The sequence below is a fragment of the Actinosynnema sp. NPDC050801 genome (assembly GCF_040673975.1).
Lineage (GTDB): Bacteria > Actinomycetota > Actinomycetes > Mycobacteriales > Pseudonocardiaceae > Actinosynnema.
Genome location: NZ_JBFAQZ010000018.1, coordinates 57,672 through 113,023 on the forward strand (window position 1 = coordinate 57,672; position 55,352 = coordinate 113,023).

A 55,352-nucleotide genomic window follows, 5' to 3' on the forward strand; every position below is an offset into this window, starting at 1 on the left:
CAGCTTCAGCGCGAGCTGGACTTCGAGCACCCGGTCCGGCGACTGCCAGTCCTCCCCCAGCAGGCTCGCCACCCGGTCCAGGCGTTGCACCACCGTGTTCACGTGCACGTGCAGCTCCTCCTTGGCCCGGCTGAGGTTGGCGCCGCACGCGAAGTACGCCGTCACCGTCCGGACCAGTTCGGTGCCGCGGCTGGAGTCGTAGTCCAGCAGCGGGCCGAGGGTGGCGCGCACGTACCCGGCCACGTCCGCCCGATCGCCCAGCAGCACGCCGACGAAACCCAGGTCGGCCAACGTGCCGCCGGTGCCCCTGCGACCCAGCTGGAGCAACGCCTTCAGGCACCGCACCGCCTCGGCGTGCGCGGCGGCCACCTCCTCCGGGCTGTGCGCCGGGCCGCCCGAGCCCACGGTCACCGGCAGGCCCACCGCCTTGCCGAGCACCCGCGCCGCGTCCCCCGCCGCGCACGCCGGGTCCGCGCCGGGCAGCACGAGCACCACGTGCTCGCCGTGCGCGCCCGCCAGACCGCGGCACGACGAGGCGTGGTGCGCGGCGGCGGCGAGGAGCCGGTCCCGCGGCCCGTCCGCGACCAGCACGACGTGGTCGGCGGCCAGTTCCACGCCCACCCGCCGGGCACGGGCGCGCAACGCCGCCGCGTCCACCGCGGCCGTGAGCAGGTCGGTGATCAGTTCGCCGCGCACCTTGTTCTCCGCCTCGGCCACCGTGCGGCGCAGGAGCAGCAGCAGGGCGGTCACCACGCTCGCGCGCTCGAACAGCCTGCGGTCGGCGTCGCCGAGGTCCGGGCGGTCGGTGAGCGCGATGCTGCCCAGCAGCTCGCGTCCGGCCAGCACGGCGCACACCCACGTGCCGTCCTGGGGGATGGCCCGGCCGCTGGCGCGGGAGGCGTTGACCGCCGCACGGGGTGCGAGCGCACGCGTGGTGCCGATGCGGGCCAGCTCGACGCCCTCGCTGTCGTGCACCACGATCCCGCCGTCGAGCACCTTGGCGACCGCGGCGGCCACCTCGGGCACGTCCGCGCCGCGCAGCACCAGGTCGGTGAGCCGGTCGTGGGCGTCCTCGGCGCGGCGCATGGCCTCGTTGTGCGCGCGGATCGTCTCGCCCGCCGCACGGGTCTCCTCCAGCAGGTGCGCGGTGTCCAGCGCGATCGCGGCGTGGTCGGCCAGCGACGACAGCAGCGCCACCTCGTCGGGCGGGAACTGGCGCGGCGAGCGGTTGGCCGCGTAGAGCACGCCGATGACCCGGCGGTCGAGCTTGAGCGGCACGCCCAGGATCGCGACCAGGCCCTCGTCGCGCACCGCGGCGTCGATCGGGCCGGTGTGGTTGAACCGGTCGTCGTCGAAGTAGTCGGCGGTCACGTACGGCCGCGCGGTCTGCGCCACCAACCCGCCCAGGCCCTCGCCCATGCCGAGCCGGACCTGTTGGAACAACGCGGAGATCGAGCCGTCGGTGACCCTCATGTACGTGCCGCTCTCGCCGGGCTCGTTCATGCTCAGGTACGCGATGTCCGCGCCGAGCAGCAGCCGGGCGCGCCGCACGATGGACCGCAGCACCGCGTCCGGGTCGCGCACCCCGGCCAGGTCGTTGGCGGTGTCGAACAGCGCCTCCAGCTCGGCCTCGCGGCGGCGGTGCGCGGTCAGCGTGCGGCGGATCCGCAACGCCCACTCGGTGGCACGGGCGACGCGGTCCAGCTCGTCGTCCGGCACCCCCGCCGCGCGGGCCGCGGGGAGCACCGCCGCCAGCCGCTCGCTGCCCGCGTCGGTCGCGAGCAGGTCGAGCAGCTCCAACAGGTGCTCCACCGCGTCCGCCTCGCTCATGCCCTCATGCTCGCACCGAGGGGATCTCGACGTCGGTCCGGTCCAGGGAGCTGCCCTTCGTCTCCTTGGCCACCACGACGGCGATCACGGTCAGCACGCACATCCCGAGCACGTACAGCACGATCGGGAACGAGCTGTCGTAGGTGGCGAGCAGCGCGGTCGCGATGAGCGGCGCCACGGCGCCCGCCCCGATCGACGCCAGCTGGTAGCCGATGGACGCGCCCGAGTAGCGCACCTTCGTGCCGAACAGCTCGGAGAAGAACGCGGCCTGCGGGCCGTACATCGCACCGTGCAGGAAGAGGCCGACGGTCACCGCGAGCGTCATCGGGAAGAACGACTTCGTGTCCAACAGCGCGAAGAACACGAACATCCACAACCCGATGCCGACCGCGCCGATCAGGTACGTGGTGCGGCGGCCGATCCGGTCCGACAGCGCGCCCCACATCGGGATCGTGACCAGGTGCACGAAGGAGGCGATCAGCACCGCGTTCAGCCCCGCCGAGCGCGGCATCCCGAGTTCGGAGGTGATGTAGACCAGGATGAACGCCGTGATCACGTAGTACGACACGTTCTCCGCCATGCGGGCGCCCATCGCGATCAGCACCTCGCGCCAGTGGTCGCGCACGACGGCCACGATCGGGGGCTTCTCCTTGACCTTCGCAGCGTTGCCGGCCGCGACCTTCTGCTGTTCCAATTTTTTCTGGGCATCCAGGAAGATCGGCGACTCCGACACGCTGAGCCGGATCCACAGTCCGATGAGGACGAGCACGCCGGACAGCAGGAACGGCACCCGCCAACCCCACGACAGGAACGCCTCGTCGCTCTGCACGGCGGCCAGCACCGCGAGCACGGCGGTGGCCAGCAGGTTGCCCATCGGCACACCCGCCTGCGGCCAGGACGCCCAGAAACCGCGCCGTTCCGCGCTGCCGTGCTCGGACACGATGAGCACCGCGCCGCCCCACTCGCCGCCGAGCGCGAAGCCCTGGACCAGCCGCAGCAGCGTCAGCAGCAGCGGCGCGGCCACCCCGATCGCGGCGTAGGTGGGCAGCAGGCCCATGGCGAACGTGGCACCGCCCATCAGCACGAGGCTGAGCACGAGCAGCTTCTTGCGGCCGATCTTGTCACCGAAGTGGCCGAACACCAGGCCGCCCAGCGGGCGGGCCAGGAAGCCGATCGCGTACGTGGTGAACGCGAGCAGGGTGCCGTTGAGGGGGTCCGCCGTGGGGAAGAACAGCTTGTTGAACACCAGAGCGGCGGCGGAGCCGTAGAGGAAGAAGTCGTACCACTCGATCGTGGTTCCGATCAGGCTGGCTATGACGACCTTGGCGAAGGACTTCTTCGGCTGCGGAGGGGCGGCGTTGGTCATGTCGGTCACCACTTCGTTGGGGGTGGGGGGAACGAGGGGGTCACTGGGCGGTCCAGCCGCCGTCGATCGTGAACGACGAGCCGGTGACGTGGCCGGAGTGCGCGCCGCACAGCCACAGCACGACGGCGGCCACCTCGGTCGGTTCGATGAGCTGCTTGATGGCGTGCCGGGCGAGCATCACGTCGGCGAGCACCTGCTCGGGCTCGATGCCGTGCGCCCTGGCCTGGTCGGCGACCTGGTTCTCCACCAGCGGGGTGCGCACGTAGCCGGGGCGGACGCAGTTGCTGGTGACGCCGTGCGGCGCGCCTTCCAGCGCGATCACCTTGCTGAGCCCTTCCAGGCCGTGCTTGGCGGTGACGTAGGCGGACTTGAACGCGCTGGCCCTGGTGCCGTGCACGCTGGAGACGTTCACCACCCGGCCCCAGCCGCGCTGGTACATGTGCGGCAGGACGTGCCGGGCGAGCAGGAACGGCGCGGTCACCATGACCCGCTGCAGCAGCGCGAACCGGTCCGGCGGGAACTCGTGGACCGGCGCGACGTGCTGCAGGCCCGCGTTGTTGACCAGGATGTCGACCTCGGCCGGCAGGTCGCGGGTGGGGTCGTCGGCGGCGAGGTCGACCACGTGCTCGGTGCCGCCGGTCTCGCGGGCCGCGTCGGTGACCGAGTCGCCGTCGCGGTCGACGAGGTGCACCTTCGCGCCGGCACGGGCGAGGGCGACCGCGCAGGCGCGCCCGATGCCGCTGCCGGCGCCGGTGACCAGGGCGGTGCGACCGGACAGGTCATCGCTGTGACCGGGGACACTCGTCATGCCCTGGAACGCTAGGTGACCTGCGGTTCACGGCACATGTGACGCACGCCCACAACGTTCGGGCGAGGCATGTGTTTAGCCGACAGTTAGCCCGGGAATGATCGGATTAGCCAATACCGGGTGAAGTGACGGTGCGGCCGTAGGTAGTCTGCTTTGGCCCATTCGGGGGACGACGAAGCTCTGGGGGTTACGAAGTGTCACTCACGCCGATCTACGACGATCTGCTGCGCCAGTTCGAGGGCATCATCCTCGTCAGCGAAGCCGCCGAGGCCGTTGCGACCGCCGCCGACGCACCGCAGGCCGACGCGCCGACCGCCGAGGACAAGCCGGCCGAGGGCTGACCCCCGACCTCACGGCGTCGAAGCCCTCCGCGCGGCGATGAGGGCTTCGACGCCGTCCAGCAGCAGCCGGAGCCCGAACTCGAACTTGTCCCCCGTGTAGGGCGAGACGCCCGCCCGCAGGGCCGTGACCAGCGCCGGGTACGGCGTGAAGTCGACCAGTTCACCGAGCACGGCGTCGCGCTCGCGCACCTCGTCGGGACCGGGTTCCCGGGCGTCGAGGCCGAGCCTGGCCTGACCGCGCACGTAGGCGTCGACCGACTCGACCACCGCCATCTTCTCCGCCTCGGTCAGACCGGTGCCCTCCAGCACCCGCAGCGCCGAGTCCATCCACCGCAGCAGGTTCGGTCCGGGCGCGGCCACGGTGGCGACCAGTTGCAGCACCCAGGGGTGCTTGCGGTAACCGTCGTGGTCGTTGCGCGCCCACGCCTCCAGCTTGGCCCGCCAGTCGCCCGGCCAGTCGTTCGGCAACGGGTCGTCGGCCCCGACGGCCTCCGCCATGAGGGCTTCCAGCTCCGCCTTGCCCGGCAGGTAGGTGTAGAGCGAGGCCGTGCCGACGCCCAGCTCCACAGCCACCCGGCGCATGGACAGCGCGGCGAGCCCCTCGGTTTCCGCGACCTGGATCGCGGCGGCCACGATCCGCTCCATCGACAGGCCCCGCTGCGGGCCCCGGGCGGGCCTGCGGGCGTCCTTCCAGAGCAGTTCCAGCACCCGCCGCTGCGACTCGTCCTTTGCGTCCATGGTGAAACTCAGTATATCGTTCGGAGTTGTACGAACGCTGTTCGGAGTTTGGGGGACGCGTGGCGGACATTCAGGCACCGGGGGTGCTGCGGGAACGGCGGACGTTGACGGCGGCGACGTTGGCCAACGGGCCGACCGAGCTGATCGACTTCGTGCTGCCGCTGTGGGCGGGCGCGGCCATCGGGTTGAGCGCGACCGAGGTGGGCGTGCTGATGGCGGTCGAGATGGCGTTGTCGGTGGTCGTGCGGCCCCTCGCGGGCGTGCTGGCGGACCGGTGGGAACGACGTCACACCGCGGCCATTGGCGCGCTGCTGTACGCGCTGTCGTGCGCGGGGTACGCGCTGGCGCAGAGCGCACCGCTCGCCTACGGCGCGGCGGCGGTGGGCGGCGCGGGTGGCGCGCTGCTGTGGGTCGCCGTGCGCGCCATCGTCAGCGAACGGCTGGCCGAGGACTCGGCGGTGTTCCCGCGCCTGCTCTCCGCGCAGGAGACGGGCTCGTGGGTGGCGTTCGTGGTCGGCATGTCGTTCGTGGGCGCCGTCGGGTACGCGGGGCTGTTCTGGGCGTGTGCGGCGGCGTGCGTCGCGGCCGCGGTGTTCCTGCTCCTCGCGCCGCGTCGGCGGGAAAGCGGCGGCCGAGGGGCGGACGCGGCCGGGCTCGGCGCGGTGGGCAAGCGGTTGCGGCCGGTGCTGTTCGCGGTGGTGATGACCATGGCGGCGGAGGCGGCCGTCGGGTTGTTGCTGCTCCTGCACCTGCAACGCGGGTTCGACCTGGCACCGCAGCAGGTGGCGTTCGTGTTCCTGCCCGGCGCGATCGCGATGAGCGCCGCCGCCGAGCACCTGCACCGGTACGTGCTGCGGTTCGGCAGGCGCCGGGTGCTGGTGGTCGCCTCGCTGGCCAGTGGCGTGTTCGCGCTCAGCCTCGCGTGGGCACCCAACCCGTACGTGATCGCGGGCCTGTGGGTGCTCAGCGGGTTGGCGTGGGCGGCGGTGCTGCCGGTGCAGCAGGCCGTGATCGCCGAGGCGTCCGACGGTCGGGTCGGCCGGGGCATGGGCGTGTACGAGGCGGCGTGCCTGGTCGGGGCGGTGATCGGCAGCCTGGTGGCGGGCGTGCTGTACGACGGGGCGCACTGGTGGGTGGCGTGCGTGGTCGCGGCCGGGATGATCCTCGCCGGCGCGGTCGTCGTGCCGCGGGCGGTGCGGCGGCTCGGCGTCGCCGACATCCCGGTCAGCCGGGCTTGAGGAAGCGGACGGGCCGCCGGGTGTGTGTGCCCGGCGGCCCGATCCGTGGAGCGACCGGCGGGTGCGTGTGCCCGGCGGCCCGATCCGCGGGGCGACCGGCGAGTGCGTGCCCGACGGCCGTCCGTGAGGCGTTACTTCGGCTGCGGGAGCAGGTCGGCCGGGACCGGCTCGTCCTTCTCCAGCGCGCCGAACAGGCGCAGCGCGTTCTCCCGGTCCCACTGCACGACCGAACCCGCGCCCGGCACGGTCGGCGTGCCGCCCACCGGCACGGTGACCGTGTCCACTCCCCCGCCCATGGCGAACGCCATGCCGGCGAGGTGGTGCAGGTGGTCGTCGGAGTTCACCGAGATCGAGTCGGTGCCCGCGAACAGCAGCGGGAACGCGCGGAACGGGTTGGCCAGCGTGCCGAAGCTCGTCGCCTTGTCGGTCAGCGCGGCGAGGAACTTGCGCTGGTTCTCCACCCGTTGCAGGTCGGCCGTGGCGAACGCCCGCGAGCGCACGAAGCCCAGCGCCTGCGCGCCGTCCAGCTCCTGGCAACCCGGCTGGAGGTCCAAGCCCGCCAACGGGTCCTGCATCGGCTGGTCGATGCACATGTCCACGCCGCCGACCGCGTCGACGATCCCGGCGAACCCGCCGAAGCCGATCTCCATGTAGTGGTCGACGTGGATGCCCGTGGCACCTTCGACGGTCTGCACCAGCAACGGCGGGCCGCCGAACGCGAACGCGGCGTTGATCTTGTTCTTGCCGTTGCCCGGGATGTCCACATAGGAGTCGCGAGGGACGCTCACCAAAGTGGACTTCCCGGAACCCTCCGGGATGTGCAGCAGCATGATGGTGTCCGTGCGCCGACCGCCCGCGTCACCGGTGGACAGGTCCTGCTTCTGCTCCTCGGTCAGGTCGTCGCGCGCGTCCGACCCGACGAGCAGCCAGTTGGTGCCCGGCGTGTCGGCGGGCCGGCCCTCGTAGTCGGCCAGCGCGTCGATCCGGCGCAACGACCCGTCGACGTAGAACCACAGGCCCACGCCCAGCGCCAGCAGCAACACCAGGACGACCCCGATGATCCGCCCGACCCTCGGCTTGCGGCGCTTGGGCGCCGGACGACGGCCGGCCTGCTGGTAGGCCGCCTGCTGCCCGTACCCGCCCTGGGCGTAGCCGCCCTGCTGCGGGCCGCGCGGCCGCGGTTGCCCGCCCTGCTGCGCCCCACCCTGCCGGGACCGGGACTGCTGCGCCCGACCCTGTTGGGGCTGTCCGCCCTGCCGGTATCCGCCCTGCTGATACCCGCCCTGCTGGTATCCGGCGCTCATCAAGCGACCCCGTCCGTGTGTCGGTCACTGCTCGCACCTAAGGACGCGGTGCGCGGCAAGAGGTTGCCACCCTAGTGGTCGGGCGCCAGCACGAGCGCCGCCAGCAGGCGGTCCAGCTCGGCGTCCGGGTCGTCGGTGAGACCGGTGTGCGCGGGCGAGGTCTGGATGATCGTGCTGCGCGGCGCGGTCAGCCAGCGGAACCGCTGCCCGGCCGACGTGCGCGACACCGGGCCCGCCGTCGGCACCCCGTCGCACGACAGCCCGAGGTGCTCCAAGTGCGCCCGCAACACCTCCACGTCCACGAACGGGTCCAGCGCCAGCACCCGCCGCTCGTCCACGTGCACGCGGGCGCCCAGGAAGTCCAGCGCCTTGCAGTAGACCAGCACCCCGACGTTGACGAACTCGCCGCGCTCCTGCCTCGGCACGGCGCGCAGCAGCGCGTACTCAAACACGTGCGGCACGAGCGGCCTCCAGTGCGTCGACCCACGACCGGGGCGCGGTCAGGCGGGCGGTGAAGAACGACTCGTACGCCTCGCGCACGGCGGCCGGTGTGGTGAACGACTCATCCTGCGCGAGCCACTGGTCCGGCACCAGCGCCAGCACCTCGCGCACCAGCTCCGGCGTGACCAAGGCGGACAGCTCGGCGTCCACCTCGGCCAGGTCACCCGCGAACGGCAGCATCAGGTGGTCGCCCGCGTCGAACCGGTAGCTCGCCGCCGGGAACCGCTCCGGCCGCCACGAGTGGTGGAAGTACAGCGAGGCGCCGTGGTCGATCAACCACAGCTCGCGGTGCCACAGCAGCGTGTTCGGGTTGCGCCAGCTGCGGTCGACGTTGAGCGTCAGCGCGTCCAACCACAGCAGCCGGGTGGCCAGGTCCGCGCCCGGCTCGCGCACCACCGGGTTGTAGTCGAACGAGCCGGGCAGGTAGTCGAGCCCCAGGTTCACCCCGCCGCTGGCCTTCAGCAGCTCCTGCACCTCCTGGTCCGGCTCCGACCGGCCCAGCTCCGGGTCCAGCTCGACCAGCACGATCTCGGGCACCCGGAAGCCGAGGCGGCGGGCCAGCTCGCCGACCACGACCTCGGCGACCAGCGCCTTCACCCCCTGCCCCGCGCCGCGGAACTTGAGCACGTACATGCCGAGGTCGTCGGCTTCGACCAGACCCGGGAGGGACCCGCCCTCCCGGAAGGGCGTGACGTAGCGAGTGGCCGCGACCTGGCGCAGCCGGTTGGAGGAGTTCACTCGGTTAGTTTGCCGCTGCTCCGCAGACGGCGGGCTCGGTCGCCGGGAAGTCGGTCGTTCGCGCCCTCGCGGTGTGGTGGCGTCGAGGACGGGTGGTGGTGTTGGGACGAGGGGAGGGGTTGAGGACGAGAGGTGGTGGGGGTGTGGTTAGTGGTGGGGGGTGGGGGTGCGGGATAGGGCGTTGGTGAGGGCGGGGAGGTAGCCGGAGGTTTGGCCCTCGCGGTTGGGGTGGTAGGAGCGGTCGACAGGGGCCAGGACGAGGCCGTTCATCCAGGGTTTGTCGGAGCACACGCCGTGGCGGTCGAAGGGTTGGCGGACGTCGGCGAACTCGAAGCCGGCGGCCTCGACGCGGTTGGCGATCACCTCGGCCAGCACGTCGGCGGCCCGGTTCACGGCGCGACGCTTGTCGCCGCTCATCAGGCACCAGGTCTCGAACGAGAACAGCCGCGGGTAGCCCAGCACCACGACCTTCGCCGAGGTCCGGTCGCGCACCGCGTCGTACAGCGCGTCGAGCCGGCCGGGCAGCTCGTCGCGGATGAACCGCTCGGCCGCACCGGCCCGCTGCGCGCACTCGTCGTCACTGCCCAGCGTGCAGGTCGTCATGACGTCGCTGAACCCCGCGTCGTTACCACCCGCGGTGATGGTGACCAGTGTGGTCGTGGGCGTGATCCGTTCGGCCTGCCCGGCCACCTCGGGTGTCCGCGCACCGGCGCACGCGGCCAGCACCACGGACGCGCCGTTGCGCTGCCCCCACAGCCTCGGGTACGCGTGCGGGCTCTGCCGGCAGTCGTCGGACGCCTCGTCGCCCGCACCGAGGCCCGCCGCGTAGGAGTCACCCAACGCGACGAGCTCCGGCGCGGCCGGGGCGGGGGTCATGGCCATCAGCATCACGAGCGCGATCAGCTTCATGCACTCGGCCTACCACTGTGGACAGTCCCGCCGGCCGAAGTTAACCCGTCAGGAGTTACCTCGTCAGTGCGACGCAGACGGGGATCGGTGCGGCGGTCGTGCTCGACGGCCGCAGCCTGCCGGTGGACCGGTCCACCGCGAACGTGGTGATGTTGTCGGAGTTCTGGTTGGCCGCCAGCAGGAACCGGCCGGACGCGTCGAGCACGAGGTGCCGGGGGTACCCACCGCCGACCGGGACGGCCTCGACCAGCCGCAACACCGCGCCGCCGCGTTCCACCGCGAACACCGCGACGCTGTCGTGGCCCCGGTTGGACAGGTAGGCGAACCGGCCGTCCGCCGACACCAGGACCTCGGCCGGGTAGTTGCGCGGCGTGGTCGGCGCGCCGGCGGGCAGCGTGCTCAGCTTCAGGCCCGGCCGCAGCACGCCGCGGTCGTAGTCGGCCACCACGATCGTGGAGTCGAGCTCGTTCGCGATGTAGGCGTACCGGCCCGACGGGTGGAACGCCAGGTGCCGCGGCCCCGCGCCGGCGTGCACGCGGGCCGTGCCCGCCGGGGTCAGCCTGCCCTGGTCGCCGAGCCGGTAGCTGTACACCGAGTCGGTGCCCAGGTCGACCGCCAGCACGAACTCGCCGGTCGGGTCGGGCAGCACCTGGTGCGCGTGCGGCCCGTCCTGCCGGTCCCGGTCCGGTCCGGAGCCGGCGTGCACGACCAGGTCGGTGCGTTCGCCCAGCCCGCCATCGGGCAGCACCGGGTGCACGGCCACGCTGCCGGAGCTGTAGTTGGCCGACAGCAGGAAACCGTCGTGCAGCACCAGGTGGCACGGGTCGGCGCCGCCGGTCGACCGGCTGCCGATCACCTCGGGCACGCCGTCCGGGCCGACCGCCAGCGCGGTCACCTCGCCCTCGGACTTCTCGTTGACCACGTACACCCGCCGCCCCGCGTCGATCACGAACGACGGGTTCGGCACGTCCGGCACCACGCCGGTGACGCGCAGCCTCCCCGTCGTCGGGTCGTAGGCGCCGAGCCCGAGGCCCGTGCCACCGCCCGTCCAGGAGGTGTAGGTGCCGAGGTACGCGCGGACCTCCGCCCGCCCCTCCGCGCCGAAGTCGTCCGCTCGGGCGACACCCTCGGTCATCAAGATCCCCGCTCCCACGCCAACGGCCCCCAGGAACCGCCGCCTGTCGACAACCACACCGAACCTCCGCTCGACCGCCCGCGGCGGTCCCACAGTGGCCTGGACCACCGCGGTGAAGCAAGAGGCGCAACGAAAGTTGCGTCTAGCGCAACGGGTCGGCGTCCCGGAGCCGTGCCAACTCGACGGCCGGATCGTACGAGGGTTCCGGGTAGGCGGGGGCGAGGTCCCTCAGCGCTTCGAGCAGCAGCCGGGCCACCACCCAGTTGCGGTACCACTTGCGGTCCGACGGCACGGCGAACCACGGCGCGGCCGGCGTCGAGCACTTGACCAGCGCGTCGGAGTAGGCCAGTTGGTAGCGGGAGAACTTGGACCGCGCGTCCAGGTCGGCCGGGTTGTACTTCCAGAGCTTGAGCGGGTCCTCCAGCCGGGCGATGAGCCGTTCCCGCTGGCGTTCCGGCGAGATGTGCAGGAAGCACTTGACGATCCGCACGCCCTGGCCGGCCAGTTCCGCCTCGAACGCGTTGATCTGCCGGTACCGGCGCCGCCACTCGGTCGACGGCACGAGGTTGTCCACCCGGGCGATCAGCACGTCCTCGTAGTGCGAGCGGTCGAAGACGCCGATGTAGCCCGGCTGCGGCACCTGGCGGCGGATGCGCCACAGGAAATCGTGGCGCGACTCGGTCCGGGTCGGCTTCTTGAACGAGGCGATGCGCAGGCCCTGCGGGTTGACCAGGCCGGCAACGTGCCGGATCGTGCCACCCTTGCCCGAGGTGTCCATGCCCTGGAGCACCAGCAGCACCCGCCGGTCGCCACCGCCCGTGCCCTCCGCGTACAGCGCCTCCTGGAGCCGGTCGAGCTCCCGGCCGATCAGGGCCATGTCGGCGGCGGCCTCGGTCTTCGACGACGGGCCGACCGGCGTCGCGGCCGGATCGACCTTGGCCAGGTCGAAGTCCTCCGGTCGCACCCGGAAGGCGTCGGATATCGACTGGACCTGCGCGGACTTGTCGGCCATCGTCGCAGGGTATCCCGCCGATCATCGTCCTACCCATTGCGCAACGGATCGTCGTGAAACGGATCGATTGCGCAACGAACATGACGGACGCGCAACGCCTGACGGATGAAATCGCTGGCGCAGGCCCCTTAGTGTGGAGACATGACCGCCATGGCCGCAGCTCTGAGCTCCCAGGACTTCATCGCGCTCGACGACGAGTGGAGCACGCACAACTACCACCCGCTGCCGGTCGTGATCTCGCACGGCGAGGGCTCGTGGGTGACCGACGTCGAAGGACGCCGCTACCTGGACTTCCTGTCCGGTTACTCGTCGCTGAACTTCGGCCACCGCCACCCGGACCTCGTCGCCGCGGCGGTCGAGCAGCTCGGTCGGGTGACGTTGACCAGCCGCGCGTTCCACCACGACCAGTTCGGCCTGTTCTGCCGCGAGCTGGCCGAGCTGACCGGCACCGAGATGGTGCTCGCGATGAACTCCGGCGCGGAGGCCGTCGAGTCCGCGATCAAGGTCGCGCGCAAGTGGGCGTACCGGGTGAAGGGCGTGCCGGACGGCGCCGCCGAGATCGTGGTCGCCGGGTCGAACTTCCACGGCCGCACCACCACCATCGTCTCGTTCTCCACCGACGACACCGCGCGCGGCGACTTCGGGCCGTTCACGCCGGGGTTCAAGGTCGTCGAGTACGGGTCGCTGGACGCGCTGCGCGACGCGATCACCGAGCGGACGGCGGCGGTGCTGCTGGAGCCGATCCAGGGCGAGGCGGGCGTGGTCGTGCCGCCCGCCGGTTACCTGGCGGGCGCGCGGGCGCTGTGCGACGAGCACAACGTGCTGCTGATCGCGGACGAGATCCAGTCCGGCCTCGGCCGCACCGGCGACCTGCTCGCGCTGGACCACGAGGGCGTGCGGGCCGACCTGTACACGCTGGGCAAGGCGCTGGGAGGGGGCATCATGCCGGTGTCGGCGGTGGTCGGCAGCCGTGCGGTGCTCGGCGTGCTGCGGCCCGGTGAGCACGGTTCGACGTTCGGCGGCAACCCGCTGGCGTGCGCGGTCGGCCGGGCGGTGGTGCGGCTGCTGGCGACCGGCGAGTTCCAGCAGCGGTCCCGCGAGCTGGGCGCCCACCTGCACGCTCGGCTGGGCGAGCTGGTCGGGCGTGGTGTGGCGGAGGTGCGCGGGCGCGGGCTGTGGGCCGGTGTCGAGATCGCGCCCGGTGGACCGCGCGGGCGTGCGGCGTCGGAGGCGCTGGCCGGGCTGGGCGTACTGTGCAAGGAGACCCAAGACACCACCCTGCGCGTCGCTCCCCCGCTCGTCATCTCGCGCGAGGAGTTGGACCGGGGTGTCGATGCTATCGGCGAGGTGTTGAACACCCAGCGTTAACGCAGGTCACAGACGTGTCGAGGGCGACGTATCCAGCGGGTCCGTGACGCATCCTTACCCCCATGGGTGAACGCAAGCGGGCTCAGGCGGCCGTCGCGCTGGGACAGTGGGTCGAACCGGAAGAGGTCTTGGCGCGCGGTCGTCAACTGCGGGCGGCGGTGAGCCACGAGGCGCACCGCGAGCTGCGGCTCGCGCCGGACCGGCCGTCCGTGGTCGAGTTCGTGGACGCCTCGAACGAGGGCAGGCTGCCGGACCTGGTGCCGCTGCGGATCGGCCGGATGCTCGTCTCGCCGTTCGCGTTCTTCCGGGGCACCGCCGGGTTGATGGCGGGCGACCTGGCCGCCGGCGCGCGCAGCGGGCTGGACGCGCAGCTGTGCGGTGACGCGCACGCGGCCAACTTCGGCCTCTACGGCACGCCCGAAGGTCGGATCGTGATGGACATCAACGACTTCGACGAGACGCTGCCCGGCCCGTGGGAGTGGGACCTGAAGCGGCTGGCGACGTCGCTGGTGCTGGCCGGCCGGGAGGGCGGCGTGTCGGAGAAGGGCTGCCGTGACGCGGCGTCCGACGCGGTGCGCGCCTACCGCGGTGCGGCGCGGCACCTGGCCGAGATCCCGTTCATGGAGTCGTGGAACGCGCTCGGCGACGAGTCGGCGCTGTCCAAGACGAAGGCCGACGACCTGCTGGACGACTTCACCAAGGCCGCGTCCAAGGCGCGCAAGAACACCAGCGCGCGGGTGGCGGCGAAGTGGACGCGGCGCGAGGGCGAGCACATCCGGTTCGTGCCGGACCCGCCCGTGCTGTCCCGGATCCCCGACGGGGTGGCGCGGTCCGTCGTGGACGCGCTTCCGTCCTATGTGGACACACTGCGTGAGTCCCGGTACGAGCTGATCATGCGCTACGGCGTGTCGGACGTGGCGTTCCGCGTCGTCGGCACCGGCAGCGTGGGCTGGCGCAACTACCTGGTGCTGCTGCACGGCAACGGTGACGAGGCGTTGGTTTTGCAGGCCAAGGAGGCGCGACCGTCAGCGCTGGCGCCGTTCCTCGGCGCGCCGGTGGTCAAGCACGAGGGCAAGCGGATCGTGCACGGCGCGCGGCTCGTGCAGGCGGAGACCGACATCCTGCTCGGCTGGACCAGCATCGAGGGGCGGGACTACATCGTGCGGCAGTTCCGCAACCGCAAGGGCGAGATCGACGCGACCACGTTGAAGCGGGACGACTTGGACGACTACGGCAGGCTGGCGGGCGGGTTGCTGGCCCGCGCGCACAGCCGGTCGGTCGACCCGCGCCTGCTGGCCGGGTACTGCGCGGGCGGCGAGGGGCTGGACGAGGCGATCGCCCGGTACGCGTTGGACTACGCCGACCGGACGTGCGCCGACCACGAGGCGCTGGCCGCGGCGGTCAGGTCCGGTCGGCTGCCCGCTGAACGCGAATGACCTGGCGCGCCACCAGGAACAGCACCACCGCGTTGAGCACGTGCCAGGAGTAGTGCGTGCCGCTCGGCCACGCGCCGCACAGGGGCTGGTCGAGCGTCCGCAGCGTCACCGACACCACGAACACGCCGGCGGCCGACGCCAGGTCGTGCCACGTCATCCGGCGGACCGCCGCGATCGCCGTGACGGCCAGCAGGCACAGGAACGGCGCCAGGTAGATGCCCGAGCCGCCCGGGACGAGGGCGCCCAGCGGCGCGGTCGCCACCGCCAGGACGACGAACGCGGGCGCGGCGAGCCAGGCGATCGCCCACCGGGCACCGAGGTAGTGGTGCGCGAACACGACCAGGTACCAGATCACGTAGACCGCGATGAACCCGATGTCGAACCAGTTGGTGAGCGTGTCGGCGACGGTGTGGAAGCTGAGGCTGCCCAACCCGACCAGCGCGAGCAGCACCGGCAGCGCACGCAGGTCACGGGTCTGCGGCCGGTGGCGCCACCACAGCACGGCCGCGGCGACGAGGAACGCCGCGTTGCTCACCGCGTTGAGCGGTTCGGCCCACAGACCTGGTGCCAGGCGCTCGCAGTACGCGTCGACGTCGTCCACAACCCGAAGTTCTACCGCTTGCGGGTGAACACCAGGGAGTGCCGGCGCGCTGCCGGAGGGCTAAGTTGGCTCAGGTGAACTCCGTTGGGGTGGGCTCCGTTGGGGTGGACTGGATCGGGCTGATCAGGCACGGCGAGAGCACCGGCAACGTGGCCGGGGAGGCCGCGGAGTCGGCCGGCCACGAGGTGATCGACATCGCCGAGCGCGACGCGGACGTGCGGCTGTCGGCCGAGGGCGAGCGGCAGGGCCGGGCGCTGGGGCGGTGGTTCGCCGCGGTGCCGCGCGAGCAGTGGCCGGACGTGGTGGTGTGCTCGCCGTACCGGCGGGCCATCGACACCGCGCGACTCGCCGTGAGCGGGCACCCGCGCACGCGGGTCGACGAACGGCTGCGCGACCGCGAGCTGGGCGTGCTCGACCTGCTGACCAGCCACGGCGTGGCGAAGCGGTACCCGGAGGAACGGGCGCGCGAGCGGCGGCTCGGCAAGTTCTACTACCGGCCGCCGGGCGGCGAGTCGTGGGCGGACGTGGCGTTGCGGCTGCGGTCGCTGCTGCGCGACCTGGACGGGCGGCGGGTGCTGCTGTTCGGGCACGAGCTCCAGGCGTTCCTGCTGCGCTACCTGCTGGAGTGCCTGCCGGAGCCGGACCTCGCGGCGTTCGCGCGCAACCGCGTGGTGCCCAACGCCTCGCTGACGTCGTGGCGGCGCGAGGACGGGCTGTGGGTGCTGGAACGCGAGTTCGAGACGAACCACCTGGTCACCGAGGGCGTCGAGCCGACCGCGCCGGAGGACCGGGCGACCCGTGCACCGGAGCCGAGCACCCGCTAGCCGCCGCCACCGCCGTCGGACGAGTGCGGCGCCGGCCCGTCGTCGGGGTGGCCCGGGTCGTGCCGGGTCCGCACGGCCAGGACGACACCGCCCGAGATCACGACCACGGTGGCGACGAGCGCCACCACCAAACCGGTGTCCATGCGCCGAGTGTGGCACGGCCGGGTGGCCGACTAGACCCGGAACGTCCGCACGACCAGGTGGGTGGTGGCCGCGACGACCAACGCGGCGGTGAGCACGTGCGCCGCCACCAGCGGCACCGGCAGCGCCAACGCCTCCTGCACCGAGCCGAGGACGCCCTGGGCGAACGACAGCGCCAACGCGGCGAACGCGGCCAGGGTGCGCAGCACGATCGCCGCACCGAGCTGGAGCCCGACCAGCGCCACGACGAACAGCACGTGGACCGCCGCCACCTCGGCGGGGTCGAAGCCGAACCGGCGCGCGTCCTCGTCGCCGGCGTGCGGGCCGCTGCCCGTGACCAGCACGCCCAGCACCAGGACGCCGGTGAGCGCCACGGGCATCGCCGCCATGCCGATCCGCAGCCGGAGGTTCGCCGGTGCACGCGGCACGGCGTCGGGCCGGCCGAGCAGGTCGACCAGCACGACGAGCGCCGCGACCAGCGCCATGCTGACCAGGAAGTGGACGGCGACGATCTCGGGCGCGAGGGCGCGCCGCACGCTGAGCCCGCCGATCAGGCCCTGCAACCCGACGCCGACCAGGACACCGATGGCCAGCGGCAGCGTCTTCGGCGGGCGGGCGCGATGGCGGGCCACCGCGACCACGAGGACCGCGGTGATCAGGCCGACCACGATGCCGAGCACCCGGTTGCCGAACTCGACCACCCCGTGCACGCCCATCTCCGGTGTGGTGACGAACGAGTCGCCGGTGCACGTCGGCCAGGTCGGGCAGCCCAGCCCGGAGCCGGTCAGCCGCACCAGCGCGCCGGTGAGCACGATCAGCACGTTGGCCACGAGCGCCGCCACGGCCGCCGCGTGCGCGGGCCGCCGAACGGGAAGCCGTAAAGCGTTCACCTCCGGCAGCCTAGATCGCCTCACCGGGCGCGCTTGACCCGCGTCTCGTCCCACACCGGCTCGGTCACCTCGACCACCTCGCCGTTGGAGCGGAACAGCAGGAAGCGGTCGAAACCGCGGGCGAACCACCGGTCGTGCGTGACCGCGACGACCGTGCCGGTGAACCCCTCCAGCGCGTCCTGCAACGCCTCGGCCGAGTTCAGGTCCAGGTTGTCGGTCGGCTCGTCCAGCAGCAGCAACGTCGCGCCGGACAGCTCCAGCAGCAGCACCTGGAACCGGGCCTGCTGACCACCGGACAGCGTCTCGAACCGCTGGTCGCCCTGCTTGCCCAGGCCGTAGCGGCTCAGCACCGCCATCGCCGCGCCGCGGTCGCGTCCCGCGCGGCCGTCCTCGCCGTGCCACAGGATGTCGACCAGCGTGCGGCCGATCCACTCCGGGTGCTGGTGGGTCTGCGCGAACAGGCCCGGCACCACGCGCGCGCCGAGGCGGCACATGCCGGTGTGCGCGACGTCGCCGCCGCCGAGCAGCCGGAGGAAGTGGCTCTTGCCCGAGCCGTTGGAGCCGAGCACGGCGACCCGGTCCTCGAAGAAGACCTCCACGTCGAACGGCTTCATCAGGCCGGTCAGTTCGAGGTTCTCGCAGGTGATCGCGCGCACGCCGGTGCGGCCACCGCGCAGGCGGGGCGCCACCCGCTCGTCGGTCGGCAGCTCCGGCGGCGGACCGGCCTGTTCGAACCGCTCCAGCTTGGCCCGCATGACCCGGTACTTCGCCGCCATCACCTCGCTGATCCTGGCCTGGATCTGGAGCGTGCGGACGAGTTCCTTGAGGTGGTCGTGCTCCTCGTTCCAGCGGCGGTGCAGTTCGGCGAGGCGTTCGATCCGGGACGTGCGGGCGGCGTGCCAGGTGCCGAACGAGCCGACGTGCGTCCACGCCGAGTGCGCCTCCACCGTGACCACGTGCGTCGCGGCGACGTGGAGCAGCTCCCGGTCGTGGCTGACCAGCAGCACGGCCTTCCCGGTCTCGCGGAGCCGTTCCTCCAGCCACCGCTTGCCCGGCACGTCGAGGTAGTTGTCCGGCTCGTCCAGCAGCAGCACCTGCTCCGGGCCGCGCAACAGCGCTTCGAGGACCAGCCGCTTCTGCTCGCCGCCGGACAGCGTGCGGACCTCGCGGAACCTGGCCCGGTCGAACGGCACGCCCAGCGCGGCGACCGTCACCGTGTCCCACAGCACCTCGGCGTCGTAGCCGCCGACCTCGCCCCACGCGGTGATCGCGTCGGCGTAGCGCATCTGGGTCGGCTCGTCGTCGTTCTCCATGAGCTGCAGCTCGACCGCGTCGAGCGCCTCGGCGGCGTCCCGCAGCGGCGCGGGCGACGCGGCCAGCAGCAGGTCGCGCACGGTGCTCTCGTCCCGGACCGAGCCGACGAACTGCGGCATCACGCCCAGGCCGCCCTGCACGCGGACGCTGCCCGCGGTCGGTGTCAGCTCGTCGGACAGGATCCGCAGCAGGGTCGTCTTGCCGACGCCGTTCGCGCCGACCAGGGCGACCACGCTGTTCGTGCCGACCTTGAACGACACGTCGCGGAACAACTCGCGTCCGTCGGGCAGTCGGAAGGCGAGACCGTTCGCGTCGAGGAATCCCACCCGCGCATGGTCGGCCATGCCAGGACCGATGGCCAGCGAATTGGGCTGTGATGAGTGCGTGGTCTCGCCGCGGGGTCACGACGGGCAGGCGTCAGCGGTCGCACGGCCGGGGGTGGCGCCGTGGCGTCGGCGTCAACGCCAGGTGTAGCCGCGCATCAGCACGAGCACCGCGCTGAACCCCAGCGACGCGAGGGCGGGGCCGAACGCCCCTAGGAACAGCAGCAGCACGCCCAGGCCCGCGAACGTGGCCACGAGGGCGTAGCTGAGTGCCGGGTGCCGGGGCTTCCCGGCGACGAGCGCCGAGGCAAGGCCCGGCTCCTCGTCCGCGAGTCTCGTCTCGATCTCACTGAGGGTGCGGCGTTCCGCTTCGCTCATCACGGGCGAGGGATACCCGGCGCCAAACCCCCAAAACGCGCCCGAACGGGGGTCTGAGCAGGCAAGATCAGCGGGACAGCGCGACGAGCCGCGATACCGCCCGCAGGTACTTCTTGCGGTAGCCGCCACGCAGCATTTCCGCGGTGAAGAGCTCCGAGAGCGGCTCGCCCGACACCGCCACCGGGATGTCCCGGTCGTAGAGCCTGTCGCCGAGCGCCACGAGCCGCAGCGCGACCGCCTGGTCGGGCGCGGGCCGGACGTGGCGCAGGTGCACCGCGGTGACCCCGTCCACGAGCCGGCCGTAGCTCGACGGGTGGATGCGGGCCAGGGCGGCGCACAGGTCGCCGAAGTCGTCCAGCGTGCCGCCCGGCGTGCTCCGCGACTTGGCCACCAGGTCCTCGTCGGCCATGGGTGGCGGCGCGTCCGGCAGGCCCCGGTGCCGGTAGTCGGGGCCGTCGACCCGGACCACGGTGAACTTCGCCGACATCGACTGGATCTCGCGCAGGAAGTCCGCGGCCGCGAACCGGCCCTCGCCCAGCTTGTCCGGCAGCGTGTTCGACGTCGCCGCGACCGACACGCCCGCCGCCGTGAGCTCCTTGACCAGGCGGGTGACCAGCATCGTGTCGCCCGGGTCGTCCAGCTCGAACTCGTCGATCGCGAGCAGCTTGTGCGCCGACAGGCGGCGCACCGTCTCGCCGAAGCCGAGGGCGCCGACCAGGTTCGTCAGCTCCACGAACGTGCCGTAAGCCTTCGGGCCGGGCACGGCGTGCCACACGGAGGCCAGCAGGTGGGTCTTGCCGACGCCGAACCCGCCGTCGAGGTAGAGGCCGGGCTTGGCGTCGTCGGCGTTGGACCGCTTGAACAGCCGGCCGAGCACGCCGCGGCCGCCGCCCTCGGACACCCGTTCGGCGAACTCCCGGCACGCCCGCACCGCCGCGGCCTGGCTCGGCTCGTCCGGGTTGGGCAGGTAGGTGTCGAAGCGCACCGCGTCGAAGCGGGGCGGCGGGACCATCGCGTCGATCAACTCGTCCGCGGCGACGTGCGGGGTGCGGTCGGACAGGCGCGGCGGGGCGGACATGCCCGGATCGTAACGGCGTGCTGGGATGTGGCGGTGCGGATGTTGTGGCCACCACGTGACGGCGAGATCACCGACGACGAGCTGGAACGGCTCTACGACTACCCCGACGGGCTGGACCGGCCCTGGGTGCAGGTGAACTTCGTGTCCAGCTTGGACGGTGCGGTGTCGGTGGCCGGGCGGTCCGAGGGCCTGGGCAACGACGCCGACCGCAAGGTGTTCATGCTCGGTCGGGACCTGTGCGACGTGGTGCTGGTCGGCGCGGGAACGGCCCTGGTCGAGGGCTACCACGGGGTCAAGGCGGGTGAGGTGCGCGCGTCCCGGCGGGCCAGGCTGGGGCTCGCGCCCGTGCCGCCGATCGCCGTGATCAGCGGGCGGTGCTCGATCGAGCCGACGTCCACGCTGCTGACCAGCACGGCCGTGCCGCCGATCATCCTCACCACGCGGGCCGCTCCCCGGGAGCGGCGTGACGCGCTGGCGGCGGCGGGCGCCGATGTGGTCGTCGCCGGTGAGGAGACCGTGGCCATGGCCCTCGCGCTGGAGGCGTTGGACGAGCGGGGGCTGCGCCGGGTCGACTGCGAGGGCGGGCCGAGGGTGTTCGGCGCGTTGATCGACGCGGACCTGGTGGACGCGCTGTGCGTGACGTTCTCCCCGCTGCTCGCGGGCGGTGACGCCGGGCGGATCGCGGTGGGGCCGCTGCCGCCGACACCCCGGTCGATGGAGTTGGAGTCCGTGCTGCACCACGACAGCGCACTCCTGCTGCGGTACCGCAAGAGTGACGCCTGATCCGGTGGTGTTGGGCCCGGCCTCGGCGTGACCCGAATACGGTGCGCGTCCGAACGGACACGCACCGAACTCGGAGGGCACGCCGTGGCTCAGAGCACCGCCGTCAAGCCGGACACCGGCGCCGCGCGTTCGGCCGAGGACACCGAGCCGGGCCGGACCACGATCGCGTCGACGGTCGTGCAGAAGGTCGCGGGCGTCGCGGCACGGGAGATCTCGGGGGTGCACGCCGTCGGCGGCGGCGTGTCGCGGGCGTTCGGCGCGCTGCGCGAGCGGATCCCCGGAGCGGGCACCTCGAACACCGCCGGCGTCGCCGTCGAGGTGGGTGAGAAGCAGGCCGCGGTCGACCTGGACATCGTGGTCGAGTACGGGGCGAGCATCGCCGACCTGGCCCGGGCCGTGCGGCGCAACGTGATCGGCCAGGTCGAGCGGATGACCGGGCTGGAGGTCATCGAGGTCAACATCGCGGTCAACGACATCCACCTGCCGGAGGACGACGAGGAGGCCGCGCCGACGACCGGGTCCCGGGTCGAGTGACGCACGTGGCGGAGGACGTCGAGGCGGCGTTGCTCGCCCACCCGGACGTGGCCCGGCTCGACCGCGCGTTCGCCTCCTACCTGCCGGGGCGGCGGGTGGACGGGGTGCGGGTCGGGGACCGGGTGGAGGTGGCGGTGGTGCTGCGGCCCGGTCGGCCGATCGGTGAGGTGGTGCGGGAGCTGCGGGCCCGGGTGACGCGGGTGGCCGGCCCGGCGCCGGTGGACGTCGTCGTGGCCGACATCGAGTGGGAGAGCTGATGAGCGCGACGCAGACCGGCCTGCTCGCGGGCCTGGTCCTGGGACTGGCCGCGACCAGCGGGTTCACCGCGTTCCTGGTGACGCTGGCGGTCGGCGTGATCGGGCTCGTCGTCGGCCGCGTCGTCGACGGGGAGCTGGACCTGGGTGACCTGCTCGGCCGGGGCCGCGACAAGTGACCACGCCGAACACCCCGGACCCCACCACTCCGGACCCCACCACTCCGGCCACCGCACCTGACCTGACCAGCCCGGCAGCGGGCGACACGACGTCGGCTGGAACGACAGCCGGCGGCACAGCGGCAGGCAGCACATCGGCGGGCGGTGCGAAAGCCAGCGGCACAGCGTCGGGCGGTGCGGCGGGCATCGACCCGAACGGTGCCGACGGCGCGCTCGGCGCCTTGGAGATCCACCCCACCGTGGTGCGGAAGGTCGCCGCGCACGCGGTCCGCCTCGTTCCCGGCGCGGAGCCGAGCGCGGCGGTCCGGATCGGCGAGGCGGGTGGTGACCTGGAACTCGCGGTGAGGTTGGCGCTGCGCTACCCCGCGCCCATCCGGTCGGCCGCGGCGGACGTCCGGCGGCGCGTCACCGAGGAGGTCGAGCGGATCACCGGGTTCCGGGTCCGGTCGGTGGCCGTGACCGTGTCCGCGCTGCGGGCCGAGACCGTGCCGCGGGTCGGGTAGATGCGGCTGCTGCTGCGGGTGTTGTCGCCGTTGCTCGGGTCGGCGTTGGCCGCCGCCGGCGCGCTGCTGGTCGTCGCGGTCGCCCGCCACTGGTCCGGGCACGGCAGGCCGACCCCGCCGGACTGGTCCTGGGTGGACCGGCCGGTGCTCGTGATCGGCGTGTGCCTGGCGGCCGGCGGGCTGTTCCTGCTGGTCGTGGCGTCGTTGGCGGGGGTGTCGCAGGTGCGGTTGGACGACCCGGCCGACGGTGTCCGCGTGGTGACCACGCCGACGTCGCTGGCCCGCGTGGTCGGGCACCGGGTGCGGGCGGAGGACGGGGTGGTGGCCGCGTCGGTCACCGCGTCGCGGCGCGAGGTGCGGGTCCGCGCGACCGGCCGCCCGCAGGACGAGGCGTCGTTGCGACCCCGCCTCCTCAAGGTCGCCCAGGCGGCGGTGGACGACCTGCCGATGCCCACCCGGCCGAAGGTGTCGGTCGTCGTCATCGCACCGAAGGACCGCCCGTGAACCACTCGAACCGCACCGAACGCGTGATGGCGTTCGCCCTGGGCTTCGTCGCCCTGCTGGTCGGAGGCGGCGCGGTGGTGCTGCACCGGCTGGGCGTCGACCGGCCGGTGCTGGACCCGGTGGTGCTCGACTGGGCGCGGCGGCACCTGCTGCCCGTCCGGGTCGGGCTGCTCGTGCTGGGTCTGCTGGCCGTCCTCCTCGGGCTGCGGTGGGCGTGGCGGGCGGTGCGGCCGCAACGGCGCTCCGACCTGCGGCTGGGCGACGACGTAGTGGTCACCGCCAAGGCGTTGGCGGCGGCGGTTCGGGCCGACGCCGAGCAGCTCCACGGGGTGCACGGCGCCAAGGTGACCGTGGTCGGCACACCCGCCCTGCGGCTGCGGCTGACCCTGCGGCACGGCGCGGACGTCCGGCGGGTGTGGCAGGAGCTGGACGGGCGGGTGCTGGCGCGGGCGCGGGCCGCGCTGGGTGTCGAGGCGCTGCCGGCCGCGGTGCGGCTCGATCTGGCCAAGAGGGAGCGGCAACGCGTGCGCCGGCGCGCCTCACCAGGCAGGATGGCCTGGTGGCGCTCCCGTTGACCCCTCCCGTGCAGCCGATGCTGGCCAACTCGGTGGACAAGATCCCGACCGGCGCGGACCTGGTGTTCGAACCGAAGTGGGACGGCTACCGCTGCCTGGTGTTCCGCGACGGCGACGAGGTGTTCCTCCAGTCGCGCAGCGGCAAGCCGCTCAACCGGTACTTCCCGGAGGCGGAGGCCGCGTTGCGGCGCACCCTGCCGCCCCGGGTCGTGGTCGACGGCGAACTCGTCGTGGCCAAGGACGACAAGCTGGACTTCGACGCGTTGTCCGAGCGCATCCACCCGGCGGAGAGCCGCGTGCGGTTGCTGGCCGAGCAGACACCGGCGAGCTTCGTCGCGTTCGACGTGCTGGCCGTGGGCGACGACCTGCTGCTGGAGCGGCCGTGCACCGAGCGGCGGTCGACGTTGGAAGGCCTGATCACGCCCGGCGACGGCCTCTACCTCACGCCCGCGACCACCGACGGCGACCTGGCGGCGCAGTGGTTCGAGCTGTTCGAGGGCGCGGGGCTGGACGGCGTCATCGGCAAGCCCGCCGCGGGCGAGTACACGCCGGGCAAGCGCACCATGATCAAGGTCAAGCACGCGCGCACCGCCGACTGCGTGGTGGCCGGGCTGCGCTGGCATAAGGACACCGAGCCGGGCACGGCCGTCGGCTCGCTGCTGCTCGGCCTGCACGACGACGCCGGCATCCTGCACCACGTCGGTGTGGTGGGCTCGTTCAAGGCGGCCGAACGGCGCGCGCTGGCCGAGGAGTTCAAGGACCTGATCACCACCGACGACCACCCGTGGCTGGTCGAGCCGGACGGTCGCCGGTTGCCCGGCGAGATCAACCGGTGGCGCGGCAAGCACGCCGACTGGGTGCCGTTGCGGCCCGAACGCGTGCTGGAGATCGCGTACTCGCAGACCGAGGGCGGCGCTCCCGCCCGGCTGCGCCACAACGGCCAGTTCCGGCGCTGGCGGCCCGACCGCGAGCCCGCGTCGTGCCGCTACGACCAGCTCGACCAGCCCGCGCGCTACGACGTGGAATCGGTGCTGCGAGGCGAAGTCCGCCCCGCGTGACCACTCGGGTGAGTACCGTGGTGACCCGTGGCTGACGTGGACGCGCTCATCCGGGAACTCGACGACCGCATGCGGCACGACTGCCGGCGGCTGTCGCTGTGGCGGGTCGTGCACCGGACGACCGGCCTGTCCTACACGGTCGTGCTGATCCTGGTGCCGGCCGTGCTGGCGGTGGGTTTCGCCTCGTCGGAAACACCGCTGGGCAAGGTGCTGCTGCTCGTCGCGGCCGTGGTCGGCGGGCTGAACGTCACGTTCAAGCCCTACCTGCACAGCCTGAAGCGGCGCGGCGACGTGAACACCATGCGGCGGCTGCGCGACGAGTACCGGGCGGACGTGGCCGCGGCGGCCGACGGCGAGGTGCTCGACGTCTACCGCCGGTACTCGGCGAGCTACGCGACGATCTTCGAGCAGCGCGGCGGCGAGTTGGTCGACGGGCGGCTCGGCGTCGAGGAACCGGCGCCCGAACCGACACCCCAACCGGCGGCCAAGGCCTAAGCCCGCGCGGCACGCGCCTTCGCGACGAACTCGTCCACGCTCTGACGTGCGACTTCACGTCCGATCACGTCGAGCGGCAGGTCGTCGGTCCGCTTGAACCGCACGCAGCTCTTGCCCATGTCCAGCTTGCGCCCGGTCGCCTCGAACTCGGCCCGGAACTCCTGCTCGCGCTCCCCGTACACGCCCATCAGGTACAGCGAGACGTAATTCTTCTGCGACGCGAGCGACACGTACCCCAGCGGCTGCCCGTTGTAGGTCTTGCCGGACACCTCCAGCGGCACCGAGTAGGTGATCATCCCCCACGCCATGCCCTCGACGTAGCCGTCCGGCAGGTTCGCCACGATCACGTCCCGCACCGCCGACACCGTCGCGCGCCGGTCCTCGGGCAGCTCCGCCAGGTACTCCTCGACCGTCGAGGCCTCGCTCCGCGCCATCGCTCACACCTCCGGTCTCGCGGTCCGGGTCGCCCCGACCGACGCCAGCACCACGCAGAACACCGCGACCCACTGCGCCGGGTGCAACGCCTCGTGCAGCACGATCAACCCGGCCAGCGCCGCGACCGCGGGTTCCAGGCTCATCAGGATGCCGAACACGCGCGGCGGGATCTTGCGCAACGCCTCCAGCTCCAGCGAGTACGGGATCACCGACGACAGCAGCGCCACCGCGGCGCCCGCGATGAGCACGACCGGGTTGAGCAGCATCGTGCCCGCCTCGGCCACGCCGAACGGCAGTGCCACCGCCGCGCCGACCACCATCGCCAACGCCAGGCCCTTGCCGTCGGACGTGCGGCTGCCCAGCGCCGCGGTCAGCAGGATGTACCCGGCCCAGCACGCGCCCGCGCCCGCCGCGAACAGCACGCCCGGCAGCGCCAGACCACCGTCGGCCCTGGTCAGCAGCAGCACGCCGGCCGCCGCGAGCAGCGCCCACACCCCGTCCAGCCAGCGCCGCGACCCGATCACGGCCACCGCCAGCGGACCCAGGAACTCGATGGTCACGGCCGCGCCCAGCGGGATGTGCTTGATCGCCTGGTAGAAGCTCAGGTTCATCGCGCCGAGCACCAGGCCGTACCCGACGATCACCGCGTAGGTCCGCCGGTCCAGCCGCAGCGACGGACGCCACACCAGCAGCAGGATCGCGGCGGCCAGCACGAGCCGCAACGTGACCGTGCCCGCGGCGCCCGCCAGGGTGAACAGCTGTTTCGCCACGGCCGCGCCGACCTGCACGCTGACCACGCCCAGCAGCACCAGGGCGGGCGGGGGGATCGCACCGAACGCCTTGGCGGCGAGCGTGAACGGCCCCGAGCGGCGCAACCTGCGTTCGGGGATGCCTTCGACGTGCACCGTGACCACCCCGACATCCTGCCCCAGCCCGCTCACCGAAGTCTCACCTGGACTGTGTGAGGCTCTGCACCGAGCCCTTCAGGGCAACCAACCCATCGGGAGACCAACGCCGTGGGAGAGAGCGAGGGGACCGCCGTGCCGCGTCGGCGTCACGCCACCTGGATGCTGGTGGCCCTGAGCGCGTTGACCGCGTGCAGCGCGGGTCCGTCGACCCGCCCGGTGATCGCCGTGCACGGTGACGGTGAGGAGCCGTCGTCGGTGTCCGTCCCCTCCGGTCCCCGTGAGGTCCCGCCGCTGGAGAGCTACGAGACGCCCGGTCTGTCCTGGACGTCGTGCACCGACTCGGCGCGGGCGCGGATGGGCGCCTCGGCGCCGGCGGGCACGTGGGACTACGAGTGCGCGCAGGTCACCGTGCGGCTGGACACGCCGAGCCGTCCCGGTCGGGGCAACCTGGGCATGTCGCTGCTGCGCGTCGGCACGGGCGGCAGCCCGCTGGTGGTGGTCGGCGAGGCCGGTGGCGAGCCGGGCACCTTGAAGGCGGCGCGGCTGGCGGCGAACCTGCCGGCGTCGGTGCTGAGCACGTTCACGCTGATCGGCGTGGACCGGCGGGGCACCGGCGAGTCGGACCCCGTGCAGTGCGTGCCGGACGAGGCGCGCGAGGGCATCGTGGAGGCCGATCCGGGCGCGGAGTCGCACGAGAAGTTGGCGGAGGCCTACACGAAGGCCAGCCACGAGTGCGTGCTCGACATGGAGAACCGGCTGCCCGCGGTGGACTCCTGGCGCGCGTCGGCGGACCTGGAGCAGCTGCGCGAGGAGTTGGGCGTGCCGCACCTGAACGCCATCGGTGTCGGCGAGGGGTCGAGGGTGCTGTCGCTGTACGCGAGCCGGTACCCGGACCGCATCGGGCGGGTGGTGTTCGACGGCGCGCCGGACCCCACGCTGGACGTGTCGGCGGTGTTGCAGACGCGGGCGGTGGCGGCGGAGGAGGCGTTCTCGGCGTTCCAGAAGGACTGCGTGGTCCGCGGCTGCCCGCTGGGCGCCGATGCGACGGACCGGTTCAAGGCGTTGCTGAACTCGTTGCGGGACAAGCCGTTGCGCGGCGGTGACTTCGACCTCACGCCGGGCACGGCCACGGAGGCGGTGCTGGCGGGGCTGGCCGACCGGCCGCGGTGGTCGGCGCTGGCCGATGCGATCGTGGCGGCGGAGGGCGGCGACGGGACGAAGCTGAGCACCTTCATCGAGCCGCTCGTGGTCGGCCAGGACGACGACCCGCCGCGACTGGACGCCGGCATCGTCACCGCGTGCAACGACACCACCACCCGCATTCCGCCCGAGCGGGTCGCCGGGATGGCGGCGGACTGGCGGACCAAGCAGCCGCTGTTCGGCGCCTACTTCGCTCGCAAGCTGCTGGCCTGCGGCCCCTTCCCGGTGCCGCAGGCGGTGAAGGTGCCGAGGCTGGTCGGCGCGCCGCCGGTGCTGGTGCTGACCACGGCCGCCGATCCGGTGACACCGCGCGAGGGCAGCGAACGGGCGGCGCAGGCGCTGCCCGCCGGGGTCGTGGTCGGCTGGCAGGGCGGTGGGCACGGAGCACTCGGCCAGTCGGCGTGCGCGACGAAGGCGGCCGAGGAGTTCTTGGTGAGCGCGAAGGTGCCGTCGAGCGGTACGGTGTGCCCGCCGTGAGCTCGGGGACCGGACACGATCGGGTGATCATTGCCCGAAAATGTACGGAAACACTGTTCCCGTACCTCGGTTGAAAACCAGCGGAGCGCCGAAACCACCCCCGGTCCGCCGCAAGCCCCGCCAGGGCACTCGGGTCGACGGAATCCGCGACGCGAGCCACGGCAGCGCCCGCCACCTGGCAGGCCGGGAGCAGACCGCAACCCCGCCGGCCAGAGCCCGACGCCCGGCTAAAGGCCCGACTCCCCGACTAGAGCCCGGTACCCGGCCGGAGCCCTAGCTAGAGGCCCGGTACCCGGCCAGAGCTCGATACCCGGCCAGAGCCGGTACCCGGCCAGAGCCCGACATTCGGCGGAGCCCGGTAGCCACGGCAGAGCCTGCAAGCCCCGCCTGCCGACCGGTGCCCGCCGCGAGAGCCCTGCGAGCCGCAAGCCTCGGTCAGCGGACCGGCGGATCGGCCAGCGGAAAGGCGGATCGGCTGCCAGGTAGGAGCCGCGGCCGGAGGGCAAGAGGGTCGTCGGCCGGTGGGCCGTGCGACGGGATGATCTGTCAGGTCCCAACCCCGGCGCGCTGGAGCGGCCGGGGTCGGGTTTACGGGTGTAGCAGTCGCGGATCTAGCAGCTGGAGCAGCACCCGCAGCCCGGGCCGGTGCAGCCGTTGCAGCACCCGCAGCTGCCGAGCTGGGCTTGCTCGGCTGTCGTGTTCTCAACCACCATCTTGTGCCTCCGCGGCGTCGAGGGACTTCGTGCGACCGAAGGTATTTCGACCCCACCGTCCGCCCTACCGCCGGCCAGGGGAAGTACCCTCACCCGATCGCGGAACGCCAATCATCAATACGTTGCAATACGTGTTCTCGCCAGGTCAGCCGCTCAGCTCGTCCAACGCCCGCTGCGCCTCCGCCAGCTCCGCCCGCAGCTGCTCGACCCGCGCCAAGTGGCGTTCGCGGGCCGCGCTGAGCACGCTCTCCACCGCCTCGTCGACCTCCGCCGGCAGCAGCTTCGCCGCCTGCGACACCGCCGACGCGACCACCGGCGCGGCCTTCAACGTGCGCTTCGAACCCCACTGCACGTCGACCGTCCACTCCCCGTCCGCCGTCGACGTGAGCGTCACCGTCACCTCGGCCGGCTTCGCCTGCTTGCGCGCGGCGGGCCGGCGTTCCGGCGCGGGTGGAGCGGGCGCGGGAGCGGGCTTCGGCTTCGGCGGCGCGGGAGCGGGCGTGTAGATGTGCTCGACCGGCGCGGGCGCCTGCGGTTCGGCGGCCTTCGCCGCGGCCGCGGCAGGGGGCGTGCGCTTGCGCGGAGCCGGCTTCTCCACGGTCAGCTCGGCCGGCGAGAACGACAGGTCGTCCCGCTCCCCCGTCGGCCGCACCTGGATGAAATCGCCCTCGGCCGGCTCGGTGAACGCCATCACCTTCGCCGACCGCCCCGCCTCCACCCCGACCGCGGCGGAGGTGAACCAGACCGCGGGCGGGCGGCCCGCGGCCAACTCCGCGCGCAGGTGGTCGATGTCCTGCGGGGACAACGAGCTCTGCTTCGCCTTCGCCATCGCCTACCTACCTCCACGACTTGCACAAGATCCGTCGTGTGCAGCTTGCCCTACCGCACCGACAATTCCGCGAGCTGCCGGTCGTGCGCACGCGCGAGCACCCACTGTGCGACCACCGACCCCACCAGCGCAAGGAGCATGTCCCAATGCGTGTCCCACACATCCCCTTGCGTGCCAAGGAAGTCCGTCGCCGACTCACCGCCGATCAACGCTCCCGCCCACTCGACGAACTCGTAGCCCGCGCTGATCGCCAGGCAGGTGGCGGACACGAGGAAGAACGTCCACCGCCCCGGCCGCAGCGGCGTCCGGCGCAACAGGACCTCCCGCACCAGCACGGCGGGCACGAAACCCTGCACGAAGTGGGCGAACCGGTCGTAGTGGTTGCGGTCGGTCCACGGCAGCTCGCCCAGCGGCACCTCGGCGTAGGTGTAGTGGCCGCCGAGCGCGAGCACCAGCGCGTGGCCGAAGATCAGCCAGTACGCGAGGGTCGTCAGCGGGAACCGGCGGCGGGTCCAGGCCAGCAGCGGCAGCGCGATGAGGATCGGCGCGACCTCCAGCAGCCAGGTGACGTAGCTCTTGGGCCGGATGGCCGACACCGCGACCGCCACCACGACGAGTACCGCGAGGGTGACCGGCAGGCGGTCCCTGGGCTCCATCCCGCAGATCCTGCCGGCCGGCGCCCCAGCCCAGAAGTCCAATCGGGACACGGGCGGCGGCGAGGATCCCGCCGCCGCCCGTGCGGTGACCCGTGACTAGATCGGGTTGCCGTTGGTGCCGCAGATGCGCCCCGCGTTGACGCAGTTGCGCACCCTCCGCTCCAGCTCCGGCTGGTCCCACGCGTTGATGAAGTCACCGTGGAAGGTGTACCCCGGCGCGTTGGTGACGTTGACGCCGTTCACCGTGCCGCCCAGCGACAGCCCGCCGCCGTTGACCGGGTAGGTGATCAGGAACTCCAGCCTCGGCAGGACCACGTTGTGCGTGGACGGGCACGACCCGTTCCAGAACACGATGTGGTCCTTGTGGTTGGCGCTGTCCAGGTCCCGGCCGTTCCAGCAGGTCGGGAAGTCCAGATAGGTCTCCAGCTTGGTGCCCGCGGGGCAGTTCATGAAGTCCCGGCTGGACGGCGACTGCGTGGTGCACGACCACCGCGCGGACGGGTTCTGGTCGGGGCTGGTCGCCCTGGCGTTGCCGACGACGTACCTCATGTCCGGCGGATACGGGACGGCTCGTTGCATGTCGTGGATGCCCTGGTAGTACACGGTGACGCTCTCCGGCGCGACCGGCTGCCCGTTCTTGTACAGGGTGGGCACCCAGTAGGCGGACAGGTCGACCACCGGGTCGCACGTGGTGCCCGCCGCCTTGAGCGACGTGTACGTGGACGACGCGTTGGTCGACCGGTTGCCGAAGAACTCGTGCACGTGCGACACGCCGGTCTGGTTGGGGTAGATGATCGGGTCGTTGCCGGACCGGTGGCTCGCGCGGCAGTTGGCGCGGAACTCCGACGCGGCCTGGATGCCGACCTGGCCCTCGATGGCCGCGGCCTGGTCCGCGTCCGGTGCGGCCGGGTGGCCGTCGTGGCTGACGTGGTTGCCGTGGCTGTTGTGGTTTCCGTGGTTGACGGGCCCCGCGCCCGCCTGCTGGTGAACGACCACCGACCCGATCAGGGCCAGTGCCAGCGCGACGGACGCGGCGCCGATGACACCTCTCATTCTCGCGTTCATCCGATCTCCTCCGGTGGAGCGGGATGCGGCGGCAGGTCTAGGAACCGAACGTGATCCAGTTGACGTTGACGAAGTCGGCCGGCTGGCCGCTGGTGAAGGTCAGGTAGACGTCGTGCTTGCCGGTCAGGCCGGTGATGTTCGCGGGCACGGTGCGCCAGCTCTGCCAGCCGCCGGTGTTGGCGACGGCGAAGCTGCCCAGCGGTGCGGCCGTCGGGCTGCCGACGCGGACCTCGACCAGGCCGCTCACGCCGCCGGCCGCGCCGCTGGCGACCCGGGCGAGGAACTGCCGGCCGGTGCGGGTGCCGAAGTCGACGCCGCGGAAGAGCGCCCAGTCGCCGTTGGCGATGCCCGCGATGTTCTGGCCGCCGCCGGTGTCGGTGGTCGTCTCCTTGAACACGCCGCTGTGCTGGTCGTAGGACTCGGCCTGGACGGTGCCGAAGGCGTCACGGCTGACCGGCGGAGCGGTCGTGGTCGTGGTGGTCGTCGTAGAGGTGGTGGTGGTCGTCGTCGTGGTCGTGGTCGACGTGGGGTTCACGCCGCCGGAACCGGAGTCGACGCCGGTGCCCGCCGGGCCGCGCCACGCGGTGGACGACGCCGGCACGGACAGGGTCTGCCCGTCGGAGAACGTCACCGTGGCCGTCGCCGTGCCCGGGTTGTAGGCCACGTACGTCCGCGCGCCGTTCTTGCTCAGCACGGCGTGCGTCGGCACGTTCGCGGTGACGGACGTGTCGGGCGTGCCGTAGGTGTTGAGCGACGTGATCCAGTGGTAGGCGTGCGCCCGCGAGTCGCCGTCCTCCGGCGGCAGGCCGGAGCCGTAGTTCGCCAGCGCCTGGGCCGGGTCGGCGAGCGCCAGGAACTGGGTGATCACGTCCTTCCACTCGACCTCGGTGCCACCGTTGTTGGCGCGCAGCTCGTTGACGTTCTGCAGGATGTCGGCCTTGTAGTCGGCGTGGTAGAGCGAGCCGCCGGTGATCGGCAGCATGTTGATGCCGTGGATCTCCTCCGGGTTGGCCGTCCACCACGTGCTGTAGCTCGCGCCCGCGCCCCACACCATGCCGACCGTGCCGTGCTGGAACGCGGCCGGGAACACCGAGTCGTCCTTGTCGAACCAGTACTGGGCGACGGTGCTCTCCTGCGTGGTGTGCAGGTAGATGCCCGCGTCACGCATCGCCGTGTCGCCGGTGGCCTGGCCGAACAGCACCGCGGCGGTGGCGAACATCATGCCCTCGGACGAGGACTCCTCGTTGTTGCCGTGCGCGAACCCGGCGTGGCCGGACGCCCAGCCGTGGCCCGCGTAGGCGTCGAAGTTGCGCAGGAACGGGAAGCGCGTCTCGCCGCGGTCGTAGTTGTTGGCGTCCTTGACCAGCAGCTTGACCATGCCGCCGTACCGGGAGTCGGACGCCCACGCCGGGTCGTGCTGCGCCAGGACCGCCGCGGCCAGCACGTAGTAGCCGTAGTGGAAGTGGTGGTCGTTCAGCTCGGCGTCGGTGCCGTAGGACGCCTTGTACCCGATCAACGTGCCCCACGTGGCGTCGTAGGCGAAGTGGTTGCCCGCCTCGCCGGGCGTCGCGGTGAGCCAGTCGGTGAGCCGGTCGCGGACCATGCCCAGCAGTCGGTCGCGGCCCTCGGTGTACCCGATCTGGTTGGCCACGCGGGCCAGTGCGGCCAGGCGCCACAGTGCCTTGCCGGTCCAGTAGGTGTCGCCCGCGCCCTTCCACGGGTCGGCGGCGTTGAGCTCCTGGTCGATCTCGGTGCGCAAGCGGTTGCGGTCGGCTGCCGAGGACAGGGGGAGCGCCGGCAGGACACCGTTGAACGTGCTGCGGGTGGTGAACGACGGGCCCTCGCGCAACCGCATCTCGCCGCGCGGCGAGGTGTAGCGGTGGGCGGTGACGGTGTCGGTGGAGTTGAGCCACTGGTGCCGGTAGAGGGCTTGCAGGGTGCCGGTCTGGGCGCCCTGGCGTGCCGTCGTCGTGGCCGTGTAGGTGGCGGTGAGCTGGGCGTTCGCCGAGTTGTAGGTCCAGTTGACCTTGCTGTCGGTGACGAACGAGAACGCGTAGCGCTGGAACAGCGACAGCGCGTCGCGGCTGGGCAGCACGGCCACGGAGAAGAACGCGGCGTTGGAGGTGGCCTCGGCGGTGCCGACGACGTTCCAGGTGCTCGGCGAGAACAGGGCGTAGTCGCGGCCGTTGATCGTCACGCCGAGCGTGGTGCCGGTGTTGCTCCAGATCGTGGTGGCGCCGTTGAAGCCGACCCTGGCCGCGCCGCCGGTCGCCTCCGCGTACACGTACGGCGAGCCGTGGCCGATGGTCGTGCGCAGGGTGCGCGTCCCGTCGGTCCACAGTGGAGTGACGGTCCAGTCGGACCAGCCGTCGACCTGGGTGCGCGGCGCGTTGAGGCCGCTCACGCCGACGAACAGGTCGTCGGTGTGCATGAACTCGTAGAACCGGCCGTCGGGGGTGATGTTCGGGCTGGTCGGGTAGCCGACGCCCAGCCCCTGCGCCGCCGCGTGGAAGGTCAGCGGGTGGGCGTACATGTTCTCGGAGTACGGGTTGCCCGGGTAGCGCTGGAAGGCCAGGGATGACCACCAGTCGTTGGTCGGGACCGGGCGACCGGCCATCCGGGCGGTGACCTTCGGCGTCAGGGGTGCGCCGTTGGAGTCGGACGGGCCGACCGCACCCGCCGGTCGGGTGGTGGCGTAGCTGCCCGCGCCGACCGTCACGGCGTCGGCCGTGGCGGGTAGGGCGAGGGGGATCGCGGCAGCCGCGGCCACGGCTACCACCAGGGCCGCCAGGTGGGGGCGGATTGAACGCACAGGGACCTCCAGCAGGGACTCACAACTCTGTGAGAGCGCTCTCACGCAAGCCAAACGGTAAACCGCTGGTGACGCGCGTGTCTACGGTCGGCCGGTTCTGACCCTGTCAAGAACCGGCGGAGAGGCGCCTACTCCTCGACGCGGAGGCGGTACTCGCAGCCGTACTCGACCGCGTACTGCAGGTCGTAGTGGTGCACGATCTTGGGGCCGCCGTGCAGGTGGACGTGGGTGACGGTCTGCTTCGGCGTCTCGGGCGGCTTGGCGTGCGAGTCGACCCGGCCGTCGAGGGGGCCACCGACGAACCGCACCACGTACGCCTGCGTCATCGGCTTGCCTCCCTCTCTCCGGCGTTGCACCCATGGTACGAGAGGACCAGTCGGATCGCGGCTGAACCGCCCTGGGAAACAGCCGGTCGGCGCAAGGCCCGGCCGCCGAACCGGTGGCCGACCCGCTCGTCCCGGCATTCGCGCGCAGGCGTTCCGCGAAGGCAACCGCCCGCGAACGGACACCCCGAGGTGCGCGCACAACACCTCTACGCGGATATTCCACCCCCGCCGGGACAAGGGGGCATCCCCCAGTACGGTTATCACCGGAACACGGCGGCCCAACGCCGTGTCCCGGTGTTGTCAACCATTCATTCGAGCGGTGCTCCGTTTCTCAGCAAAGCACCCCGATGCGTGGAAATTTCCACTTACCGCAGCGGTGCACGCCTTTCCGCGAAGCGGCGCTCCCCGTGCACAAGGGAGTACTCATGAACGAGTTCCACGGCGGAGACGGCGGGGAGAGCGGCGACAAGTAGTCGCACCGCGTGCCTCCTCGGGCGGAGAGGGGTCGGCATGCTCGACGGGTTCGTGGCCTTCTTGGACGACTACCTGGCGGACCGGGGGTTCCACGGCCTGCTCAAGGCGGGGCTGGGCATCCTGGCGTTCGGCAGCGTCCTCAGTGCCGCCTTCGGGTCCGTGGCGGTGAAAGCCGCCGGGCTGACCATCGCCGCCCTCTACGTGCTGGGCAGCCTGATCCTGCTGGCCCGCGGCCAGGCGGTGCTGCGCCGGAAGGTCGAGCGCCGCGAAGGCCTGCTCACCTACTACTGCGACCTCATCTACGAGGAGATCCACCCGCTGTGGCGCATCGACCGCTGGGAAGAGGACGTCGACGTCGCGAAGAACGGTGACGTCACCGCCTCCATCGTCGTGCACGCGATGGCCCAGCGGGACGAGTTGCGATTCTTCCGGGTGCGGCTCGGGTCGAAGTGGGACCAGCCGATGAGTTCACGCCGGAAGGTGCGGGTCAGCGTGAGCAGCATCGAGGTCGACGGCACCGGCGGAACGCGTTACGAGCGCACCTCGAACTGGCTGCCGGACGGCCGACTGGAGATCCTCGTCCACCTCCGGTCCACGCTGCTCAAGAAAGGGGACGAGGTGCGCTTGCGCCTGGACGTGGTGTGGCCGCAGAAAGCCGCTCCCCTCATGCGGTTCGGTGAACCGGACGAGTTCGTGATGCGCGTGGGAAACCCGCTGGCCTACGTCAGCTACCGAGTTGCCTTCCCCGCCGGGTTCGACGTCCGGTGCGACGTGATCGGCTTGCACAGGGGCGACAACTACACCTTGACGACGTCGTCGTCGACCGGGAACCGCGCGATCGTGCAACTCCAGGCCCAGGACGTGGGGGCGGACCGGTCGTTCGGGATGCGCCTCGACCTGAGGTGACCGACGGCCGTTCTCTCTGCGGGCGGGTGATTACCGGTCGTCCGCGGACCACGTGTCGGCGTCGTCCTCGTTGAGCTCCTCGTCGGCCCGCAGCGCGCCGTCCTCGTCCAACCCGGCGGCGTTGAGCACCGCCCAGATGGCATGGGAGACGGCCGCGTAGTCGTGGGCGGACACATCGGCGGGCAACAGCACTTCGAGACGGCGAGCTTTCACGCGCCTCACCATGCTCCCGCGTGCCGGCCCGAGCGATGCCCCGTCCGGGGACGCGAGGACCGCCGGCCTCACCGGGAGGCGGCGACGCCACCACCGTCGGGAAGCTGGAACTGCGGGTTCGCGACGACACCGTCGTTCCCCGCACCCCCGCGTCCGCCCCTTGGGCCAGCCGCAGACCGACGAACACCACTCGGACGGGTGGCGTGCTGCTGTCCGAGATCCGGCGATGACGCACCACTGGGCGTGTCGCGACAGTGGATCAAGGGGCCCGTTCGGTGTCCGGTACGGGTCGTGTGATGCTGGCGCGATGACCGTTCAACCCGAGGTTGTCATCGTCCGCTGGCCGGATCAGGGTCCTTCCGCGGATCGGTTGGCCGAGTTGCTGGCGGCCTACCACCTGCGGACGGAGGAGGAGAAGGGCGAGGCGGTCGCCGATGTGGACGGGTTGCCGGACCGCTACCGGGCAGAGGTCTCGGACCCGCGGGCCGCGTTCGCCGACGATGTCGTGCTGGTGGCGCTGAGCGGCGACACAGCCGCGGGCTGCTTGGTGGTGACCGCCCCCGTCGACGGCCGGTCGGAGGTCAAGAGGCTCTGGACGGACCCGGCATTCCGGGGCCGGGGCATCGCGTCCGGCCTGGTCGGCGCCGCGCTCGCGCATTCCGCGGAGTGCGGCGTCGGCACGGTGGGGCTGTCGGTGTGGAAGTGGCGGACAGGCGCCATCGCCCTGTACGAGCGGCTCGGTTTCACCGTCGTCGAATCGTGGGAGGAACGGGATCAACTGGTGTGCATGGAGCGTGCCGTGTGACGGGCCACGTCCACGGCCTTGATCCACTGTCGTGACGCGCCCTAGTTCCGCTTGCGAGACGGCTGCACGCGAGGTGGTTCGCCGGGCATCTTCGGGTAGTCCGGCGGGTACGGCATTTCGCCCCGGTCGTCGGCCTCGTACCACTCCAGGAGGGTTTCGATGCCGAACGCCCGGTCGTCCAGGGAGGCGTGTGGATCGCCGTGGTCCGCCAGGTACTTCGGCACGGTGAGCACGTCGAAGTCGTCCGGGTCCACAGTGGACAGGTGGTCCCAGGTCACCGGTGTCGACACGGTCGCGCGCGGGGTGCCCCGGACCGACCAGGCGGACGCGATGGTGCGGTCCCGCGCGGCCTGGTTGAAGTCCAGGAACACGCGTTCCCCGCGCTCCTCCTTCCACCACGACGTGGTCGCCCGGTCCGGTGCGCGGCGCTCCACCTCGCGGGCCAGCGCGATCACGGCGTGCCGCACGTCCACGAAGTCCCACTCCGGCCGGATCCGCACGGCCACGTGGATGCCGCGACCACCGGACGTCTTGGGGTACCCGGTGAATCCCAGCTCGTCCAGCACCTCCCGCAGCACCATCGCCACCTCGACCGCGTCCCGGAAGTCCGTGCCCGGCTGCGGGTCGAGGTCGACGCGCAGCTCGTCCGGCCGATCGGTGTCCGACCGCCGCACGGGCCACGGGTGGAAGTCGAACGTGCCCAGGTTCGCCGCCCACGCCAGCACCGCGGGCTCCGTCGGGCACACCTCGTCCGCGGGCCGCCCGGACGGGAACTTGATGCGCGCCGTCTCGACCCACTCGGGCGCGCCCTTGGGCAGCCGCTTCTGGTAGAACGCCTCCCCGGTCACCCCGTCGACGTACCGCTTCAACGTGGTCGGCCGGTCCCGCAGCACGCGCAGCAGCGGCTCGGCGACGGCCAGGTAGTACTCGACCACCTGGATCTTGGTGATGCCGCGCTCCGGGAAGTAGACCTTGCCCGGGTTGGACACCCGCACCACGCGCTCGCCAACGTTCAGTTCCACAGCCGGGGACGCCACACGGGCGAGCCTAACGCGCCCGGCAGGCCCAAGCGCGGCAAAACACCGGCGGCGCCCGGCCGGCCGCGGCTACCGTCGCCGGCCACCCGGACGACCACCGCGAACGGAACGAGGCCGAACCACGAGCCGCACGTCGGTCGCCGCGCCGCGCTGGTCCTGCTGCTCCTCGCGTCGACCACCGCGTGCTCGGACGACCAGCCCACACCGACCACGACGACCCCGGCGCGGTGGGCGAGGCGGAGCGCTGCACGGGGACGGTCCCGGGCGCCGGCCTGATCGAGATCAGCTCCCGGGACACCGGTCTCGAGGACCGCCACATGAACCCGAAGGCTCAGCTGCGCACCCGCGCCGCCAGCCCGGTCACGAACGCCTCCAGCGCCAGCTCGAAGCTGTCGTGGTCGAGCTCGCGCGCCACGGACGGCAGCAGGTGGGCCTTGTCCAGGTTCGGGTAGCGGTCCCGGTAGAACGTCTGGTCCTCGGAGAACCCGCTGGAGAACGAGCTCAGCGCCGCGCCGAACACCAGGTACAGCAACGACGCGGCGATCATCGTGGCCTCGCGCCGCGACCAGCCCCCCGCGACCAGGCCGCCGTGAACCACGTCCAACCGGCGCAGCGACGCCTCGCGGTGCGCCGGCCCGTAGGCCAGGAACGGCACGATGTTGGGGTGCGCGGCCAAGGCCGCCCGGTACGAACGGGCGCAGCTGAGCAGGCCGTACCGCCAGTCGCCGCCCTCGAACCCGGAGACGTCGACCTGTTCCAGGATCTGCGCCGCGACCTCGTGCAGCAGGTCGTCCTTCGTGCTCACGTGCCCGTACAGCGACGCCGCCTGAACGCCCAGCTCAGAGGCCAGTTTGCGCATCGACAAGCCGTCCAGGCCGTCCCGGTCGATGATGTGCAGTGCGGCGGTCCGGATGCGCGAGGCACTCAGGATCGGGCTCCTCGGCATGTCCGCTCCCCTTGCCTGTGGTGGATTCCACGCCTAGGTTAGATAACCTAACACCGTTCGGTTAGGAGGTCACCCCGGTGGATCTGCGCATCTCCGACGAACACCGGCAGCTCAAGGAGCTGGCACACCGGTTCACCGAGGAGCGCATCGTGCCCCACGCGGCGCGCTGGGACCGGGACGAGGCCATCGACCGCGACCTCGTGCCCGCCCTGGGCGACGTCGGCTTCCTCGGCCTGGGCATCGACGAGGAGCTCGGCGGCTCGGGCGGCGACAACCTCGCCTACTGCCTGGTGCTGGAGGAGATCGCCCGGGGCGATTCGGCCGTGCGCGGCATCATCTCCGTCTCCCTCGGCCTGGTCGGCAAGACCATCGCCAAGCACGGCACCGAGCAGCAGAAGCAGCGGTGGCTGCCGGGCCTGTGCGCCGGTCGCGAGCTGGGCTGCTTCGGCCTGACCGAGCCCGGCACCGGCTCCGACGCCGCGTCGCTGGCCACCAGGGCGGTCCGCGACGGCGACGACTGGCTGATCACCGGTCGCAAGGTGTTCATCACCAACGGGACGTGGGCCGACGTGGCGTTGATCTTCGCCCGGACGGGTGGTCCCGGCCCGAAGGGCATCACCGCGTTCCTGGTGCCGACCGGCTCGTCCGGCTTCACCGCCACCGAGATCCGCGGCAAGCTGGGCATGCGCGGCCAGGCCACCGCCGAGCTCACCCTCGACGGGGTCAGGGTGTCCGACGCCGACCGCCTCGGTGACGAGGGCGCGGGCTTCAGGCTCGCCATGGCCGCCCTGGACCGGGGCCGGATGTCCGTCGCCGCCGGGTGCGTCGGCGCGGCCCGCGGCGCGTTGGAGGCCAGCGTCGGGTACGCCAAGCAGCGCGAGCAGTTCGGCAAGCCCATCGCCGGCTTCCAGCTCGTGCAGGAACTGCTGGCCGACATGGCCGTGGAGACCGACGCGGCCCGCCTGCTCACGTGGCGGTGCGCGGACCTGGCCGACCGCGGCGAGCCGTTCGGCACGGAGGCGTCCATGGCGAAGCTGTACGCCAGCGAGGCCGCCGTGCGCGTGGCCAACAACGCCATCCAGGTGTTCGGCGGGTACGGCTACGTCGACGAGTACCCGGTCGGCAAGTACTTGCGGGACACCCGCGTGACGACCCTCTACGAGGGCACCAGCCAGATCCAGAAATTGCTCATCGGCCGGGCGCTGACCGGCGTCAACGCGTTCGCGTAGAGGGAGGACGGCATGGACTTCACGCTTGACGAGGAGCAGAAGGAGATCCGCGACTGGGTGCGGACCTTCGTGCGCAAGGAGGTGGCGCCGCTGGAGCCGGAGGTGCTGCGCCGCGAGCGCCTGGGGCAGCCCGGCCTGACCCGGGACGAGCTGAAGGAACTCCAGGACAAGGCCAAGGCGGCGGGTTTCTTCGGCGTGCTCACGCCGCAGGAGTACGGCGGCATGGGCCTGGGCGCGCTGATGACGGCGCTGCTGGAGGCCGAGCTCGGGCGCACGTTCGTGCCGTTCCGGTTCGGCGGCTACGCGGACAACATCCTGTTCCACGGCAACGAGGAGCAGAAGCAGCGCTACCTGCTGCCCACGATCTCCGGTGAGCGCGTGTCGTGCTTCGCGATCACCGAGCCCGGCGCGGGTTCCGACGCCAAGGCCATCCGCACGTCCGCCCGCAAGGAGGGCGGCGACTGGGTGATCAACGGCGAGAAGACGTTCATCACGCAGGGCAACGAAGCGGACTTCGTGATGGTGTTCGCGGTGACGGACAAGGACAAGGGCGCGGACGGCGGCGTCACCTGCTTCCTGGTCGACCGGGACATGGGCTGGAAGTCCGAGCCGATCCCGACCATGGGCCAGTGGGGTCCGGCCGCGCTGGTGTTCGACAACGTCCGCGTGCCCGAGGAGAACGTGCTCGGCGAGGTGGGTCGCGGCTTCACCCTGGCCATGCAGTGGATCGGCCAGGGCCGCTACCTGCTGCCCGCACGGGCGCTCGGCTCGTGCGAGCGGCTGGTGGAGATGGCCATCGAGCAGGCCAAGACCCGGGTCACGTTCGGTCAGCCGATCGCCGAGTACCAGGCCATCCAGTGGATGATCGCGGACTCGGCGATGGAGATCGAGGCGCTGCGCTGGCTCGTGCTGCACGCGGCGTGGTTGGTCGACCAGGGCGCCGACTCGCGGCAGGCGCAGAGCATGGCGAAGCTCTACGGCGGCATCAAGGCCAACGAGATCGTCGACCGGGTCCTGCAGATCCACGGCGGCATGGGCTACACGCGCGAGCTGCCCATCGAGCGCTGGTACCGGGAACTGCGGCTGCTGCGGATCTACGAGGGCACCGACGAGATCCAGCGCCGCACGATCGCCCGCAACCTGCTCAAGGGTCACGCGAAGGTGACGGGGACACTCGGCTGAGGGTAGGGCTGACCCCACCAGCCTTCGGGCAGCGCACACCAGGGACTGACCGCGATCACGCCAGCACGATGAGTGCATGCGATCACGACCCGTGCTCTTCGAATCCGATCTGACGCGTCAGCGCATCACGACCCCCGCGGGCACGTTCGACGCCATCGCGACCGGTCCCACGACCGGTCGCAAGGTGCTGCTCCTGCACGGCGTGCCGGAGTGCGGGATCGAGTGGCGCCACCAGCTGCGGGCGCTGGCGGCGCACGGGTACCGGGCGGTCGCGCCGGACCTGCGCGGCTACTCGCCGGGCGTGCGCCCGCGGCAGGTGGACGCGTACGGGCTGGACCACGTGGTGCAGGACGTGGTCGACATCGCCGACGCGCTGGGGTGGACGAGGTTCGACCTGGTCGGGCACGACTGGGGCGCGATCACGGCGTGGATCGCGGCGTCGAGGTACCCGCTGCGGGTGCGCACGCTGACCGCCGTGTCCGCGCCGCACCCCGGCGCCCTCGCCGAGGCCTTGCGCACCGACCCGGACCAGCGGCGCAGGTGGTCGCACCTGGACCACCTGCGCGAGCCGGGCGTCGCCGAACGCGCCCTGCTGGCCGACAACGGCGCCCGGCTGCGCGACGGCTGGCCGGCCGTGATCCCGCCGGAGCGGGTGGCGCAGTACGTGCGGAAGCTGACCGAGCCGGGCGCGTTGACCGCGGCGTTGAACTGGTACCGGGCGAACGGGTTCACCGACACCTACCGCCCGGTGTCGGTGCCCACCCGCTACCTGTGGGGCGAGGACGACAAGGTCGTGTCGCCGGACACGGCGCAGAGCGCGGCGCAGTGGACCACCGGCCCGTACTGGTTCGAGGTGATGCCGGGCGTGGGCCACTTCGTGCCGGAGGAGGCGGCGGAGCAGACCACGCTGCACCTGCTCGACCACCTGGCCACGTACTGACTCAGCCGAGGCTGGTGAGCATCTGGGCGCAGACCCGGGCCAGGTGCTTGCGCATCACGTCCGACGCGCGGGACGGGTCGCCGGCGGCGACGGCCGCGACCAGGGCGTCGTGGTCGTCCAGCGACGCGTGCTGGTGCGGCGGGTCGTCCCGCAGCGCGCTGCGCAGCAGCACCACCCGTTGCTGCACCAGCCGCACCTGCTCGGCGATCCGCGGGCTGCGCGCCGCGTCCAGCAACGCCTGGTGGAAGGCGAGGTCCAGGCGGTACGGGAAGCGCTCGCCCGCCGAGTACGCCCGCCGCGACTCCTCGCACACCGCGCGCAGCCGCACCACGTCCGCGTCGCTCCGCCGTGACGCGGCCAGCTCGGTCGCCGCGCACTCCAGCGCCGTCCGCAGCTCGAACAGGGCCTGCACGTCGGCGGCGTCGGCGGTCGGCACGGACGCGCCCCGGTGCGGCGCGAGCACCAGCAGCCCCTCCGACGCCAGGTGCCGGATCGCCTCGCGCAGCGGCCCGCGCGAGATGCCGAGCCGCTGGGCCAGCTCCACCTCGTTCACCCGCGTGCCGGGCGGGATCTCGCCCGTCAGCACCAGTTCGCGGAGCACGTCCACGGCCTGACCGGCCAAGCTCAAGTGCAGCGGCGGTGTCACGAACGTCTCCTAGCGCGCGGGGATCCCACGATGTTAACTGTCGACAGTTGGCAGAGCATCACTGGAGGACGCATGGCGCACGAACTGGTCGCCGAGGTCTGGCGTGGCGAGTTCCTGGAATCCGTGCACCACGGTTCGGTGATCGCCCTCGACCGCACGGGCCGGGAGGTGCTCACCGTCGGCCGGCCGCACGACACCACGTACCCGCGCTCGTCCAATAAGCCGGTCCAGGCGCTGGCCATGCTCCGCCACGGCCTCGACCTGGACGGCGAGCTGCTCGCCCTGGCCTGCGCCAGCCACTCCGGCGAGGACTTCCACATCGACGGCGTCCAGCGCATCCTGCACGCGCACGGCATGGACGAGACGGCCCTGCAGTGCACCCCGGACCTGCCCATCGGCGAGGACGCCCTCAAGGCGCACCTGCGGGCGGGCCGGCCCAAGGCCGCGAAGTACATGAACTGCTCGGGCAAGCACGCCGCCATGCTCGCGACCTGCGTCGTCAACGGCTGGTCGACCCACGACTACCTCGACCCGACCCACCCCCTCCAGCGCGCCATCCGCGACACCCTGGAGGAGCTGGCCGGCGAGCGCATCGGCGCCGAGGGCGTGGACGGCTGCGGCGCGCCGCTGTTCGGCATCAGCCTGACGGGCCTGGCCAGGGCGTTCAGCTCGCTGGCCGGTGCGGTGGACGGCCCGCGGCGGCGGATCGCGCAGGCGATGAGCCGGCATCCGGAGTGGGTCGGCGGCACGGACCGCGACGTCACCAAGCTGATGCGGGCGATCCCGGGCGCGGTGGCCAAGGACGGCGCGGAAGGCGTCTACGCGATCGGCCTGCCGACCGGCGAGGCCGTGGCGTGCAAGATCGCCGACGGCTCCAGCCGCGCCAGGGCGGTGGTCGTGGTGGCCGCGTTGCGCCGGCTCGGCGTGGTCGCGCCGGAGGAGTTGGCCACGTTCCCCGTGCTCGGCCACGGCCGGCCGGTCGGCGCGGTCCGGCCGTCACCCGCCCTGGTGAGCTGAACCGCCCGGCGGATTGAAACGCCCGATACGCTGGACTCCATGGCCAGCGCCAGAGCCGCAGACGCACCGGACGAGCGCCCGCAGGGCGGCATCGACGACGAGCTGATCGGCCTCGACCCCGACGACCCCGAGACCAGGGCATTCGCCGAGCACCTCGGCCGGATGCAGCAGCAGCCGCCGAGCTTCACCATCGAGGGCACGGTCGCGGGCGTCGGCCAGTTCGCGGACTCGGCCAACCGGGCGGGCGGCCTGCGCCGGCTCACCGCGGTCGCCGTGGTGAGCCTCATCCTGCTGGGCGTGCTCATCAGCGTCTGGTACTACCTCGGCACCCTCGTCTGGGTGTTCTTCGACTGATCCGCCGCCGGTCCCGCCTCCGCCGATTCGACTAACGTGGAGGTATGGAACCTGTCGTCGGCGCCACCCCGAAGGTGGTCCACTCCGAGTCGGAGTGGCGGGAGATCCTGACCCCCGCGGAGTACGCGGTGCTGCGCGGCGCGGGCACCGAACCCGCGTGGGTCGGCGAGTACACCGACACGAAGTCCGAGGGCGTCTACGAGTGCCGCGCGTGCGGCGCCGAGCTGTTCCGCAGCGCGACGAAGTTCGACTCGCACTGCGGCTGGCCGTCGTTCTTCTCGCCGCTGGCCGGTGACGCGGTGATCCTCCGCGAGGACCGCACCCTCGGCATGGTCCGCACCGAGGTGCTGTGCGCCGCGTGCCACAGCCACCTCGGGCACGTCTTCGAGGGTGAGGGCTACGACACCCCGACGGACCAGCGCTACTGCATCAACTCGGTGAGCCTGCGTCTGGTCGAGGACACCCCGGGTCGAGCAGACTGAAGGCGTTACGCCGAATTGACGACCGCATCCACACCTGGAGGACTCATGCGCATCTTCAAGGGCACTGACGGCGAAGGCTCCGGCGGCGTGGACGGCGCGTCCTCTTCCTGAGGTGACGCGCACGTCAGCCGGTCACAACCTCAAGGCTTGCTAAAGCACTCTTGCCGGGGTGTGGCCTGGCGCACACGATTGCCTCCTGGCTGGTGGACCTGGTTCCACCGAGGCCCACAGGGGGTGGACCGTGGAGCGACCGTGGGGGCTTTCAGGCCCTGAATTCCTTGAGCTGTACTGGATCGCGCTGGCCGCGTCGGTGGCGTTCGCGATCTTCATCCGAGTGCGCCTGCGGGGGACGCGGGGAGGCGCCCCCGCGGGTGCGCTCGGGCTGCTGGACATCGCTTACCTGACCGGCGGGCCTCGACGGGTGGTCGAGACGTCCGTCGCCGGTCTCATCGACTCGGGCGCCCTGGTGCCCGCACGCAACGGCGCCGTGCGCGTCGTCGGCACACCCGTCGCCGAACACCCGGTCGACCGGGCGGTGCTCGCGGACGCGAAGCGCTACCGCTACCGGACCCTGACGCTGCTGATCACAGCGGTGTCGGAGCTCGACGTGACGCACGAGGTCGGTCGCCGGTTGGCAGAACAGGGCTACTTGGTCGAGCGGAGCGTGGTGAAGCGCCGGTTGCGGACGGGTGTCCTGCCCATGGCGGTGCTGTTCGCCGTCGGTGTCGTGCGCTGGGTCAACGGTCAGCTGATCAGCGCGCCGGTGTGGATCCTGACGTTGCAGCTCGTGCTGACCGGCATCCTGATCTGGGGGCTGGTGCAGGCGGCCCAGGTGACGCCCACCGCGAAGGGGAAGGACGCGGTGGCGAAGGTTCGCGCGAGCCGGTCCGCCTCGCGGTGGGGAGTGACGGTGACCAACGCGGCGGACGCCGTCGTGATGGTCGCTCTCGACGGATTCAACAGCCACCCGAACATCACGTTGCGCGCCGCGGTGCGTCCACGCGCTCGTTCCCGGACCGCGGCGAGCGGGACCTACGCGGCCACCGCGTACGGCACGACGGGCAGCGTCGGGTGCGGCAGCAGCGGCAGCAGTTGCTCCGGCAGCAGTGGCAGCAGCTGTGGCGGTGGCGGCGGGGGTTGCGGCGGCGGTGGTGGCGGGGGCTGACGGGCTCCTTACGCTTCCGCGACGGGGGCCGGGTTCGGCCCGGCGGCTCCTAGGGTGGCGGCCATGACGTTCCTGTGGTGGTACGGCCCGGCGTTGGTCGTGGCGGTGGTGGTGGGCCTGCGGGTGAAGCGGGTCGCCGGCGCCGTGCCCGGTCGGCCGCTGTCGTTCGAGGAGATCGGGTACCTCGGCGGTGGCCCGGTGCGGGCGGTCGAGGTGGCGTTGGCCGGCCTGGTGGCCGAGAACCGGGCGAGGGTGTCCGGTCCGGTGGCCGCGGCGGTGCCCGGCGAGGAGCAGCCGGCGACCGCGTTGCAGGCGGTCGTCCTCGCCCGGCTCACGCGGCCGTGCGACCTGGACGAGCTGGTGGTCGGCGCGGCCACCAGCGGACCGGCCCGGCAGATCGGGCAACGCCTGGTCGCGGGTGGTCTGCTGGTGTCGCCACGACGGCGGCTGGTGCGGGCGTTGCTGGCGGTGGTGCCGGCGGCGGCGCTCGCCGTGGTCGCGGTTCTCACGGGTCCGGGCGGGTGGGTGACGGCAACCGCGCTGTCGGTCACCGGTGCGCTCGCGGTCCTGCTGCTGTTGGGTCCGCCGCCCGTCCTGACCAGGAGGGGCGCGCGGGCGTACGAGGAGGCCACGGCGGGCCTCGCCCCGGTCGACCCGGCCGAGGTGACCGCGCGGTACGGCTTGGTCCGCACCGCCGCCCCGTCCGTCCCGCCCGTGCCGCGCAGGGGGTCGGCACGGGCGGAGACGGCGGTATTCGACGGCGAGCGGGCGGAACCGATCGCACCTGCGGAAACGTCCCAGGCACCGTTGCCGCGGCGCAGGCGTGCCGTGGTGGTCGAACCGCAACGCTGGCAGCGCCGCAACGGGTGGCTGGTGGCGGGCGGGTGGTTCGCGGGCGGGTGGTTGGCCGCGCAGTGGTTGGAGGGTGATGACGGTGGCGACTCAGTGGACGCCGACTTCGGCGGGTTCGGCGGGTTCGACGCCTGAACCCGGGCTGGAGGAGCAGGCCTTCCTGGCCGGCGGTCCGGGCCGGGCGGCCGAGGTCGCGGTGGTGTCGCTGGTCGAGGCCGGCGCCGTGCGGATCTCACGCGAGGGCCTGGTCAGCAGAGTGGGAGGGCCGGGTCACGGCTGGAGCCCGCTGCAGGCGCACGTGCTGCGCCGGCTGCCGCTGCCACTGGGTGACGTGATCAGCGCGACCGCGAGCAGCGCCGAGGCGCAGTCGCTGGGGCGGCACCTGGTCGACCGGGGTCTGGTCACGCCGACCCTGCGGCGACAGGTGGCGCGGCGAACGCGTCACCTGCTGATCGCCGCGGCGGTGGGCGCGGTGATCGCGTCGATCGCGCTGGAACTGCCGTTCGAGTTGCCCTTCTTCTCGGTGGTGCTCGCGGTGGTGGGGTCGGTGGTGCTCAAGCGGATGGGCCGTCCGCTGACCGGTGCGGGGCGGCGCGTGGTGAAGCGGCTGGCGAAGGTCGCCGTGTCGCCGAACCGGCTCGCACTGGTCGCGTACAACGGTTTGCTGGGCAGGGTCGTGCGCAACGTCCACGTGTGGCAGGTTCTGGGCATCGAACCGGCCGCGGTGGCGACGTTGCGGCGGCGAAGGCGCAACAGCGGGGACGGCGCCGGGGGCGGTGGGTGCGGCAGTTGCTCCAGCAGCAGTTGCAGCAGCAGCAGCAGCAGCGGTAGTTCCGACAGCGGTGGTTCGTCGTGCAGTGGTGGTAGCAGTTGTGGCGGCGGTGGCGGCGGCGACTGACCGCCGGCCGAAGGCGACGAAAGGCAGGTGGCCCGTGGAGAAGCTCGGTGTCGGCATCGGGTGGCGGCCGGAGATCGACCTCACCGTCGAACGCCTGCCCGGCGTCGACTTCGTCGAGGTCGTCGCGGAGAACCTGCACGTCGGGCACCTGCCCGAGTCGGTCCTGCTCCTGCGTGAACGGGGTGTCCCCGTGCTGCCGCACGCGGTGTCCCTCTCGCTCGGTGGCGCGGAACCCGTGGACGCGCAACGGGTCGCGCACCTGGGCGCGCTGGCCGAGGCGCTCGACGCACCGCTGGTCAGCGACCACGTCTGCTTCGTCCGCGCGGGCGGCCTGGACTCCGGGCACCTCATGCCCCTCCCCCGCACCCGCGACGCGCTGGACGTCCTGGTCGCCAACGTCAAAGCGGTGCAACAGGACCTGCCCGTGCCCCTCGCCCTGGAGAACGTCGCCGCCCTCCTGGAGTGGCCGGACGGCGAGCTGACCGAGGGCCAGTTCCTCGCCGAGCTGGTCGACCGCACCGACTGCCACCTCCTGGTCGACGTCGCCAACCTCTACGCCAACGCCCGCAACCTCGGCACCGACGTGACCCGCTTCCTCGACGAGATCCCGCTCGAACGCCTCGCCTACGTGCACGTCGCGGGTGGCGAGGAGCACCAAGGCGTCTACCACGACACGCACGCCCACGCCGTGCTCCCGGAGGTGCTGGACGTCCTCGCCCAGCTGCGCGCCCGTGTCGACCCGCCGGGCGTCCTGCTCGAACGCGACGACGACTACCCCGCCGACGCCGAACTGGCCGCCGAACTGGCCGCGATCCGGGCGGTGCTGGGATGACCCGGCCCCAGCGCGAGCGGTTGGCCGCCGCCCAGGCGGAACTGCTGCGCGCGCTGCTGGCCGACGGCGCCGTGCCCGAGGGGTTCGACCCCGAGCGGGTGCGCGTCGAGAAGCGCGCGTTGCTGAGCAAGCGCCGCGGGATCGTGGAGATGCTCCGGCCCGACGTGGCCGTCGAGCTGGGCGAGCGGTTCCGCCCCCTGTTCGACGCCTACGCCGGGGCACACCCCAAAGAGGTCGGCACGCGCTTCCGCGAGGACGCCGCCCGGTTCGCCGAGTGGGCCGCGGCCCGGGGCGAGCTGGCACCGCCGAGGAAGAGGCGTTGGTGGCAGCGAGCAACCTGAGCACCGGCACGTTCCGTCACAGGGGCATGTGGAGACGGAGCTGGCCCCTGGGCGCGTTGTTCCTTGCCGCCTCGTGCGGCGTGGTCGACACCGGTGCCGAGACGGCGTGCACGCTGATGGGCACCCTCGTCGGCATCACCGTGAACGTGGAGCACCCCGATGTGGTTTCCGGGACGATCGAGGTTTGCTGGGACGGCTCCTGTGCAACCCCCTCGTTGGAGCTGCACCCGTCGACCCGGGGTGTCGAGACGACCTGCACCGGCACGTCACCGGACGACTCGTGCAGCGCTCGCTCCGAGCCGACGGGAGGCAAGTACGGTTTCGCCGACCTCCCGCTGCTGCCCCCGCGACCGGTCACGGCGAACCTGCGACTGCTGGACCAATCCGGTTCTCCTGTGGTGGACCGGGAAATCACGCTGACCCCCGAAATGGCCTACCCCAACGGTCCGCACTGCCCAGCGGGTGGACCGCAGGCAGGCATCGTGGTTAGTTCCGACGGCTCAGTTACCGAACGGTAGGTAACCGTTTACTCGGCTGAATTGGTCAAGAACATACCGACCAATCAGCGGCTGTCCGCGTTCTTCGTGACCTTTAGCGTCGGTGAGGTCATGGGCAACGTCGCTCTCGGTACTTCCGCCGCCACCGTGGGTAAGTAGCCCTTCCGGCCGCGTCCCGCCATGCGCGGCACCCCACCGGGAGGTTCGAGAGTTGAAGAGCAAACGCTGGCGTGGCGTGATCTGGGGGGCCGTGCTCGTCGCGGCCGGCCTCACGGCGAGCGGTCCGGGTGTGTCGGGGGCGCAGGACGTCCCGCCCGCCACCGGCGGCGAGCACCACGAGGTCACCCTGATCACCGGTGACAAGGTCGTGCTCCTCGGCGACGAGGTGAGCGCCCTGGTCGCCGCACCGGGACGGGAACGCACGGTGTTCCACAGCTACCGGCGTGACGGGCACCTGCACGTCGTGCCGCGCGACGCGGCGAAGGCCGTTTCCCAGGGCAAGCTCGACCCGAGGCTGTTCGACGTCACGGGACTGGTCGAGTCCGGCTACGACGATCGCCGGCGGGACACCCTGCCCCTGATCGTGACCGGTGAGCAGGAGCCGGCCACGGCCGGTCTGCGCGTCGGTCGGCCGCTGCCCGCGGTCGGCTCGTACGCCGCGCAGGTGGTCAAGTCCGAGGCAGCGGACACCTGGCACACGCTCGTGTCGAGGGCGAGCGTGCGCAAGGTGTGGTTGGACGGGTTGCGCCAACCGAGCCTGGACCGCTCCACCGCGCAGATCGGCGCGCCGACCGCGTGGCAGGCCGGGCACACCGGCAAGGGCGTGAAGGTCGCCGTGCTGGACACCGGCGTGGACCAGGACCACCCGGACCTGGCGGGCCACGAGGTCGCGGAGCGCAACTTCACCGACGACCCGGACACCACCGACGGCGTCGGCCACGGCACCCACGTCGCCGCGACGATCGCGAGTTCGGGCGCGCGGTACAAGGGCGTCGCGCCGGACGCGGACCTGTTGGACGGCAAGGTGTGCGTCGTCTCGGGTTGTCAGGAGTCGGCGATCGTGGCGGGCATGCAGTGGGCCGCCGAACAGGGCGCGGACATCGTGAACATCAGCCTGGGCGGCGGTGACACGACCGAGCTCGACCCGCTGGAGGAGGCGGTGAACACGCTGTCCGCGCAGACCGGCGTGCTGTTCGTGGTCGCGGCGGGCAACAACTCCCGCCCCGAGACGATCAGCTCGCCCGGCAGCGCCGACGCGGCGCTGACCGTGGGCGCGGTGGACCGGCAGGACGGCATCGCGCCGTTCTCCAGCCGCGGACCGCGCGTCGGCGACGGTGCGGTGAAGCCGGACATCACCGCACCGGGCGTGGACATCGTGGCCGCGAGGTCGAGCAGCGGCACGATCGGCACCCCGGCCGGTGACGGCTACGTGGCGATGTCGGGCACGTCGATGGCCACCCCGCACGTGGCGGGCGCGGCGGCCGTGCTCGCGCAGCAGCACCCGGACTGGTCCGGCGCGCAGATCAAGGCGGCGCTGGTGGCGTCGGCGCGGAGCAACCCGGCGCTGACCGCGTTCGACCAGGGCTCGGGCCGGGTGGACCTGGCCAAGGCGATCACCACCACGGTCACCGCCGAACCCGCCAGCCTGGCCCTGGGCCTGCAGAAGTGGCCGCACACCGACGACGTCCCGGTCACGAAGTCCGTCACGTACCGCAACAGCGGTTCGGCGCCGGTCACGCTGACGCTGACCACCGAGGTCAAGGGGCCCGACGGCGGTGCGGCGCCCGCCGGCCTGGTCGGGGCGTCCCCGGCGAAGGTGACCGTCCCGGCTGGCGGCGAGGCGACGGCCACCGTGACCGCCGACACCCGGCTCGGCGAGTCGGACGGCCTGTACGTCGGCTCGGTGGTGGCCACCGGCGGTCCGACGCCGCTGCGCACCGCGCTCAGCGTCAACCGGGAGGTGGAGAGCTACGACGTGGCGTTCAGCTTCCTGGACGGCTCGGGCGCGCCCGCGGCCGACTACTACACGTCGATCATCGGGCTGAGCAACGACACGTTCGCCTTCCCCTACGACGCCGACGGCTCGTTCACCCTGCGGTTGCCCAAGGGCGAGTACTTCACCAACTCCGACGTGGAGACCGACGACACGCGACTGGCGCTGCTGCCACGGCCGAGCCTGAACGTCACCGCGGACACCGCGGTGGTGCTCGACGCGCGCACGGCCAAGCCGGTGAGGATCACCGCGCCGGACCCGGCGGCCGAGGAGGCGTTGGGCGACGTGACGATGGTCCGCAACCACGGTGACCGGCAGGCCAGCGTGAGCACCGCGTTCCTCGGCGGCTTCGGCCCGGACGTCTCGATCGCGCACGTCGGCCCCCAGCTGGCCGCGGGCGGGCTGACCGCGTTGCTCGGCGCGCAGTTCCGCGGCACGCCGGACGGCGACAAGCCGGTGACCTACCGGTTCGCCTGGTCGCAGCAGGGCAGCATGCCGGTCGGGTTCGTGCGCGCACCGGCCGCGGCCGACCTGGCCGAGGTGCGCACGACGTTCGGCCCCGGTCCGGCGGGCCGCGAGTTCGGCCACGGCGGCAACCCGATCACGGCGGGCGGTGTCGGTGGCTGGGCGTGGCTGCCGTACGTGGCCTCGCCGGGTGAGGCGGTCAACCGGGTCACCACGGACCTCGCGTGGTCGTGGGGCTTCCTGCAGTTCGGGGCGGACGGCGCGGTCGAGGCCACGCTGACCTCGCCGGAGCGCACCTACCAGCGGGGCGGGTCGCACGAGGAGCGGTTCAACGACCCGGTCTTCTCCCCCGCGCTGCCCGAGTCGCGCTCGCCGTACCTGGCGCGCAGCGGCGACGAGATCAGCTTCGCGCTGCCGCTGTTCACCGACCGGGCGGGCAACGGCGGCAACGCGGCGGTCTCGTCGGCCCGGACCACGTTGCTGCGCGACGGGGTGAAGGTCGGTGAGACGACGTACGCGGCCAACGGGCTGTTCGAGGTGCCCGCGGGCGCGTCGGCCTACCGCGTGGAGACCGACGCGGTGCGGGCGACCGGCACGTCGGAGTTCGCCACGAGGGTGAGCGCAGCGTGGACGTTCCGCTCCGACACCGCGGCCGGCGACCAGTACGTGCCGCTGCCGTTGTCGGTGGTGCGGTTCACGCCGGAGCTGGACGCCGGCGGCGCCACGCCGAAGGGCCGGTCCCTGCGGGTGCCGTTGACCGTGCAGCAGCAGGAGGGCGCGGCCAACGGGCGGGTCGACCGGGTCGACGTCGAGGTGTCGTTCAACGACGGCACGTCGTGGACCCCGGTGCCGGTGACCGCGGGCGTGGCCACCATCTCCAACCCGAACGCGGCCGGCTACGGGTCGCTGCGGGTGCGGGCGACCGACAGCAACGGCAACGCCTTGGAGCACACCGTGATCCGCGCCTACAAGATCGCCTGACCCGCTCGGGGAGGGGCGTCCGCGACCGGCGGGCGCCCCTTTCGGCGAGCAACGCCCGTTGGGCTACCCGGCCGACCGCGTGCACCGCGTTGGGCCGCTGAATCCGCTCCCCCGACTGGTTAGCGTCGAGGTGTCGGGGGGCGATATTCACCATTCGGTGCACACGCATTGCGCTTCGCCTCCCGCTCAACCAGATTCGGGAGGTATCTGCGTTGACTCCGAGATCACGCAAGCGCGGTGTCGCTTGGGGGACCGCGTTGCTCGCGTTCGGGCTGGTCGCCGGCACCGCGTCGGCGACCGCGTCACCCGCACCGCCACCACCGGGCCGCGCCGACGGCGAGCGGCACACCATCACCCTGATCACCGGTGACCGGGTCGTCGTCGCCGGCGACCGGCTCGTCTCGGTCACGCCGGGGCAGGGCCGCGACGACATCACGTTCCACCGGTTCCTGCGCGACGGCCGGCTGCACGTCATCCCGCGCGACGCGGGCGGTCCGCTCGCCGACGGGAAGCTGGACCTGCGCCTGTTCGACGTCACCGGCCTGGTGGAGGCGGGCTACGACGACGCGCGGCGCGACACCGTGCCGCTGATCATCACCGGTGACCAGCCGCGCGCCGGCGTCCAGGTCACCCGGGCCCTGCCCACCATCGGCGCGGTGGCCGCGCGAACCGCCAAGTCCGAGACCGCCGGCACCTACCAGACCCTGGTGCGGGACCCGGGTGTCAAGAAGATCTGGCTGGACGGCATCCGCCAACCCAGCCTCGACCGATCGGTGGCGCAGATCGGCGCGCCCGCGGCGTGGCAGGCCGGGTACACCGGCAAGGGCGTCAAGGTGGCCGTGCTCGACAGCGGCGTGGACCAGACGCACCCCGACCTCGCGGGCCGGGAGGTCGTCGAGCGCAACTTCACCGAGGACCCCGACAACAGCGACCTGGTCGGCCACGGCACGCACGTCGCCGCCACGGTCGCCAGCGCCGGCGCCGAGTACCGCGGTGTCGCGCCCGACGCGCAGATCCTCGACGGCAAGGTGTGCTCCCTGGGCTGCGCCGAGTCCTGGATCGTCGACGGCATGCAGTGGGCCGCCGACCAGGGCGCGGACGTGATCAACATGAGCCTCGGCGGCACGGACACCCCGGACGTCGACCCGCTGGAGCAGGCGATCGAGACGTTGTCGGCGCGAACCGGCACGCTGTTCGTCGTCGCGGCGGGCAACTCCGGCGCACCCGAGACGCTGAGCTCGCCGGCCAGCGCGGACGCGGCGCTCGCCGTCGGCGCGGTGAACCGGGACGACAGCATCGCGGACTTCTCCAGCCGCGGCCCGCGCGTCGGCGACGGCGCGCCCCGACCGGACATCACCGCGCCGGGCGTGGACATCGTCGCGGCCAAGTCCAGCACCGGCCGGATCGGCACGCCGGTGGGCGACAAGCACGTGGCGGTGTCCGGCACCTCCATGGCCACCCCGCACGTCGCGGGCGCGGCGGCGTTGATCGCCGAGCAGCACCCGGACTGGAACGGCGCGCAGATCAAGGCCGCGCTCATGGCATCGGCCAAGCACAACCCCGCGCTGACCGCGTTCGACCAGGGCACCGGCCGCGTCGACCTCACCAAGGCCATCACCACCACGGTCACCGCCGACCCGCCGTCGCTCGCGCTGGGCCTGCAGGAGTGGCCGCACGACGACGACGTGCCGACCAGCAAGGAGTTCACCGTCCGCAACGGGGGCACCGCGCCGGTCACGCTCGACCTCACGATCGACGCCAAGGGCCCCGGCGGCGCGCCCGCGCCGACCGGTGTGTTCACCGTCAGCCCTGCCGAGGTCACCGTGCCCGCGGGCGGTGAGGCCAAGGCGACCGTCACCGCCGACACCAGGGCGGCGACCGCGGACGGCACCTACGGCGGCGCGGTCGTCGCTTCCGTCGGCGGCGTGGAGCTGCGCGTGCCGGTCGGCGTGAACCGCGAGGTGGAGAGCTACGAGGTCACGTTCGACTTCGTGGACGCGAACGGCAGCCCGGCGGTCGACTACTTCTCGTTCCTCGTCGGCCTGGACAACAACAAGGTCCTCTTCCTCGGCGGTGACGTCGGGACGGCCACCGCCCGGCTGCCCGTCGGCGAGTACCTGGTCGTGAACGAGGTGCTGACCGACCGGGCGAAGAACGCCGTGCTGCCGATGCCGAGCCTGCGCGTCGGCCCGGACACCACCTCGGTCACCGTGGACGCCCGCAAGGCCAAGCCGGTCTCCATCACGGTCCCCGACCCGGCGGCGGAGGTGCAGTTCGGCGACCTCCTGATCACCCGCAGCCGGAACGGGCAGCTGGTGACCGCCATCGGCACGGGTTACCAGGGCGGCTTCGGCGACACCGTGTCGATCGGCCACGTGGGCCCCGAGCTGCCCGCCTCCGACGTGTCGGTCATGCTGACCACGCAGGCCACCGGCACACCGGTGGGCACGACCCCGGTGAACTACCGGTTCGCGTGGGCGGAGCACGGCAAGGTGCCCACGGGCTTCGTCCGCGCGCC

At 72.2% G+C, this 55,352-nt stretch carries 58 protein-coding genes (2 of these 58 cut by a window edge); 31 read left to right on the forward strand and 27 right to left on the reverse strand.

Annotation, left to right across the window (positions count from 1 at the left end):
* The 3 genes in view from AB0K14_RS30900 to AB0K14_RS30910 are tightly spaced (at most 40 nt apart) and all read right to left on the reverse strand, a layout consistent with a single transcriptional unit that may run on beyond the window.
* Window positions 1-1,830, reverse strand: partial view of a GAF domain-containing protein gene (locus AB0K14_RS30900; RefSeq protein WP_360456621.1) — the 5' portion only. The gene continues 21 nt to the left of window position 1, outside the view; 1,830 of the gene's 1,851 nt are visible here — the first part of the coding sequence; it begins with the start codon at window positions 1,828-1,830; its stop codon lies off the left edge, out of view.
* 4 nt (window positions 1,831-1,834) lie between these two features.
* The gene (locus tag AB0K14_RS30905) at window positions 1,835-3,196 is read right to left on the reverse strand and encodes an MFS transporter (protein ID WP_360456624.1); all 1,362 of its coding nucleotides are present in this window, start codon (window positions 3,194-3,196) and stop codon (window positions 1,835-1,837) included.
* 40 nt (window positions 3,197-3,236) lie between these two features.
* Window positions 3,237-4,004, reverse strand: a complete 768-nt coding sequence (locus tag AB0K14_RS30910; protein WP_360456627.1) for a 3-hydroxybutyrate dehydrogenase — start codon at window positions 4,002-4,004, stop codon at window positions 3,237-3,239.
* A 194-nt stretch (window positions 4,005-4,198) separates the two neighbouring features.
* On the opposite strand from AB0K14_RS30910, the gene AB0K14_RS30915 reads away from it, so the two are divergent.
* The gene (locus AB0K14_RS30915) at window positions 4,199-4,345 is read left to right on the forward strand and encodes a hypothetical protein (protein ID WP_360456630.1); all 147 of its coding nucleotides are present in this window, start codon (window positions 4,199-4,201) and stop codon (window positions 4,343-4,345) included.
* 9 nt (window positions 4,346-4,354) lie between these two features.
* On the opposite strand, the gene AB0K14_RS30920 is transcribed toward AB0K14_RS30915, so the two are convergent.
* On the reverse strand, window positions 4,355-5,083 hold the full coding sequence (locus tag AB0K14_RS30920; RefSeq protein ID WP_360456633.1) for a TetR/AcrR family transcriptional regulator: 729 nt from the start codon (window positions 5,081-5,083) through the stop codon (window positions 4,355-4,357).
* Between the two features lie 59 nt (window positions 5,084-5,142).
* Between AB0K14_RS30920 and AB0K14_RS30925 the strand changes: the two genes are divergently transcribed.
* Window positions 5,143-6,321, forward strand: coding sequence for an MFS transporter (locus AB0K14_RS30925; protein WP_360456636.1), 1,179 nt, complete (start codon window positions 5,143-5,145; stop codon window positions 6,319-6,321).
* A gap of 131 nt (window positions 6,322-6,452) precedes the next feature.
* On the opposite strand, the gene AB0K14_RS30930 is transcribed toward AB0K14_RS30925, so the two are convergent.
* From AB0K14_RS30930 to AB0K14_RS30955, 6 genes are all read right to left on the reverse strand, one after another.
* Window positions 6,453-7,625: an LCP family protein gene (locus AB0K14_RS30930; RefSeq protein WP_360456639.1), complete on the reverse strand. Its 1,173-nt coding sequence runs from the start codon at window positions 7,623-7,625 to the stop codon at window positions 6,453-6,455.
* Window positions 7,626-7,696: 71 nt separating this feature from the next.
* Window positions 7,697-8,086, reverse strand: coding sequence for a DUF3037 domain-containing protein (locus AB0K14_RS30935; protein ID WP_360456642.1), 390 nt, complete (start codon window positions 8,084-8,086; stop codon window positions 7,697-7,699).
* Window positions 8,070-8,864 (reverse strand): HipA family kinase, encoded by a 795-nt coding sequence (locus AB0K14_RS30940; protein ID WP_360456645.1) that lies wholly within the window; start codon window positions 8,862-8,864, stop codon window positions 8,070-8,072. Before AB0K14_RS30940 ends, AB0K14_RS30935 begins: the two co-directional genes overlap by 17 nt.
* Window positions 8,865-9,011: 147 nt before the next feature.
* Complete coding sequence (locus tag AB0K14_RS30945) at window positions 9,012-9,773, reverse strand: SGNH/GDSL hydrolase family protein (RefSeq protein WP_360456648.1); 762 nt, start codon at window positions 9,771-9,773, stop codon at window positions 9,012-9,014.
* Between the two features lie 55 nt (window positions 9,774-9,828).
* Window positions 9,829-10,908, reverse strand: coding sequence for a lactonase family protein (locus AB0K14_RS30950; protein ID WP_360456651.1), 1,080 nt, complete (start codon window positions 10,906-10,908; stop codon window positions 9,829-9,831).
* 142 nt (window positions 10,909-11,050) lie between these two features.
* Window positions 11,051-11,920, reverse strand: a complete 870-nt coding sequence (locus AB0K14_RS30955; RefSeq protein ID WP_360456654.1) for a PPK2 family polyphosphate kinase — start codon at window positions 11,918-11,920, stop codon at window positions 11,051-11,053.
* 141 nt (window positions 11,921-12,061) lie between these two features.
* On the opposite strand from AB0K14_RS30955, the gene rocD reads away from it, so the two are divergent.
* Together rocD and AB0K14_RS30965 are read left to right on the forward strand one after the other, a co-directional pair.
* Window positions 12,062-13,288, forward strand: coding sequence for an ornithine--oxo-acid transaminase (gene rocD, locus AB0K14_RS30960; protein ID WP_360456657.1), 1,227 nt, complete (start codon window positions 12,062-12,064; stop codon window positions 13,286-13,288).
* Window positions 13,289-13,350: 62 nt separating this feature from the next.
* Window positions 13,351-14,724, forward strand: a complete 1,374-nt coding sequence (locus AB0K14_RS30965; RefSeq protein WP_360456659.1) for a DUF2252 domain-containing protein — start codon at window positions 13,351-13,353, stop codon at window positions 14,722-14,724.
* Here the strand turns inward: AB0K14_RS30965 and AB0K14_RS30970 are convergent.
* The gene (locus AB0K14_RS30970; protein WP_360456662.1) at window positions 14,690-15,325 is read right to left on the reverse strand and encodes a hypothetical protein; all 636 of its coding nucleotides are present in this window, start codon (window positions 15,323-15,325) and stop codon (window positions 14,690-14,692) included. The two genes, AB0K14_RS30965 and AB0K14_RS30970, sit on opposite strands and share 35 nt — an antisense overlap.
* A 74-nt stretch (window positions 15,326-15,399) precedes the next feature.
* Here AB0K14_RS30970 and AB0K14_RS30975 point away from each other — a divergent pair, with 74 nt between their 5' ends.
* A complete protein-coding gene (locus AB0K14_RS30975; protein ID WP_360456665.1) occupies window positions 15,400-16,149 on the forward strand; it encodes a histidine phosphatase family protein in 750 nt (249 codons plus the stop codon).
* Here the strand turns inward: AB0K14_RS30975 and AB0K14_RS30980 are convergent.
* From AB0K14_RS30980 to zapE, 5 genes are all read right to left on the reverse strand, one after another.
* Window positions 16,146-16,292 (reverse strand): hypothetical protein, encoded by a 147-nt coding sequence (locus tag AB0K14_RS30980; protein ID WP_360456668.1) that lies wholly within the window; start codon window positions 16,290-16,292, stop codon window positions 16,146-16,148. The genes AB0K14_RS30975 and AB0K14_RS30980 overlap by 4 nt on opposite strands.
* A gap of 30 nt (window positions 16,293-16,322) precedes the next feature.
* Window positions 16,323-17,180 carry a COX15/CtaA family protein gene (locus tag AB0K14_RS30985; protein ID WP_360456671.1) on the reverse strand — a complete coding sequence of 286 codons (858 nt, stop codon included), beginning with the start codon at window positions 17,178-17,180 and terminating at the stop codon, window positions 16,323-16,325.
* 20 nt (window positions 17,181-17,200) lie between these two features.
* On the reverse strand, window positions 17,201-18,820 hold the full coding sequence (locus tag AB0K14_RS30990; RefSeq protein WP_360456674.1) for an ATP-binding cassette domain-containing protein: 1,620 nt from the start codon (window positions 18,818-18,820) through the stop codon (window positions 17,201-17,203).
* A gap of 132 nt (window positions 18,821-18,952) precedes the next feature.
* The gene (locus tag AB0K14_RS30995) at window positions 18,953-19,195 is read right to left on the reverse strand and encodes a DUF3040 domain-containing protein (protein ID WP_360456822.1); all 243 of its coding nucleotides are present in this window, start codon (window positions 19,193-19,195) and stop codon (window positions 18,953-18,955) included.
* A 67-nt stretch (window positions 19,196-19,262) separates the two neighbouring features.
* Window positions 19,263-20,273: a cell division protein ZapE gene (zapE, locus tag AB0K14_RS31000; RefSeq protein ID WP_360456677.1), complete on the reverse strand. Its 1,011-nt coding sequence runs from the start codon at window positions 20,271-20,273 to the stop codon at window positions 19,263-19,265.
* Between the two features lie 39 nt (window positions 20,274-20,312).
* Here zapE and AB0K14_RS31005 point away from each other — a divergent pair, with 39 nt between their 5' ends.
* The 9 genes from AB0K14_RS31005 (at window position 20,313) to AB0K14_RS31045 (ending at window position 25,158) form a co-directional block, all read left to right on the forward strand.
* On the forward strand, window positions 20,313-21,056 hold the full coding sequence (locus tag AB0K14_RS31005) for a pyrimidine reductase family protein (protein WP_360456825.1): 744 nt from the start codon (window positions 20,313-20,315) through the stop codon (window positions 21,054-21,056).
* Between the two features lie 84 nt (window positions 21,057-21,140).
* Window positions 21,141-21,590 (forward strand): Asp23/Gls24 family envelope stress response protein, encoded by a 450-nt coding sequence (locus AB0K14_RS31010; protein ID WP_360456680.1) that lies wholly within the window; start codon window positions 21,141-21,143, stop codon window positions 21,588-21,590.
* Between the two features lie 5 nt (window positions 21,591-21,595).
* Entirely contained in the window at window positions 21,596-21,847 is a 252-nt protein-coding gene (locus AB0K14_RS31015; protein WP_360456682.1) for a hypothetical protein, read from the forward strand.
* Window positions 21,847-22,023: a hypothetical protein gene (locus AB0K14_RS31020; protein ID WP_360456685.1), complete on the forward strand. Its 177-nt coding sequence runs from the start codon at window positions 21,847-21,849 to the stop codon at window positions 22,021-22,023. Before AB0K14_RS31015 ends, AB0K14_RS31020 begins: the two co-directional genes overlap by 1 nt.
* Window positions 22,020-22,526, forward strand: a complete 507-nt coding sequence (locus AB0K14_RS31025) for a hypothetical protein (protein ID WP_360456688.1) — start codon at window positions 22,020-22,022, stop codon at window positions 22,524-22,526. The genes AB0K14_RS31020 and AB0K14_RS31025 overlap by 4 nt, the downstream gene beginning before the upstream one ends.
* Window positions 22,527-23,030: a DUF6286 domain-containing protein gene (locus AB0K14_RS31030; protein ID WP_360456691.1), complete on the forward strand. Its 504-nt coding sequence runs from the start codon at window positions 22,527-22,529 to the stop codon at window positions 23,028-23,030.
* On the forward strand, window positions 23,027-23,605 hold the full coding sequence (locus tag AB0K14_RS31035; RefSeq protein WP_360456694.1) for an alkaline shock response membrane anchor protein AmaP: 579 nt from the start codon (window positions 23,027-23,029) through the stop codon (window positions 23,603-23,605). Before AB0K14_RS31030 ends, AB0K14_RS31035 begins: the two co-directional genes overlap by 4 nt.
* Entirely contained in the window at window positions 23,590-24,663 is a 1,074-nt protein-coding gene (locus tag AB0K14_RS31040; protein ID WP_360456697.1) for an ATP-dependent DNA ligase, read from the forward strand. The genes AB0K14_RS31035 and AB0K14_RS31040 overlap by 16 nt, the downstream gene beginning before the upstream one ends.
* A gap of 27 nt (window positions 24,664-24,690) precedes the next feature.
* On the forward strand, window positions 24,691-25,158 hold the full coding sequence (locus AB0K14_RS31045; RefSeq protein WP_360456700.1) for a hypothetical protein: 468 nt from the start codon (window positions 24,691-24,693) through the stop codon (window positions 25,156-25,158).
* Here the strand turns inward: AB0K14_RS31045 and AB0K14_RS31050 are convergent.
* Complete coding sequence (locus AB0K14_RS31050; protein WP_360456703.1) at window positions 25,155-25,592, reverse strand: DUF1801 domain-containing protein; 438 nt, start codon at window positions 25,590-25,592, stop codon at window positions 25,155-25,157. The genes AB0K14_RS31045 and AB0K14_RS31050 overlap by 4 nt on opposite strands.
* A gap of 3 nt (window positions 25,593-25,595) precedes the next feature.
* A complete protein-coding gene (locus tag AB0K14_RS31055) occupies window positions 25,596-26,483 on the reverse strand; it encodes an EamA family transporter (RefSeq protein ID WP_360456828.1) in 888 nt (295 codons plus the stop codon).
* Between the two features lie 150 nt (window positions 26,484-26,633).
* On the opposite strand from AB0K14_RS31055, the gene AB0K14_RS31060 reads away from it, so the two are divergent.
* Window positions 26,634-28,178, forward strand: a complete 1,545-nt coding sequence (locus AB0K14_RS31060) for an alpha/beta fold hydrolase (protein ID WP_360456706.1) — start codon at window positions 26,634-26,636, stop codon at window positions 28,176-28,178.
* An 858-nt stretch (window positions 28,179-29,036) separates the two neighbouring features.
* On the opposite strand, the gene AB0K14_RS31065 is transcribed toward AB0K14_RS31060, so the two are convergent.
* The 5 genes from AB0K14_RS31065 to AB0K14_RS31085 all read right to left on the reverse strand — a co-directional run bounded on the left by AB0K14_RS31065 (window position 29,037) and on the right by AB0K14_RS31085 (window position 34,579).
* Window positions 29,037-29,720, reverse strand: coding sequence for a DUF6319 family protein (locus AB0K14_RS31065; RefSeq protein ID WP_360456709.1), 684 nt, complete (start codon window positions 29,718-29,720; stop codon window positions 29,037-29,039).
* A 50-nt stretch (window positions 29,721-29,770) separates the two neighbouring features.
* On the reverse strand, window positions 29,771-30,376 hold the full coding sequence (locus tag AB0K14_RS31070; protein WP_360456712.1) for a DUF2238 domain-containing protein: 606 nt from the start codon (window positions 30,374-30,376) through the stop codon (window positions 29,771-29,773).
* 96 nt (window positions 30,377-30,472) lie between these two features.
* Window positions 30,473-31,441, reverse strand: coding sequence for a DUF1996 domain-containing protein (locus tag AB0K14_RS31075; protein WP_360456715.1), 969 nt, complete (start codon window positions 31,439-31,441; stop codon window positions 30,473-30,475).
* 37 nt (window positions 31,442-31,478) lie between these two features.
* On the reverse strand, window positions 31,479-34,253 hold the full coding sequence (locus AB0K14_RS31080; RefSeq protein WP_360456718.1) for a glycosyl hydrolase: 2,775 nt from the start codon (window positions 34,251-34,253) through the stop codon (window positions 31,479-31,481).
* 128 nt (window positions 34,254-34,381) lie between these two features.
* Window positions 34,382-34,579: a hypothetical protein gene (locus AB0K14_RS31085; RefSeq protein ID WP_360456721.1), complete on the reverse strand. Its 198-nt coding sequence runs from the start codon at window positions 34,577-34,579 to the stop codon at window positions 34,382-34,384.
* Window positions 34,580-35,089: 510 nt separating this feature from the next.
* Between AB0K14_RS31085 and AB0K14_RS31090 the strand changes: the two genes are divergently transcribed.
* Window positions 35,090-35,959 (forward strand): hypothetical protein, encoded by an 870-nt coding sequence (locus tag AB0K14_RS31090; RefSeq protein WP_360456724.1) that lies wholly within the window; start codon window positions 35,090-35,092, stop codon window positions 35,957-35,959.
* 30 nt (window positions 35,960-35,989) lie between these two features.
* Here the strand turns inward: AB0K14_RS31090 and AB0K14_RS31095 are convergent, their stop codons facing one another.
* Window positions 35,990-36,172 carry a hypothetical protein gene (locus AB0K14_RS31095; protein ID WP_360456727.1) on the reverse strand — a complete coding sequence of 61 codons (183 nt, stop codon included), beginning with the start codon at window positions 36,170-36,172 and terminating at the stop codon, window positions 35,990-35,992.
* A 307-nt stretch (window positions 36,173-36,479) separates the two neighbouring features.
* Between AB0K14_RS31095 and AB0K14_RS31100 the strand changes: the two genes are divergently transcribed.
* Window positions 36,480-36,977: a GNAT family N-acetyltransferase gene (locus AB0K14_RS31100; RefSeq protein ID WP_360456730.1), complete on the forward strand. Its 498-nt coding sequence runs from the start codon at window positions 36,480-36,482 to the stop codon at window positions 36,975-36,977.
* A gap of 41 nt (window positions 36,978-37,018) precedes the next feature.
* Here AB0K14_RS31100 and ligD read toward each other — a convergent pair whose 3' ends face one another.
* Window positions 37,019-38,014 (reverse strand): non-homologous end-joining DNA ligase, encoded by a 996-nt coding sequence (gene ligD, locus AB0K14_RS31105; RefSeq protein WP_360456733.1) that lies wholly within the window; start codon window positions 38,012-38,014, stop codon window positions 37,019-37,021.
* A 331-nt stretch (window positions 38,015-38,345) separates the two neighbouring features.
* A complete protein-coding gene (locus tag AB0K14_RS31110) occupies window positions 38,346-38,960 on the reverse strand; it encodes a TetR/AcrR family transcriptional regulator C-terminal domain-containing protein (RefSeq protein WP_360456736.1) in 615 nt (204 codons plus the stop codon).
* Window positions 38,961-39,037: 77 nt separating this feature from the next.
* Between AB0K14_RS31110 and AB0K14_RS31115 the strand changes: the two genes are divergently transcribed.
* From AB0K14_RS31115 to AB0K14_RS31125, 3 genes are all read left to right on the forward strand, one after another.
* Window positions 39,038-40,189, forward strand: coding sequence for an acyl-CoA dehydrogenase family protein (locus AB0K14_RS31115; RefSeq protein WP_360456739.1), 1,152 nt, complete (start codon window positions 39,038-39,040; stop codon window positions 40,187-40,189).
* A gap of 12 nt (window positions 40,190-40,201) precedes the next feature.
* On the forward strand, window positions 40,202-41,371 hold the full coding sequence (locus tag AB0K14_RS31120; RefSeq protein WP_360456742.1) for an acyl-CoA dehydrogenase family protein: 1,170 nt from the start codon (window positions 40,202-40,204) through the stop codon (window positions 41,369-41,371).
* Window positions 41,372-41,447: 76 nt separating this feature from the next.
* Window positions 41,448-42,311: an alpha/beta hydrolase gene (locus AB0K14_RS31125; protein ID WP_360456745.1), complete on the forward strand. Its 864-nt coding sequence runs from the start codon at window positions 41,448-41,450 to the stop codon at window positions 42,309-42,311.
* 1 nt (window position 42,312) lies between these two features.
* Here AB0K14_RS31125 and AB0K14_RS31130 read toward each other — a convergent pair whose 3' ends face one another.
* Window positions 42,313-42,957 (reverse strand): GntR family transcriptional regulator, encoded by a 645-nt coding sequence (locus tag AB0K14_RS31130; RefSeq protein ID WP_360456748.1) that lies wholly within the window; start codon window positions 42,955-42,957, stop codon window positions 42,313-42,315.
* Between the two features lie 72 nt (window positions 42,958-43,029).
* On the opposite strand from AB0K14_RS31130, the gene AB0K14_RS31135 reads away from it, so the two are divergent.
* The 11 genes from AB0K14_RS31135 to AB0K14_RS31185 form a co-directional block, all read left to right on the forward strand.
* The gene (locus AB0K14_RS31135; protein WP_360456751.1) at window positions 43,030-43,974 is read left to right on the forward strand and encodes an asparaginase; all 945 of its coding nucleotides are present in this window, start codon (window positions 43,030-43,032) and stop codon (window positions 43,972-43,974) included.
* 39 nt (window positions 43,975-44,013) lie between these two features.
* Window positions 44,014-44,328 (forward strand): hypothetical protein, encoded by a 315-nt coding sequence (locus AB0K14_RS31140; protein WP_360456754.1) that lies wholly within the window; start codon window positions 44,014-44,016, stop codon window positions 44,326-44,328.
* Between the two features lie 44 nt (window positions 44,329-44,372).
* A complete protein-coding gene (gene msrB, locus AB0K14_RS31145; protein ID WP_360456756.1) occupies window positions 44,373-44,810 on the forward strand; it encodes a peptide-methionine (R)-S-oxide reductase MsrB in 438 nt (145 codons plus the stop codon).
* A 241-nt stretch (window positions 44,811-45,051) separates the two neighbouring features.
* Window positions 45,052-45,975 carry a TIGR04222 domain-containing membrane protein gene (locus AB0K14_RS31150; protein ID WP_360456759.1) on the forward strand — a complete coding sequence of 308 codons (924 nt, stop codon included), beginning with the start codon at window positions 45,052-45,054 and terminating at the stop codon, window positions 45,973-45,975.
* Between the two features lie 63 nt (window positions 45,976-46,038).
* The gene (locus tag AB0K14_RS31155; protein WP_360456762.1) at window positions 46,039-46,962 is read left to right on the forward strand and encodes a TIGR04222 domain-containing membrane protein; all 924 of its coding nucleotides are present in this window, start codon (window positions 46,039-46,041) and stop codon (window positions 46,960-46,962) included.
* Window positions 46,910-47,725 carry a TIGR04222 domain-containing membrane protein gene (locus AB0K14_RS31160; RefSeq protein ID WP_360456765.1) on the forward strand — a complete coding sequence of 272 codons (816 nt, stop codon included), beginning with the start codon at window positions 46,910-46,912 and terminating at the stop codon, window positions 47,723-47,725. The genes AB0K14_RS31155 and AB0K14_RS31160 overlap by 53 nt, the downstream gene beginning before the upstream one ends.
* 34 nt (window positions 47,726-47,759) lie before the next feature.
* Complete coding sequence (locus AB0K14_RS31165) at window positions 47,760-48,557, forward strand: DUF692 domain-containing protein (protein ID WP_360456768.1); 798 nt, start codon at window positions 47,760-47,762, stop codon at window positions 48,555-48,557.
* Window positions 48,554-48,898, forward strand: coding sequence for a hypothetical protein (locus AB0K14_RS31170; RefSeq protein WP_360456770.1), 345 nt, complete (start codon window positions 48,554-48,556; stop codon window positions 48,896-48,898). The genes AB0K14_RS31165 and AB0K14_RS31170 overlap by 4 nt, the downstream gene beginning before the upstream one ends.
* A gap of 26 nt (window positions 48,899-48,924) precedes the next feature.
* Window positions 48,925-49,416: a hypothetical protein gene (locus AB0K14_RS31175; protein WP_360456772.1), complete on the forward strand. Its 492-nt coding sequence runs from the start codon at window positions 48,925-48,927 to the stop codon at window positions 49,414-49,416.
* 190 nt (window positions 49,417-49,606) lie between these two features.
* Window positions 49,607-52,834, forward strand: a complete 3,228-nt coding sequence (locus AB0K14_RS31180; protein ID WP_360456775.1) for a S8 family serine peptidase — start codon at window positions 49,607-49,609, stop codon at window positions 52,832-52,834.
* Between the two features lie 212 nt (window positions 52,835-53,046).
* Window positions 53,047-55,352, forward strand: the 5' portion of a protein-coding gene (locus AB0K14_RS31185; RefSeq protein WP_360456777.1) for a S8 family serine peptidase. The gene runs 931 nt beyond the window's last position; only the first 2,306 of its 3,237 coding nucleotides appear in the window; its start codon is at window positions 53,047-53,049; the stop codon falls past the right edge of the window.

What these genes read in the sequence shown, in the direction of transcription:
- AB0K14_RS30920 (WP_360456633.1), bottom strand. Translation starts at nt 5,083, where the DNA reads ATGGACGCAAAGGACGAGTCGCAGCGGCGGGTGCTGGAACTGCTCTGG.
- AB0K14_RS31075 (WP_360456715.1), bottom strand. Translation starts at nt 31,441, where the DNA reads ATGAACGCGAGAATGAGAGGTGTCATCGGCGCCGCGTCCGTCGCGCTG.
- AB0K14_RS31175 (WP_360456772.1), top strand. Translation starts at nt 48,925, where the DNA reads ATGTGGAGACGGAGCTGGCCCCTGGGCGCGTTGTTCCTTGCCGCCTCG.
- AB0K14_RS31070 (WP_360456712.1), bottom strand. Translation starts at nt 30,376, where the DNA reads ATGGAGCCCAGGGACCGCCTGCCGGTCACCCTCGCGGTACTCGTCGTG.
- AB0K14_RS30945 (WP_360456648.1), bottom strand. Translation starts at nt 9,773, where the DNA reads ATGAAGCTGATCGCGCTCGTGATGCTGATGGCCATGACCCCCGCCCCG.
- AB0K14_RS31170 (WP_360456770.1), top strand. Translation starts at nt 48,554, where the DNA reads ATGACCCGGCCCCAGCGCGAGCGGTTGGCCGCCGCCCAGGCGGAACTG.
- AB0K14_RS31125 (WP_360456745.1), top strand. Translation starts at nt 41,448, where the DNA reads ATGCGATCACGACCCGTGCTCTTCGAATCCGATCTGACGCGTCAGCGC.
- AB0K14_RS30910 (WP_360456627.1), bottom strand. Translation starts at nt 4,004, where the DNA reads ATGACGAGTGTCCCCGGTCACAGCGATGACCTGTCCGGTCGCACCGCC.
- zapE (WP_360456677.1), bottom strand. Translation starts at nt 20,273, where the DNA reads ATGTCCGCCCCGCCGCGCCTGTCCGACCGCACCCCGCACGTCGCCGCG.
- AB0K14_RS31140 (WP_360456754.1), top strand. Translation starts at nt 44,014, where the DNA reads ATGGCCAGCGCCAGAGCCGCAGACGCACCGGACGAGCGCCCGCAGGGC.
- AB0K14_RS31155 (WP_360456762.1), top strand. Translation starts at nt 46,039, where the DNA reads ATGACGTTCCTGTGGTGGTACGGCCCGGCGTTGGTCGTGGCGGTGGTG.
- AB0K14_RS30980 (WP_360456668.1), bottom strand. Translation starts at nt 16,292, where the DNA reads ATGGACACCGGTTTGGTGGTGGCGCTCGTCGCCACCGTGGTCGTGATC.
- AB0K14_RS30995 (WP_360456822.1), bottom strand. Translation starts at nt 19,195, where the DNA reads ATGAGCGAAGCGGAACGCCGCACCCTCAGTGAGATCGAGACGAGACTC.
- AB0K14_RS31135 (WP_360456751.1), top strand. Translation starts at nt 43,030, where the DNA reads ATGGCGCACGAACTGGTCGCCGAGGTCTGGCGTGGCGAGTTCCTGGAA.
- AB0K14_RS31065 (WP_360456709.1), bottom strand. Translation starts at nt 29,720, where the DNA reads ATGGCGAAGGCGAAGCAGAGCTCGTTGTCCCCGCAGGACATCGACCAC.
- AB0K14_RS31050 (WP_360456703.1), bottom strand. Translation starts at nt 25,592, where the DNA reads ATGGCGCGGAGCGAGGCCTCGACGGTCGAGGAGTACCTGGCGGAGCTG.
- rocD (WP_360456657.1), top strand. Translation starts at nt 12,062, where the DNA reads ATGACCGCCATGGCCGCAGCTCTGAGCTCCCAGGACTTCATCGCGCTC.
- AB0K14_RS31120 (WP_360456742.1), top strand. Translation starts at nt 40,202, where the DNA reads ATGGACTTCACGCTTGACGAGGAGCAGAAGGAGATCCGCGACTGGGTG.
- msrB (WP_360456756.1), top strand. Translation starts at nt 44,373, where the DNA reads ATGGAACCTGTCGTCGGCGCCACCCCGAAGGTGGTCCACTCCGAGTCG.
- AB0K14_RS30905 (WP_360456624.1), bottom strand. Translation starts at nt 3,196, where the DNA reads ATGACCAACGCCGCCCCTCCGCAGCCGAAGAAGTCCTTCGCCAAGGTC.
- AB0K14_RS31005 (WP_360456825.1), top strand. Translation starts at nt 20,313, where the DNA reads ATGTTGTGGCCACCACGTGACGGCGAGATCACCGACGACGAGCTGGAA.
- AB0K14_RS30950 (WP_360456651.1), bottom strand. Translation starts at nt 10,908, where the DNA reads ATGACCGAGGGTGTCGCCCGAGCGGACGACTTCGGCGCGGAGGGGCGG.
- AB0K14_RS30955 (WP_360456654.1), bottom strand. Translation starts at nt 11,920, where the DNA reads ATGGCCGACAAGTCCGCGCAGGTCCAGTCGATATCCGACGCCTTCCGG.
- AB0K14_RS30930 (WP_360456639.1), bottom strand. Translation starts at nt 7,625, where the DNA reads ATGAGCGCCGGATACCAGCAGGGCGGGTATCAGCAGGGCGGATACCGG.
- AB0K14_RS31085 (WP_360456721.1), bottom strand. Translation starts at nt 34,579, where the DNA reads ATGACGCAGGCGTACGTGGTGCGGTTCGTCGGTGGCCCCCTCGACGGC.
- AB0K14_RS30965 (WP_360456659.1), top strand. Translation starts at nt 13,351, where the DNA reads ATGGGTGAACGCAAGCGGGCTCAGGCGGCCGTCGCGCTGGGACAGTGG.
- AB0K14_RS31020 (WP_360456685.1), top strand. Translation starts at nt 21,847, where the DNA reads ATGAGCGCGACGCAGACCGGCCTGCTCGCGGGCCTGGTCCTGGGACTG.
- AB0K14_RS31090 (WP_360456724.1), top strand. Translation starts at nt 35,090, where the DNA reads ATGCTCGACGGGTTCGTGGCCTTCTTGGACGACTACCTGGCGGACCGG.
- AB0K14_RS31110 (WP_360456736.1), bottom strand. Translation starts at nt 38,960, where the DNA reads ATGCCGAGGAGCCCGATCCTGAGTGCCTCGCGCATCCGGACCGCCGCA.
- AB0K14_RS31100 (WP_360456730.1), top strand. Translation starts at nt 36,480, where the DNA reads ATGACCGTTCAACCCGAGGTTGTCATCGTCCGCTGGCCGGATCAGGGT.
- AB0K14_RS31030 (WP_360456691.1), top strand. Translation starts at nt 22,527, where the DNA reads ATGCGGCTGCTGCTGCGGGTGTTGTCGCCGTTGCTCGGGTCGGCGTTG.